Source organism: Microcoleus sp. Pol12A5 (assembly GCF_036701435.1).
Lineage (GTDB): Bacteria > Cyanobacteriota > Cyanobacteriia > Cyanobacteriales > Microcoleaceae > Microcoleus.
This window is the reverse complement of sequence record NZ_JAUBQU010000038.1, coordinates 1-51103: the sequence shown is the minus strand read 5'-3', so window position 1 is coordinate 51103 and position 51103 is coordinate 1. Positions and strand designations below refer to the sequence as shown.

Annotated in this window: 45 protein-coding genes and 3 pseudogenes; 26 read left to right on the top strand and 22 right to left on the bottom strand. The window is 44.3% G+C overall.

All coding sequences use genetic code 11. The annotated features are described in order from the left end of the window. Positions 1-396 precede the first annotated feature (396 nt). The 5 genes from ispF (at position 397) to larB (ending at position 4739) form a co-directional block, all read left to right on the top strand. Positions 397-876, top strand: a complete 480-nt coding sequence (gene ispF / locus QUA45_RS12950) for a 2-C-methyl-D-erythritol 2,4-cyclodiphosphate synthase (protein ID WP_333220983.1) — start codon at positions 397-399, stop codon at positions 874-876. Between the two features lie 192 nt (positions 877-1068). Continuing rightward, positions 1069-1467 (top strand): hypothetical protein, encoded by a 399-nt coding sequence (locus tag QUA45_RS12945; RefSeq protein ID WP_333220979.1) that lies wholly within the window; start codon positions 1069-1071, stop codon positions 1465-1467. Then, the gene (locus QUA45_RS12940) at positions 1439-2014 is read left to right on the top strand and encodes a PIN domain-containing protein (RefSeq protein WP_333220977.1); all 576 of its coding nucleotides are present in this window, start codon (positions 1439-1441) and stop codon (positions 2012-2014) included. The genes QUA45_RS12945 and QUA45_RS12940 overlap by 29 nt, the downstream gene beginning before the upstream one ends. 40 nt (positions 2015-2054) lie before the next feature. Next, on the top strand, positions 2055-3818 hold the full coding sequence (locus QUA45_RS12935; RefSeq protein WP_333220975.1) for an ABC transporter substrate-binding protein: 1764 nt from the start codon (positions 2055-2057) through the stop codon (positions 3816-3818). A 117-nt stretch (positions 3819-3935) separates the two neighbouring features. After that, entirely contained in the window at positions 3936-4739 is an 804-nt protein-coding gene (larB, locus tag QUA45_RS12930; RefSeq protein ID WP_333220973.1) for a nickel pincer cofactor biosynthesis protein LarB, read from the top strand. Positions 4740-5101: 362 nt separating this feature from the next. On the opposite strand, the gene QUA45_RS12925 is transcribed toward larB, so the two are convergent. Beyond that, complete coding sequence (locus tag QUA45_RS12925) at positions 5102-5713, bottom strand: hypothetical protein (protein WP_333097663.1); 612 nt, start codon at positions 5711-5713, stop codon at positions 5102-5104. A gap of 320 nt (positions 5714-6033) precedes the next feature. Here QUA45_RS12925 and QUA45_RS12920 point away from each other — a divergent pair, with 320 nt between their 5' ends. The 3 genes from QUA45_RS12920 to QUA45_RS12910 all read left to right on the top strand — a co-directional run bounded on the left by QUA45_RS12920 (position 6034) and on the right by QUA45_RS12910 (position 7715). Then, positions 6034-6246, top strand: coding sequence for a high light inducible protein (locus QUA45_RS12920; protein ID WP_190659021.1), 213 nt, complete (start codon positions 6034-6036; stop codon positions 6244-6246). A 143-nt stretch (positions 6247-6389) separates the two neighbouring features. Next, positions 6390-6929, top strand: a complete 540-nt coding sequence (gene psbP / locus QUA45_RS12915) for a photosystem II reaction center PsbP (RefSeq protein WP_333097664.1) — start codon at positions 6390-6392, stop codon at positions 6927-6929. 135 nt (positions 6930-7064) lie between these two features. Further along, on the top strand, positions 7065-7715 hold the full coding sequence (locus tag QUA45_RS12910; RefSeq protein WP_333220971.1) for a nucleoside triphosphate pyrophosphatase: 651 nt from the start codon (positions 7065-7067) through the stop codon (positions 7713-7715). A gap of 158 nt (positions 7716-7873) precedes the next feature. Here QUA45_RS12910 and QUA45_RS12905 read toward each other — a convergent pair whose 3' ends face one another. Beyond that, positions 7874-8788: a calcium-binding protein gene (locus QUA45_RS12905; protein WP_333220969.1), complete on the bottom strand. Its 915-nt coding sequence runs from the start codon at positions 8786-8788 to the stop codon at positions 7874-7876. 302 nt (positions 8789-9090) lie between these two features. Between QUA45_RS12905 and eno the strand changes: the two genes are divergently transcribed. Continuing rightward, the gene (eno, locus tag QUA45_RS12900) at positions 9091-10371 is read left to right on the top strand and encodes a phosphopyruvate hydratase (protein ID WP_445243280.1); all 1281 of its coding nucleotides are present in this window, start codon (positions 9091-9093) and stop codon (positions 10369-10371) included. Between the two features lie 108 nt (positions 10372-10479). Here eno and argC read toward each other — a convergent pair whose 3' ends face one another. Continuing rightward, the gene (argC, locus tag QUA45_RS12895; RefSeq protein ID WP_333071368.1) at positions 10480-11538 is read right to left on the bottom strand and encodes an N-acetyl-gamma-glutamyl-phosphate reductase; all 1059 of its coding nucleotides are present in this window, start codon (positions 11536-11538) and stop codon (positions 10480-10482) included. Positions 11539-11977: 439 nt separating this feature from the next. Here argC and QUA45_RS12890 point away from each other — a divergent pair, with 439 nt between their 5' ends. Then, positions 11978-12994, top strand: coding sequence for a sulfate/molybdate ABC transporter ATP-binding protein (locus tag QUA45_RS12890; RefSeq protein WP_333041096.1), 1017 nt, complete (start codon positions 11978-11980; stop codon positions 12992-12994). Positions 12995-13155: 161 nt separating this feature from the next. Here the strand turns inward: QUA45_RS12890 and QUA45_RS12885 are convergent, their stop codons facing one another. The 7 genes and pseudogenes from QUA45_RS12885 to QUA45_RS12855 form a co-directional block, all read right to left on the bottom strand. Next, positions 13156-13497 (bottom strand): low temperature-induced protein, encoded by a 342-nt coding sequence (locus tag QUA45_RS12885; protein WP_333084133.1) that lies wholly within the window; start codon positions 13495-13497, stop codon positions 13156-13158. 432 nt (positions 13498-13929) lie between these two features. Further along, on the bottom strand, positions 13930-14721 hold the full coding sequence (gene hisF, locus QUA45_RS12880) for an imidazole glycerol phosphate synthase subunit HisF (protein ID WP_333097670.1): 792 nt from the start codon (positions 14719-14721) through the stop codon (positions 13930-13932). Positions 14722-15280: 559 nt separating this feature from the next. Then, complete coding sequence (locus QUA45_RS12875) at positions 15281-15475, bottom strand: ATP-binding protein (RefSeq protein ID WP_333220967.1); 195 nt, start codon at positions 15473-15475, stop codon at positions 15281-15283. A 217-nt stretch (positions 15476-15692) separates the two neighbouring features. Next, positions 15693-16517 (bottom strand): response regulator, encoded by an 825-nt coding sequence (locus QUA45_RS12870; protein ID WP_333220966.1) that lies wholly within the window; start codon positions 16515-16517, stop codon positions 15693-15695. Positions 16518-16564: 47 nt separating this feature from the next. Beyond that, a complete protein-coding gene (locus QUA45_RS12865) occupies positions 16565-19411 on the bottom strand; it encodes an ATP-binding protein (protein ID WP_333220964.1) in 2847 nt (948 codons plus the stop codon). A gap of 179 nt (positions 19412-19590) precedes the next feature. Continuing rightward, the gene (locus QUA45_RS12860) at positions 19591-21114 is read right to left on the bottom strand and encodes a thioester reductase domain-containing protein (RefSeq protein ID WP_333220981.1); all 1524 of its coding nucleotides are present in this window, start codon (positions 21112-21114) and stop codon (positions 19591-19593) included. Continuing rightward, positions 21094-22455, bottom strand: a pseudogene (locus QUA45_RS12855) (non-ribosomal peptide synthetase); the annotation flags it as partial. The gene QUA45_RS12860 and the pseudogene QUA45_RS12855, both read right to left, overlap by 21 nt. A gap of 947 nt (positions 22456-23402) precedes the next feature. Here QUA45_RS12855 and QUA45_RS29180 point away from each other — a divergent pair. From QUA45_RS29180 to nadB, 4 genes are all read left to right on the top strand, one after another. Beyond that, positions 23403-23831, top strand: a complete 429-nt coding sequence (locus QUA45_RS29180; protein WP_445305310.1) for a zinc ribbon domain-containing protein — start codon at positions 23403-23405, stop codon at positions 23829-23831. Between the two features lie 597 nt (positions 23832-24428). Beyond that, positions 24429-25388 carry an adenylate/guanylate cyclase domain-containing protein gene (locus QUA45_RS12850; RefSeq protein WP_333079327.1) on the top strand — a complete coding sequence of 320 codons (960 nt, stop codon included), beginning with the start codon at positions 24429-24431 and terminating at the stop codon, positions 25386-25388. Positions 25389-25640: 252 nt separating this feature from the next. Beyond that, on the top strand, positions 25641-26075 hold the full coding sequence (gene psbU, locus QUA45_RS12845) for a photosystem II complex extrinsic protein PsbU (protein ID WP_333220962.1): 435 nt from the start codon (positions 25641-25643) through the stop codon (positions 26073-26075). A gap of 312 nt (positions 26076-26387) precedes the next feature. Then, the gene (gene nadB, locus QUA45_RS12840; protein WP_333220960.1) at positions 26388-28040 is read left to right on the top strand and encodes an L-aspartate oxidase; all 1653 of its coding nucleotides are present in this window, start codon (positions 26388-26390) and stop codon (positions 28038-28040) included. A 21-nt stretch (positions 28041-28061) separates the two neighbouring features. Here the strand turns inward: nadB and QUA45_RS12835 are convergent, their stop codons facing one another. The 4 genes from QUA45_RS12835 to btpA form a co-directional block, all read right to left on the bottom strand. Beyond that, complete coding sequence (locus QUA45_RS12835; protein ID WP_333220958.1) at positions 28062-28322, bottom strand: hypothetical protein; 261 nt, start codon at positions 28320-28322, stop codon at positions 28062-28064. Between the two features lie 470 nt (positions 28323-28792). Further along, positions 28793-30928, bottom strand: a complete 2136-nt coding sequence (locus QUA45_RS12830; protein WP_445305309.1) for a CHASE2 domain-containing protein — start codon at positions 30926-30928, stop codon at positions 28793-28795. Positions 30929-31445: 517 nt separating this feature from the next. Further along, on the bottom strand, positions 31446-32369 hold the full coding sequence (locus QUA45_RS12825; RefSeq protein ID WP_333097683.1) for a vitamin K epoxide reductase family protein: 924 nt from the start codon (positions 32367-32369) through the stop codon (positions 31446-31448). 182 nt (positions 32370-32551) lie between these two features. After that, positions 32552-33439, bottom strand: a complete 888-nt coding sequence (gene btpA / locus QUA45_RS12820; protein WP_333078231.1) for a photosystem I biogenesis protein BtpA — start codon at positions 33437-33439, stop codon at positions 32552-32554. Between the two features lie 401 nt (positions 33440-33840). On the opposite strand from btpA, the gene QUA45_RS12815 reads away from it, so the two are divergent. After that, entirely contained in the window at positions 33841-34827 is a 987-nt protein-coding gene (locus QUA45_RS12815; RefSeq protein WP_333097685.1) for a GDSL-type esterase/lipase family protein, read from the top strand. 282 nt (positions 34828-35109) lie between these two features. Here QUA45_RS12815 and QUA45_RS12810 read toward each other — a convergent pair whose 3' ends face one another. After that, positions 35110-36162 (bottom strand): Gfo/Idh/MocA family oxidoreductase, encoded by a 1053-nt coding sequence (locus tag QUA45_RS12810; RefSeq protein ID WP_333097687.1) that lies wholly within the window; start codon positions 36160-36162, stop codon positions 35110-35112. Between the two features lie 193 nt (positions 36163-36355). On the opposite strand from QUA45_RS12810, the gene QUA45_RS12805 reads away from it, so the two are divergent. Beyond that, entirely contained in the window at positions 36356-36481 is a 126-nt protein-coding gene (locus QUA45_RS12805) for a hypothetical protein (protein WP_333097689.1), read from the top strand. A 187-nt stretch (positions 36482-36668) separates the two neighbouring features. After that, positions 36669-37355, top strand: a complete 687-nt coding sequence (locus QUA45_RS12800; protein WP_333097691.1) for a PEP-CTERM sorting domain-containing protein — start codon at positions 36669-36671, stop codon at positions 37353-37355. A gap of 36 nt (positions 37356-37391) precedes the next feature. Here QUA45_RS12800 and QUA45_RS12795 read toward each other — a convergent pair whose 3' ends face one another. The 3 genes from QUA45_RS12795 to def all read right to left on the bottom strand — a co-directional run bounded on the left by QUA45_RS12795 (position 37392) and on the right by def (position 39667). Further along, positions 37392-38729 (bottom strand): PrsW family glutamic-type intramembrane protease, encoded by a 1338-nt coding sequence (locus QUA45_RS12795; protein WP_333097693.1) that lies wholly within the window; start codon positions 38727-38729, stop codon positions 37392-37394. A 177-nt stretch (positions 38730-38906) separates the two neighbouring features. Beyond that, entirely contained in the window at positions 38907-39107 is a 201-nt protein-coding gene (locus tag QUA45_RS12790; protein WP_199292547.1) for a hypothetical protein, read from the bottom strand. Then, a complete protein-coding gene (gene def / locus QUA45_RS12785) occupies positions 39107-39667 on the bottom strand; it encodes a peptide deformylase (protein ID WP_333097695.1) in 561 nt (186 codons plus the stop codon). The genes QUA45_RS12790 and def overlap by 1 nt, the downstream gene beginning before the upstream one ends. A gap of 101 nt (positions 39668-39768) precedes the next feature. Here def and QUA45_RS12780 point away from each other — a divergent pair, with 101 nt between their 5' ends. After that, positions 39769-40281, top strand: a complete 513-nt coding sequence (locus QUA45_RS12780; RefSeq protein WP_333097697.1) for a DUF1648 domain-containing protein — start codon at positions 39769-39771, stop codon at positions 40279-40281. 329 nt (positions 40282-40610) lie between these two features. Here QUA45_RS12780 and QUA45_RS12775 read toward each other — a convergent pair. Beyond that, a pseudogene (locus tag QUA45_RS12775) lies at positions 40611-41065 on the bottom strand (aspartyl protease). Between the two features lie 120 nt (positions 41066-41185). Between QUA45_RS12775 and QUA45_RS12770 the strand changes: the two are divergent. After that, complete coding sequence (locus QUA45_RS12770; protein WP_333097700.1) at positions 41186-42478, top strand: pentapeptide repeat-containing protein; 1293 nt, start codon at positions 41186-41188, stop codon at positions 42476-42478. A 715-nt stretch (positions 42479-43193) separates the two neighbouring features. Here the strand turns inward: QUA45_RS12770 and QUA45_RS12765 are convergent. After that, complete coding sequence (locus QUA45_RS12765) at positions 43194-43817, bottom strand: TenA family protein (RefSeq protein WP_333097702.1); 624 nt, start codon at positions 43815-43817, stop codon at positions 43194-43196. 285 nt (positions 43818-44102) lie between these two features. On the opposite strand from QUA45_RS12765, the gene QUA45_RS12760 reads away from it, so the two are divergent. Then, a complete protein-coding gene (locus QUA45_RS12760) occupies positions 44103-45068 on the top strand; it encodes a glycosyltransferase family 2 protein (protein WP_333097704.1) in 966 nt (321 codons plus the stop codon). 123 nt (positions 45069-45191) lie between these two features. On the opposite strand, the gene QUA45_RS12755 is transcribed toward QUA45_RS12760, so the two are convergent. After that, entirely contained in the window at positions 45192-45440 is a 249-nt protein-coding gene (locus QUA45_RS12755) for a hypothetical protein (protein ID WP_333097705.1), read from the bottom strand. Positions 45441-45801: 361 nt separating this feature from the next. Here QUA45_RS12755 and QUA45_RS12750 point away from each other — a divergent pair. The 5 genes and pseudogenes from QUA45_RS12750 (at position 45802) to QUA45_RS12730 (ending at position 49459) form a co-directional block, all read left to right on the top strand. Then, positions 45802-46638 (top strand): annotated as a pseudogene (locus tag QUA45_RS12750) (IS630 family transposase). 122 nt (positions 46639-46760) lie between these two features. Continuing rightward, on the top strand, positions 46761-46940 hold the full coding sequence (locus QUA45_RS12745) for a hypothetical protein (protein ID WP_333220954.1): 180 nt from the start codon (positions 46761-46763) through the stop codon (positions 46938-46940). A gap of 502 nt (positions 46941-47442) precedes the next feature. Continuing rightward, positions 47443-47715 carry a hypothetical protein gene (locus QUA45_RS12740; protein WP_333097709.1) on the top strand — a complete coding sequence of 91 codons (273 nt, stop codon included), beginning with the start codon at positions 47443-47445 and terminating at the stop codon, positions 47713-47715. 85 nt (positions 47716-47800) lie between these two features. After that, positions 47801-47953: a hypothetical protein gene (locus tag QUA45_RS12735; RefSeq protein ID WP_333097711.1), complete on the top strand. Its 153-nt coding sequence runs from the start codon at positions 47801-47803 to the stop codon at positions 47951-47953. Positions 47954-48583: 630 nt separating this feature from the next. Beyond that, the gene (locus QUA45_RS12730; protein WP_333220952.1) at positions 48584-49459 is read left to right on the top strand and encodes an SDR family oxidoreductase; all 876 of its coding nucleotides are present in this window, start codon (positions 48584-48586) and stop codon (positions 49457-49459) included. Positions 49460-49798: 339 nt separating this feature from the next. Here the strand turns inward: QUA45_RS12730 and QUA45_RS12725 are convergent, their stop codons facing one another. After that, positions 49799-50050 carry a hypothetical protein gene (locus QUA45_RS12725; RefSeq protein WP_333220950.1) on the bottom strand — a complete coding sequence of 84 codons (252 nt, stop codon included), beginning with the start codon at positions 50048-50050 and terminating at the stop codon, positions 49799-49801. Positions 50051-50430: 380 nt separating this feature from the next. Here QUA45_RS12725 and QUA45_RS12720 point away from each other — a divergent pair, with 380 nt between their 5' ends. Next, complete coding sequence (locus tag QUA45_RS12720; protein ID WP_333220948.1) at positions 50431-51033, top strand: glutathione S-transferase family protein; 603 nt, start codon at positions 50431-50433, stop codon at positions 51031-51033. The last annotated feature ends 70 nt before the right edge of the window (positions 51034-51103 follow it).

Below are 51103 nucleotides of genomic sequence, written 5' to 3'. Positions count from 1 at the left end.
GTCAAGTTCTCAAAATGGTTTAAAAAACTAATGTTCAATAAGTCTGTCGGATTCGATACACCTATTGTTTTTTGTTGGGAAGTTAAAGTCGAAGTAAACCCTTTCGCCATCGCTCGCACCTATGAATTACGCACTTGATTTACCTAAATACTTCATCTTATCATGTTTTAGGTTGAAATTAAGATGCGTTTACCCTGATTGCCTACCCGCAATAAGGACAACTATAAGATAGATGCCAGAAAACTTTTTTGTCGAAGACAGACTGACCAACCGACATTTATATGTCTTTGCTACAATTACCGCAAAGTCCGTAAATCAAGACCATTATTTTTCAGCTATCTCCTCACAAATATGAAATAATTGTTTTTTGCTATACTTCCCAAACCTCAATTTTACATGAACATCCGCATCGGCAACGGCTACGACATTCACTGCTTAGTCCCAGAACGCCCCCTCATCCTCGGCGGCGTCCACATTCCTCACGAATTAGGATTGCTCGGTCACAGCGACGCAGACGTGCTCACTCATGCGATTATGGACGCGATGCTCGGAGCTCTCAGCTTAGGAGATATCGGTCTGTATTTCCCGCCGACTGACTCGAAATGGAAAGGTGCTGATAGTCTCGTATTGCTGGCACAAGTCAATCAGTTAATATTAGATAAAGGCTGGGAAATCGGGAATATTGATTCGGTGGTGGTGGCAGAACGTCCAAAGCTGAAACCGCATATTGAGCAAATGCGCGATCGGCTTTCTTCCGTCCTACAATTAAAACCCGACCAAATCGGCATCAAAGCTACTACAAACGAAAAGTTAGGGCCGGTGGGGAGAGAAGAAGGAATTGCAGCCTATGCTGTAGTTTTGTTAGTGCTAAAATAGAACTTTAATCTACGTTTTAGGAAAGCCAAAACCATGCAAACTGAAACCTTGGATTTAGAGTTACCCACAGACGCAGATATTATCGCATTGGATAAGGACGATCGCATAGTCGCGCTAATCGAGGTCACAATTATTCAAGCTTAAGAAACAGCAGCAAAAAAGCAGAGGATTGCTGATTACATAATTTCTTGGATGAAAGCTGCGTTAGCTAAGATGTCCGAACAACGCACAGTCATTCCCTATGCTATGTTGGTTGACACCGAACAAATTCGGATTTTCCAATGGGACGGCGTGAATTTATCTGAACCTGTTTGCTCTCTAAACACGGGTGAAATACTTCGTTATTATCAGCCTGACTTTGGTAGCAAAGGGATATTTGGACATACTATTGAAACGCTGGTAGAAGCGTGGCTGCATGACTTGGCCTATCACTGGAATTCAGAAATTCCCCCAGCGTCTGAACAGATAGCAGCAATCGGTTTGCTGCCGCTGCTAGCAGGTGGAACAACAAAATCCGGAGTGAAATTAGGTGGCAATTCTATATATCGAGACCAATTTTTTGATGAGTATTGCTACAGGGCGCGAGGCTGAAGCAATTATGTTGCTGCGGGATTTCTCATCATCAGTTCAGTTGGTTATACCCAGCATTTGTTATATGGAGTCTCTATCGGCTTTAGAGGACGACTTGAAGCGACAAAAGTATTTTAAGGAACAGCTAGGGCGTCAAATCAGTGAAACAAAGCGAGATGTGAGATCTGAACAGGTCGCATCTCTATCTTTGCACCTAGAACAGTCATTGATTTACTATAGCAATCGAATAGATGAAATTCAATTTCGATTGCGTGAAGCAATTTATATGCTGTCGCAAAATGCAGAAATGATTGTATTAAATACAGAGATTCTCGAAGCCAGCTTAAACACAACTATCATCGAAAAAGACCCAACAGACAATTTGATTTTACACTATATCTTGAGTCATGCCCGCTTGCACCCCACAGAAACCAAAGCATTTCTAAGTGGCAACGTCAAAGAATTGCGCAAACTACCAGAAGTTCAATATGCTTTGGAGGAAGTAGGGATAACCAAGTATTTTTCACGCACTGAAGACTTTCTCGGTTGGTTACAATCTCAGTCATAGTTGCACGCAGGTGGTAAACTAAAAAATTATGAAAATTTCTATGATGTTACATTCAAGACTGCGCTGGCTGGCGATTTTACTTGTGGCAATTGGCACTATAACTCTGTCTGCGTGCACTCCAGCCCGATCGACGAACTTAGCAAACAGACTCATCGTTCCTACCCCCAGCGGCCCAGCTACCTTTAACTACCCGCTAAATCAATCTGCATACAGCGTCTTTGGCTATATGTACGAGGGATTGATCAACGAAAACGGCTTGACATCGGAGCTAGAACCCGGTTTAGCCGAGTCGTGGGAAGTTTCTAAAGATGGCAAAAAGATTGTCTTCACCCTGCGAGAGGGGTTGAAATGGTCGGACGGCGAACCGATGACTACTGATGACATTATCTTTAGCTATGAAAAGATTTATTTCAATGACAAAATCCCTAGCGGTTTGAAAGATACTCTGAGGGTTGGCATGAGTCGCCAATTCCCAACAGTTAAAAAAATAGACAGCCGCCGTGTTGAATTTTCCGTTGCAGAACCCTTTGCTCCATTTATTAGATATGCTGGGGGAATCCCAATTTTACCAGCTCATATTTTACAGGAAGCTGTCGAAAATACAGATGCCGACGGCAAACCTAAATTCCTGACTACTTGGGGGACGGATACTGACCCTAAAAAAATTGTGGGGAATGGTCAATATCGAATGCTGAGCTACACTCCCAATCAGCGCGTGGTTTTGGAAAGAAATCCGTATTTTTGGCGCAAAGATGCTGAGGGAAATGTCCAGCCTTACATCCAGCAAATTGTTTGGCAAATTATCGAAAATACTGATAATCAACTGCTGAATTTTCGATCTGGCGATTTGGATACTCTAAACGTGGAGCCGGAAGTGTTTCCCCTACTGAAACGGGAGGAAAAACGCGGCAAATATACGGTCTTCAACGGCGGCCCGGATACAGGCAGCGTGTTTATGTGTTTCAATCTGAATAAGGGGCGCAATGCTCAAAATCAGCCGTTTGTAGACCCGGTTAAGTCTCGCTGGTTCGCGAGTAAAGAATTTCGGCAGGCGATCGCCTACGGCATCAACCGCGAGGCGATGACTAACAATATTTATCGCGGACTTGGCGCGCCGCTGCATTCCCCAATCCCGGCGCAAAGTCCGTTCTACCTGTCCCCAGAACAGGGATTGAAAACTTATAGTTACGATTTGGAAAAAGCCAAAGAGTTGCTGTTAAGTGCTGGTTTCAAATATAACAGTGAGGGACAATTATTGGATGCAGATAGCAACAAAGTGCGATTTACTTTGTTGATGGCTGCGGGTAAAAAAGTTCGGGAACAAATGGGAACACAGATTAAGCAAGATTTAGGCAAACTGGGGATGCAAATTGATACGCAGTTCCTGAGTTTTAACACTTATGTGGAAAAACTGCGATTGACGCGGAATTGGGATACTTACCTCGGTGGTTTTACGGGAGGTACTGAACCGCACAGCGGCTACAATATTTGGTCAGTCAATGGAACTTTGCACAGTTTCAACCAGGGCCCGCAATCCGGAGAACCCCCGATTAAGGCTTGGAAAGTTGATGACTGGGAGCAGAAAATCGATGACCTTTACGTGAAAGCTTCCCAGGAGCTGGATGAGGCGAAGCGCAAGGAGCTTTATGGAGAAACGCAGCGGATTATAGCAGAACAAGTGCCTTTTATTTATATGGTGAATCCGCTGACTTTTGAGGCGGTACGCGATCGCGTTTCGGGAATTCGCTACAGTGCCCTGGGCGGTGCTTTCTGGAATTTGTACGAGCTGAAAATTGCAGAATAGTCAGTTATTATTGGTTATTTGTTAGTTGTTATTGGTTATTTTTTACTAATGATAACGGACAACTGACAACTGACAACTGACAACGGATAACGGACAACTGACAACTGACTAATATTTATGGAACCTGAAATTTTACAGAAGTTACTCGAATCAGTTGCCGCAGGCGATATTAGCCCGATCGCAGCTTTGGATAAATTAAAGCATTTTGACTTTGAACAAGTCGGCGATTTTGCCAAAATTGACCACCACCGTACTTTAAGAACTGGTTTTCCTGAAGTAATTTGGGGACCGGGGAAAACGCCCGACCAAATTGTTGAGATTATCGAGGCGATGCGCGGGCGAAATTCTGCGGTGATGGCGACACGAATCGAACCGAAAGTTTTCGAGCAATTGCAACAAAAAATACCAGATTTGTGCTACTACCAAAAGGCTCGAATTTGTGCAATTTCTCCTAATTCCCCAACTCCGCAGCATTCGGGTACTGTGACTATTATCAGTGCGGGAACGGCGGATTTGCCTGTAGCGGAAGAGGCGGCAATTACTGCGGAACTTTGCGGTTTTCAGGTGCGACGTTTGTGGGATGTCGGAGTTGCCGGCATTCACCGCTTGCTGAGCAACCGGCACGTGATTGCCGGTGCTGATGTGTTGATTGCGGTTGCGGGTATGGAAGGCGCTTTGGCGAGTGTGGTTGCGGGTTTGGCAGATTGTCCTGTGATTGCTGTGCCGACAAGTGTGGGTTACGGCGCGAGTTTTGGCGGGATTGCTCCTCTTTTAACTATGCTCAATTCTTGTGCGGCTGGTGTGGGTGTGGTGAATATTGATAATGGGTTTGGGGCGGCGATTTTGGCTTGTCAAATTCTGAGAACTGCTGGCAGAGTGGGGAGAATCAAAGAGGGGGAGAATGGGAGAGAGGGGGAATAGTTACAAACCCCCTCGATTAGATAAGACTAAAGCCAACTATCACACGACGATCGATTTTTAGGGTGCATCTTGCACCATTCTCAACAACAGGCTTTCCGGCCTGTTACACAAAGAGTGAGTTTTCTTGTGGGGTGGGCATCCTGCCCGCTAAAAAACCTCATTGAAAATGGTGCAACATCTCAGGTGCGTCAGACTCCGTTATTGAAAGATTATTGAAGATTACGGGTAGTAGAGCACCTTACTATCTATGCCAGTGGCGTCCAGGACTGCCAGACTCGGCGGTTGAAACCGCGTTTACACTTCCCTCTCGTCCCAGCAGAGGGCGACTAAAAATACAGGAGGTATTATTGCCGGATTTGATATTACTTGCTGCCCAGCCAAATCGGATAAGCAGAAGAATCCTCAGCTTTTAACTTTTGCGCCTGATAACTCTTGCTAGTCCAACTAGCTACTGTTTGCAGGCTTTCTGTCAAACAACTTTCACTGCCAAACGCTTCAAATCCCAAAGTCCACCACGCGCTGCCGTTAATGTTCAACTGAGTAAGTTCCACGGTGCAACCTTGGGGAATTGGGGCTTCCACAGGCACAGACATCAGGGAACCAGGGGTCGAAACTTGATAAAGACGCTGCGCTCGCTTTTTCTTGACTGCCACCCACTTTCCTGTCGCCACAATATCCGCTGGTATCGGCGCTATCGTGTCCGCACAAACCCACTTCAGCCACTTTTCGGCTTTGCCTTCCCAGCGGTTGCCGAACTGCATCGTCCCCAACTCTCCCTGACGCCACTTTACCTCCAAAGTTTTCCCACGCAGCTTCACTCCCAAGTAGTCGCAGCTTGGTACTAGCAAATATATGTCTTCCCGCTCTTCAGGAGGCGAAAGATACCCGCCGAGACTCTCGCTTCCAAACCATTGATTGATCGATTTTGGCAGTGCACCGCTATAAAACCACCGCATTTCCAGACTGGCCCGCATAAATTTTTCCTCCGTTCCACAATTTTCGTCAAACCCAGACTGGATTTGCCATACACCATCGACTTTTGTGCCTCTCCACTCTATCCTCCCCCCTCCGGGGCCCAGAGTCTACCCACAGTCCTACCATTTTAGATTTTAGATTTTAGATTTTAGATTGGGGAAAGACTTACTCTATAAGGGTTTAGAGCTTGCCTGCAGTTGCATTTTTTTACTGGTGTCAGATCGAGGTCTTTAAAAAAAATTTCTCACAATCCTTTACATATCTTCACAAGTCTGTTACATTTATTTACAGTACACTAAAAACCATTTAGGAAAAAAACATGAGTAACAGAGGCTTAATGCTGGACGACCAAGGCAAAATGAACAATTTTGCGATCGAGCCGCAAGTATACGTCGATGACGAACCCCGCACTGGCTTTACCCCCTACGCAGAACGCTTAAACGGCCGCCTAGCCATGATTGGCTTTGTTTCTCTCTTGGCTTTAGAAGTTTCGACCAAGCACGGGCTGATTAGCTGGCTGACTCACCTGTAATGATTTTGTTAACAATTAAACTATATGGCTATGGATCGCTGGCGGTACACAAACAGCGATCCATAGCTTAACTATTTTGAGGGGCAAGGTTTGATGAGACAATTAAAATTAAATATTTTTGTTTTACCCTACTTGTAAAAAGAATGCTCAAACGAATTGCGGCAATACTTCTGGTGGTTCTAAGCCTCACCTTGACAGGTTGTGTGTCTAAAGTCACCGGACTCAAAAGCTACGTTGATACTGGCGACGGCTATCAATTTCTCTATCCTAACGGCTGGCTGCCGATCGCGGTTTCTAACGGGCCCGATGTGGTCTTCCGCGATTTGATTCAGCAAACCGAGAACGTCAGCGTGGTAATCAGTCCAGTCGCGGGGGGCAAAACTCTGGCGGATTTGGGAACGCCGACGGATGTGGGATACAAGCTCAGCAAAAGTGCCATCGCCCCGAGTGATTCCGGCCGCGAAGCTGAATTAGTCAATGCAGAAGCTCGTGAATCGCGATCGAAAAACTATTACATTTTAGAATACGCCGTTAAGTTACCAAACCAAGAACGGCACAACTTAGCGAGTGTAGCCGTCAGCCGCGGCAAACTTTTTACGCTTAACGTTTCCACTACCGAAGAACGCTGGCCCAAAGTAAAAGAAGCTTTTGAGAAAGTTGTTAAATCTTTCTCTGTTTATTAGTAGGTTAAAAAGTAATTGGGAATGGGGAATGGGGCATGGGCATTGGGGATGGGGAATAGTTTCTTTTTCTTCCTTCTTACCTTTTCTTTCTTCCTTCTTCCTTCTTCCTTCTTCCTTCTTCCTTCTTAACTTATTATGAAAATTCCAACTTTTGTATTAGCTTCAGCTTCTCCAGCGCGCCGTCGCCTCCTAGAAAATGCCGGCATTCAAGCTGTGATTTGCCCCAGCGACTTTGATGAAGGGCAAATACAAATGAGGGATGCCACTAATTTAGTGCAGGTTTTAGCAGAGGGAAAAGCTGAGGCTGTAGCTAAGTTTTTACTGGCTAATTCTCACGCGCAAATCCCCAATCCCAAATCTTGTTTGGTGTTGGGATGCGATTCAATTTTGCTCATAGATGGCGAAATTCACGGCAAACCCAAGGATGCGGAAGAAGCAATCTCGCGCTGGCAGAAAATGCGCGGTAAGGTGGGCGAACTCTATACGGGTCATGCTTTAATTGATACTAGATTCGATGACTTTGGTGAGGCTAGGTCGCGATCGCTTATTCGCTGTCAAGTTACAAAAGTTCATTTTGCGGAAGTTACCTCCCGCCAAATTGCAGCCTACGTCGCCACCGGAGAACCCTTGCAATGTGCAGGCTGTTTTGCATTGGAAGGTAAAGGCGGCTTTTTTGTCGAACAAATCGAAGGATGTCACACAAATGTGATTGGTTTGAGCTTACCTCTGCTGCGGCAAATGCTCACCGAAATGGGATATGATGTGGCGGATTTCTGGCAATCTTAAATATTGTTAAATTCATGTCAGGAATCGGGAGGCACAGCCTCGCTGATATGCCTTCCCAGGCAGAGCCTGGGAACGAGGATTGATAGCCTTGGTGTTGTGGGATGGGCGTCCCCCCTGTCCGTGTTCTGCTTCTTAGCAGCAATGTGTACCGATTTGAATTAACCTAGAGTGAGCGCCCCCTCCGATATAGGTATAAACTGAAGTTGAGCCGGCGAAACATCCTTCACCAAACCCAAGATATTGCCGGTGCTAGCTTCCCGAATCACCGTCGCCTTAGTATTTAAAATTCTAAAATCAGCAGTGCGAGGAATTCCCGGAGGAAAAGGGCCACTGCTGTCATAATCTCTGGCATCACCAATTGTTAAAAACCTTTCGGTCAAAACAATATCATTTTGCGTCAGTCCTCCCGCCAATCCAATTACATCACCTTCAGCCGGATTGTAATCGAGAAGAAAATCTGCCGGCACTTCATCTACATCAAAATTGCCACTAGGAGGCGGTTGAAGCGAACCAATCTCCCCCGAAGTTGCTCCCGCTTCTGTGCGGAGGACAAACATATCTGCGCCTTCACTTCCCCAAAGTCTATCAATTCCAGCATCACCGATGAGAGTATCGTTTCCACTCTCTCCTACTAAAGCATCATTCCCTTTACCACCGCGAATAAAGTCATTGGCCGTGCCTCCATAAACGTAGTCATCACCTTGATCTCCGCTGACAAAATCGCTGCCACATTCTCCATAAAGCATGTCAAAATCTTGGCCCCCGCGAATAGTATCGCTGCCACAACCTCCGATTAAAGTATCTGTGCCACTGTTACCGTTTATCAGTTCCGCACCACCGGAACCTCTGACAAAATCGTTACCAGCTAAGGCACGCAAACCTCCGGGAGTATTCCGCAGAATTCCATTTGCTAATAGAAATGCGTCGTCATTGGGAGTTAAGTCAAAAAAGTTGGGGTCGCTGGCTGGATTTGGCAATAGCCCTGTGAGTAATTTGATGTTTGGGGGATCAGCAATAATTGGGTCTGAATTTTCAGCTAATGCTCTAATTTCTCCGAGATTTGTTTCTAACATCCTAAGTTTCTCCTTGTTTGATTAACTTTGTTGATATTCTGATTTTAACAAAGGTTCCAATTAAGAAATCTGCGGCAATCTGGGGTTAAAACAATCAAATTATTGTCAAAATTGCCGGATATCTTTGTTCAACAAGCCTAGCTTATTGAGACTAACCTGCTCGTCCAAATCCGCAAATATTTTGAACTGTGCACCAATAATTCTGGGGATCGCGTACTCTATTACCCGTCAGCAGTCAGCGTGGGAAAACCCAGAGACTGCTAATTGTCATGAAACCTTGAGTTAAGTTCGGAATAATTAATATGCTAGACACTGCGATCGAATCTATTCAAGCCAGAGAAATCCTCGACTCCCGCGGCCGCCCCACCATTGAAGCTGAAGTTTACCTAGCCAACGGTGTTGTGGGGCTCGCCCAAGTCCCCAGCGGCGCCTCTACAGGCTCTTTTGAAGCCCACGAACTCCGCGACGACGACAAAAGCCGTTACGGCGGTAAAGGCGTCCTGAAAGCCGTCTCTAACGTCGAGCACAAAATTGCCCCCGCTTTGGCTAATCTCGATGCGATCGACCAAGCACTCGTAGACAAAACCATGATTGACTTGGACGGTTCCCCTAACAAATCCCACCTCGGCGCAAATGCCATTCTCGGAGTCTCCTTAGCCACAGCAAAGGCGGCCGCCGAAACTTTAGGACTCCCCCTTTACCGCTACTTGGGCGGCCCCTTAGCTAACGTTTTACCCGTGCCTTTGATGAACGTGATCAACGGGGGATCTCACGCTAACAATAATGTCGACATTCAAGAATTTATGATTGTCCCTGTGGGTGCGCCTTCTTTTAAAGAAGCTTTACGCTGGGGTGCAGAGGTATTTGAATCCTTGAGTAAAGTCTTAAAAGCTGAGGGTTTGCTGACTGGTGTGGGTGATGAAGGCGGTTTTGCGCCTAATCTGAAATCCAATCAAGCAGCTTTGGATTTGTTGATTGCAGCTATTGAAAAAGCTGGCTACAAACCGGGTGAACAAGTTGCTTTGGCTTTGGATGTTGCTGCTAGCGAATTTTACAAAGATGGGCAGTACACTTACGACGGTGTGGCTCATTCGCCGGCAGAATTAATCGATTATTTGGATGGTTTGGTGAGTCAATATCCGATTATTTCGATTGAAGATGGTTTGCACGAAGACGATTGGGACAGTTGGGTAGCGCTGACGCAGAAAATGGGCAGCAAAGTTCAGTTGGTAGGTGACGATTTGTTTGTTACTAATCGCACGCGGCTGCAAAAAGGAATTGATTTGAAAGCTAGCAATTCGATTTTGATTAAGCTGAATCAAATTGGTTCTTTGACAGAGACTTTGGATACGATCGACCTGGGCAAGCGGAACAGCTATCGAGCAGTCATCAGCCACCGTTCCGGTGAAACTGAAGATACCACAATTGCCGATTTAGCGGTAGCGACTCGCGCCGGTCAAATCAAGACTGGTTCTTTGTGTCGCAGCGAACGAGTTGCCAAATATAACCGTTTATTGCGGATTGAAGACCAATTGGGCGATCGGGCAATTTATGCTGGGTCGATCGGTTACGGACCTAAATAACACTTGGTAATTGGTAATTGGGAATGGGTAATTGGTAATCGGTAATCGGTTAGTTTTTAATTTTCATTACCAATGCCCAATGCCCAATGCCCAATGCCCAATTACCAATTAAGGATAGAAAGCCAATTGTGGCAAGCCCAAAGTTTCTTCCCAGCCCATCATCAAGTTCATGCACTGGATGCCTTGACCGGCTTGTCCCTTAATTAAATTGTCGATCGCCGACAGTACAATCACCCTGTCAGTACGCGGATCGACTTCGATGCCGATGTAACAAAGATTCGTACCACAAGCCCATTTTGTTTGCGGATAAACTCCAGCAGGCAACACTTTTACCCAAGGACAATTGCGGTAAAAAGCGCTGAAAATTGTGATTAAATCTTCCCGCACCAAACCTGGATCGCGCAAAGTTGCATAAACAGTCGCCAGAATTCCGCGCACCATCGGAATTAGGTGGGGAGTAAACTGAACTTTAATATCGTGTCCCGCTAAATCGCTGCAAATTTGCTCGATTTCTGGCGTGTGACGGTGGCGGCCAACGCCGTAAGCACCCAGAGAACCCTCTGCTTCAGCTAATAAGAGATTAACTTCGGCTTTCCGGCCCCCTCCCGAAGCACCGGATTTGGCGTCTATAATTGCTGTTTCTGGCACAATGAGGCCTTGTTTTAGCAAAGGTGCCAGGGCTAACAAACTAGCAGTGACGTAGCAGCCCGCACAGCCTACTAACTGAGCGTCTTTAATTCGATCGCGATACAATTCTGGCAAACCGTAAACAGCCGTTGCAGCCACTGATGAGTCCGATCGCTCGCCGCCGTACCAAGCTTTGTAAGTTTCCAGATTTTCAAATCTGTAGTCAGCCGACAAATCCAAGACTTTACAGCCTTTTTCGAGCAGCGTCGGTGCCATTTTGCAAGCTAAACCGTTCGGCAGCGACAGAAACACAACTTCACATTTTGCCGCTATTTTGTCTAAGTCGATCGCCTCCACAGTCAAGTCAATGCAGTTAGTCAAATGCGGATAAAGGCTGGAAAAAGGTTTTCCCGCACTGCTATCCCCGCCCAAATACACTACTTCAGCCGCTGGGTGATCCGCCAGCAGTCGCACAAGTTGCACGCCGCCGTACCCTGAAGCGCCGATAATTCCTACAGGCACACGTCCAACATCTCCCATTTTCCTTTATCCCCTCAGCCGTTGAAGTCAAAAACGCTTGAACTTTTGCTGCATTGTAGTACCAAACGCCAACTTTGGTGGCAAAGAATTGTGTTGTTTTGTGTTGGAGGTGCATTTTTGTTAATTTTCGGCTGTTTGACCCCGCCCAAAAACGGATGGAAAGCCCGGACTCCTTTCCTGGAGAGTCCCAAACTTGAGACCAAAGTTCCATCTTCCAAATTCAAAGGTGCAAGTAAATCTAAAATCTAAAATCTAAAATCGACTGACCGATCGCCAAAACCCTAAAATTAACAAACTGATGTGCGATCGTGCTATAAAAAAACTTACTTTAACCCATCCACAAACCGGAGATTAAAATTTTTCCCTCTTGCCTCTTGTCTCTTGCTTCTTCCCTCTTGCTTGTTCCCTCTTCCGTCTTCCCCCTTCCTTCTTCCTACCTATGGGCATAGTTGTAGAAAACGTATCAAAACAGTTTGGCAGTTTCCAAGCACTCGATCGAGTCAGCTTAGAAATTGAATCGGGTTCCCTAGTCGCATTGCTGGGCCCGTCTGGTTCAGGCAAGTCTACACTGCTGCGACTGATTGCCGGTTTAGAAATGCCCGACTCCGGCAAAATCTGGCTAACAGGCCAGGATGCCACCAATACTAGCGTCCAAGACCGCAAAATTGGGTTCGTGTTTCAGCACTACGCGCTATTCAAGCACATGACAGTGCGAAAAAACATCGCTTTCGGGATGCAAATTCAGAAAACACCACCCGCGAAAGTCAAATCGCGGGTAGAAGAATTGTTGAATTTAGTGCAATTGGCAGGATTGGGCGATAGATACCCGTCGCAACTTTCAGGAGGCCAGCGGCAGCGGGTGGCCCTCGCCAGAGCCCTGGCTGTGGAACCGAAAGTGTTACTGCTAGACGAACCTTTTGGAGCTCTCGATGCCAAAGTTCGCAAAGATTTGCGTGCTTGGTTGCGGCGGCTGCACGACGAAGTTCACGTTACCACAGTCTTTGTGACGCACGATCAAGAAGAAGCGATGGAAGTTGCCGATCGAATTACAGTAATGAATAAAGGTAAAATCGAACAAGTCGGCACACCCGCAGAAATTTACGACCATCCAGCTAGTGCTTTCGTAATGAGTTTTATCGGCCCAGTCAATGTATTGCCCAGCAGTTCAAGAATGTTTCAAGACAACGGGTTTGACTCAGCCAACCCAGAGATTTTCTTGCGCCCTCACGATGTAGTAATTGAAACTACAGAAAATAGTGCAACGGTGCCTGCCAGAATCAGTCGCTTGATTCATTTGGGATGGGAAATTCAGGTAGAATTAACCTTAGATGACGGTCAAGTAGTAAACGCTAATTTGACTAGAGAAAGATTCGATAGCTTGAACTTGCAGCCCCAGCAAAGAGTTTTTGTAAAGCCAAAAGATGCCAAGTCCTTTCCACTTTTTTATTCCATCTAACACCAATTCTGAAAACTAAAGCTAAATTTAGATTGGATACGGCTTTTCCAAGGAGGTGGCGCGGTGCGGTGTTTCTACAAAAAAAATTATAGGGACACGGCACCGCGCCGTGTCCCTAATCTTTTATACAGACAACTGTCCGGTGACTACTGCGCGCTGAGTTAGTCTTTAATCTTGCTGACAGCTTTTTTGACTTGTTGCTCAAAGGATGTAGCTTGTGTATTGGAAGGATTTTTCATTTTTTCAATGTCAGCGTCTCCCTGAACTTCGTTGGGTCCTTTGCTGGCTTTCTCTTGAGTTTCTTCCAAGGACATTGGTTTTTTGAGTACAGCTTCTTGAGATTCTTTTTCAATCCCTAAAAGTTGGTCTTCACCTTTGGTGGGGCTGCTAGTAACGGCAAAAGCGGGAAAAGCATTAGAAACAAACATCAAGGCACAAAAACAAACAGCTATTAAAGTGCGGACTAAACGCTTGGCAGGGAAGTTAAAGCTGATAAAAGACATACAAAATTTCTCCGTTTTTAGAAGTTTTGATCGCTAAGATTGTTAACAGGATGAAGCTCACTCATATTCTGCACAATCTTTAACTCTATTTTGATAAAAGCAACCGTTGCTTTCTTTCAAATTGAGTTAATATATAATATTTAGCTGAAAAAGCTGGTATTTGAAATCCTTCTCAGGGAATATTTCTAGTTGAGTGGCGTCGGTCGCCCCAAGAGATTTATGTAGAAGGCACTTGTGTAGAAGCAAAAAACTCTCTACAAGTGCCTTCGGAGGCGCCTCACATAGCAGTATCAATGTCAGTAACTGATTTTATCGTGGGGTGGGGGCGGGTTTATTTAGCCTGTTTGCAATGTGAGAGGGCGCTTGAGTGAAACCGCAGAGCGGTTTGTGGAAAATGTTGCAAGATATGAGATGCGCCCGACTATCCACTGACTAATGACTAATAACCAATGGCTGCTGCTGTCGCACGGGAACTTGAAATTTTGCTAGATAAGTTTTAATTTCTCCTACACTGAGTTGCCCGTAATGCAGCAGGGAAGCCAGCAGGGCTGCTTCTGCTTTGCCCTCAGTCACGGCTTCGTAGATGTGGTGGCAGTTGCCGGCGCCGCCGGAAGCAATGACCGGAATTTCGACAATTTCGGCAATGCTTCGAGTTAATTCCAAATCGTAACCGGCTTGAGTGCCGTCCGAGTCCATGCTTGTCACCAGAATTTCACCGGCGCCGCGCTGTTCGGCTTCTTTGGCCCAGGCGATCGCATCTTTGCCGGTATTTTCTCGCCCTCCGCGCACGTACACGTCCCAACCAGGATTATCTGCGTCTTGCCGTTTGCGAGCGTCGATCGCCACTACAATGCACTGATTGCCAAATCGATCGCTGGCTTTGTCAATTAAACTCGGATCGCGCACCGCCGCCGAATTAATACTCACTTTATCAGCGCCCGCCCTCAATAAACTTTTAATGGTGTCTAAAGATTGGATGCCGCCGCCCACCGTCAAAGGGATAAATACTCGATCGGCCGTGCGGTACACCACATCAATCATAATATTCCGGTCTTCGTGAGTCGCCGTAATGTCCAGAAATACCAACTCGTCAGCACCCGCATCATTGTAAACCTGAGCCATTTCTACCGGATCGCCAGCATCCTGAAGATTGACAAAATTGACACCTTTGACCACGCGACCGGCTTTCACATCCAGACAAGGTAAAATTCTTTTCGCCAACATACAATTCTCTTCCTATTTAACTTACTCGGCGGGAAGTGCCCCGCTATAACTGTACTCATCTTAGCGGTGGGATGAAAGCTAGGGTGGTTTTTTTCCGTCCTCCTTGTGGTCTTTACTCCTAGCTGGAGAACGAGTTAGACAGGCAAGAAATAACCAATCTCTCAGCTATCACGAGACGGTAACAATAAATAAAATTCGTTTTAAAAATTTGATAAATCATCATAAATTTCGCAACGCTTGCCATAACCAAGCAGTCAAAAGCGAGATCTATGGCATTTAGCACCTACTCTAGCATAGAGGATTTTTACTCTTAGTGGTTCCCTACGCTCCTCACCAACAGTTAATCTGAGAACAACAGACCTCAATCAGTCCGATTCGGGGTATGCTAAAAAATTATTAAAATTATTCAAAACATTTCTGCTGGAATGGACTTTGACACGCCACAGCTTCTTGCTGTTTTACCCGATTTCTTAAAATCGCTGATGGTCATAAGAATGGGGATGTAAAATAGGCACTTTTATAAAAATTGTTTGTTACAGTGCAATTACGATCGCTGGTTTTACTTTGGGAGTATCACTTCTGCAGGCAGTATAATAGTAAAAGTAGAACCCTTACCCACCTCGCTTTCAACCAACGTATCTCCACCCATAATCCGAGACAAATTTCTAGTAATTGCTAACCCTAATCCAGTACCCCCATACTGTCGTGTAGTTGAAGCATCAGCCTGGGTGAATGGTTGAAACAGTTTTTCCATTCGTTCTGGAGCTATACCAACGCCAGTATCACTTCTCTTAAATAAAATATACGGAATGGCTGATTTATGTTTTTGTCCATCGGCTCTTTCAGTTTTTCTATATTTCTTTTCTACCTTAATAGTAATTTGACCTTATTTTGTAAATTTGCTAGCGTTACTAAGTAGATTAAATAAGCTCTGACGTACCTTAGTTAAGTCAGTTTTCATATCTCCCAAATTATTTATGTTCACAGTTAACTACCAATATATTAGCATTCTTCTCCACCAGGGGCTTAATCATCATGATGACTTCCCTAATTAAATCTGAGATATCAACAGTTTCTAAGTAAAGTTCAACCTTCCCCGATTCAATTTTGGACAAGTCAAGAATGTCGTTAATTAGTCCAAGTAAATGTGTGCCTGCACCGTTAATTTTTTTCAGGTCTGGGATAAAAAATTTTTGATCTAAATCTTCGGCTTCTTCTTGCAACATTTCGCTATAGCCAATAATCGCATTGAGAGGGGTGCGGAGTTCATGGCTCATGTTAGCGAGAAACTGGCTTTTAGCAATGTTGGCTGCTTCGGCGGCTTCTTTAGCTGCTAATAATTCCACAGTCCGTAATTCAACTTTTTCTTCTAGTAGTTGCTTCTGTTGTTCTAGTTTTTTAGTTAGATTATATAATTTTAAATGAATTCTAATTCTCGCTAAAACTTCTTCACTTTGGAAAGGCTTAGAAATATAATCAACTGCTCCTACAGATAATCCATTGACTTTATTATGGAAATCAGATAAAGCACTTAAAAAAATTATGGGAATTTCGCAGATTAAGGGATTAGCTTTCAATCGTCGGCAAGTCTCAAAGCCATCAATACCGGGCGGCATCATTATATCTAATAAAATTAGTTCTGGCGGATGATATTCTACTTGTTCAATCGCAGTTTCACCATCAATAGCAACGGATACTTGATAACCCACGTCGGTCAATATGTGGGCTAGAAGTTCTAGGTTATTGGGATTATCATCTACAATCAAAATAGATTGATTGTCTGAGTTTTCAGTCATACATAATTTACTGGGTATGGGATACATAAATTTACAAAAATTTTGGGCTAGGGAGTATTTAGGAATTGCTCTATGTAAGTTCGCACCTGTTTAAGCTTAAAAGCTTTAGCAAATTCGCGCAGATTTTGAATAAAAGGGATAAACTCCTTGTCTATCAGTTCAATCCTCGTCAACTCTTGTAGTAAATCGTTAATTAATCCCTTACGACTAAGATTATACAAGATTAGCAAGTCATCCTGCGAAGGTGGCACAATCTCAACCACTTGTTTTGTCAATTCTCTTGTGCTTTGCGGTTGTAATTTATCTTCATATATCCATTCTAATTTCAGGAGAGATTTGATCGTATTTAACAGGCTATCAGCTTCGATAGGTTTGGGCAAAAATTCATTAGCTCCAATCTCTATACTTTTTTGGAGATCTGACTCAAATACACTGGCTGAAGACACGATAACTGATAAATTAGCCGATGATGCTAATTTACGCAAACTTTTAACCATTTCATAGCCATCCATAATCGGCATAACAATATCTGTAATAACCAGATTGGGCTGAACCTCAGCAATTTTATCCAGTCCTTCTTGACCATTTTCAGCCTCAAAAAGTATAAAGCCAATAGGGCTGAGTAAATTGACAATAACCGAACGGTTTTCCCAATGATCATCTACTACTAGAACTTTTGGCTTATCGCCCTTTAAACCAATAATAACACCCTGCTCAGAACTTTTAGAATTTTTTGCCCATTCCTTAGCTTCGGGTAAATCTATCTCAAACCAGAAAACACTACCTTTTCCTAATTCACTTTCAACTTGCAAGGTACTTCCCATCATATCAACAATTTTTTTGCTGATAGCTAATCCTAGTCCAGTCCCTTCTGATTGCTTCTTTATACTACCCGACTGCTCAAAGGGCAAAAAGATATTTTTAACATGATCGCTTGATATCCCAATTCCCGTATCTTCAACTTGGAATATAATTCGATACAAAGGTAGTTGCCTGACCTCATCTTCCAAGAGTTTTGAAGTAATTATCAATTTCACACTACCTTGTTCCGTAAACTTAATAGCATTGCCTAATAAGTTAATCAATACCTGTCGCAATCGTTTTTCATCCGCAAAAATCCCAACTGGGAGTTTACCTTCGATGGTATAGATAAAATCAATTCCCTTTTGATCTGCCCTGATCCGACAAATTTCAACCACTGCTTGCAGAAAAGCGGGAAAATGAAAATCTGTCGCATATATTTCCATTTTCTGGGCCTCGATTTTAGAAAAATCAAGGATATCGTTAATCAGAGTCAGTAGGTGGGAGCCACATTGGTTAATAATATTAATTCCTTTTTGATCGGACTCAACTATGTGTTTCGATCGCTGGAGAATTTGGGCATATCCTAAGATACCATTGAGAGGTGTCCGTAGTTCGTGGCTCATATTAGCTAGAAACTCGCTCTTAGCACGGTTAGCAGTATCGGCAATTTCTTTCGCGTGTTTAAGCTCTACAGTTCTGTCTTCAACTCGCAGTTCCAATTCCTCATTGGTTTTCGCAAGCGCGGCAAAAGATTCGCGGACTTGCTGAGCCATTTTGTTAAATAAATATCCCAAACGACCCAATTCATTTTGGCGGTTTACATTAACTTGAACATCAAGATTGCCAGCAGCAATACTCTCAGTTGCCGCCATTAATTTATTGAGTGGTGTAGAAATTTCTCGCCTTAAAATTAAGAATACAATAATAATTTCAATCAGTAATGCACTTAGCCCTAGCACTAGAATCATGCGAGCAGTAGCTAAGGCTTCTTGGGTTAGCAGAGATTTGGGGAAAACTGTGACCCAGTACCAATTTGGCTCATCAATTTTAGTAACACCCAAGTATTCATCATAGTCAGGATTGTCAATAATCATATTTTTCTGTTTATGAGTCGTGACTAATTCATAAATTCGCCGCAGATGAGCATCTCCTGATTGGGCGATGGAGAATTGTCCATTTCCCTTTTGAATACTTTGCATAAGTTCTGGGTGAGCTACTAGCCGCCCATCGGCTCGAAAAATCATGTTGTATGTGCCTTTGAGTCCTTCATTAATAGTCCGTTTCTGCAAATCCTCTATTAAAATATCATGCCCGATTGTAGCAATATGCTTGCCATCCACATCTAATGGTGTCACACAGGATGCCATCCAAGCTACAGCTACTTGGTCGTAATATATGCCTGTCCAGACTGTTTTGCGTTCTGGATCGTAGATAGGGCGGGTAATTTGGAATGACTCATCATCTGTGACGCGAAACGATTCACTAGAAGGTGGTTTTAGCGACCAGGGATACTGGTGCATATACATGATCATACCATTCTCAGGAATTTGCGTATAGGTGTTAGCAAAGCGATTGCGCCATGCTGGGCCACAAGCATTTATTGTTTTATATAAAGCAACTATTCGTCGCTGCATCTCAGTATCAACATTAACATTTTTACCGAGGAACAATCCCCCAGTCTTGTCGATTTGAAATAGTTCAGGGCGATTGCGAATTGAGCCATCTGGATATTTGACAAAGTTGTGATCGAATTCAGCTTTTGGGTCGCGATATACTTCTGCTTTTAGTTGCTCTAATAAAGCTTGTTTAAGCAACTTATGGTTATCTTCAGCTAAGGTAAATATTGCTCTTTCGCGTTTAGAGCGTAATTCCATGTATTGCTCTAACTGCGTGAGTGAATTAGCAGTAATCCGTGAGATTATTTGGAAATAGCTAATAGCGGTGGATGCGACAACAACCATCCCCATGCCAAAAGCTATCTTCAAGAGTGTTTGTTTGGTCAGGGATTCTTGGGAGCGATTTTTTTTGTTACGAGTTTGGGAGATGATAGAGTCAGATGATTTTAATGTGGAAAACAAATTTATTTTCATTTTTTTAGTAAAGTTAAATCAAACTCTGTTAACCGACTATTTTCTTTGTTATTCTCTAATAATTTTTAATTAATACTGAGCTTTTTGTAGTAATTGCCCTGTATTTTACCCCCTGAATGGGGTACGCACTGCTCACTACTATACAATATTTAGATCCATCATTATTTGGTTTTACTATATCACAGAAAACCTTGACGATGGAAATAGGATAAATAAGCATTTAATACGGACTCATTAATGGGAGGACAGAGAATATCAGTACCGACCAGTCCATCCTGAGTGTTGCGGTCGTCAAACTTTTGATAGACAAAAGATGTTGTCTCGATAAAAGTTTTTTGGCTATGAGATATTTTTTTGACAAATAGAGAAGCCATCGGAGTTAAAGCATTGTCTGGAGACATATTGAGTAGTTTTGCCTGCCACTGCGGGTAAGGAATAGAAGGGAGGGCATAACCAAGGGTGTTAAGATTCAAGATAAGTTCGTTCATTGGTAATACATGGGGGCTTAAGACATGAAATGTCTTGTTAAGAGACTCTGGTTGATGCGATAAATACCGAATCGCCTGAACTATATAATCCACAGGAGCGAGACTCATCTTGATATCTAATTCAGGGCCATACCCTAATTGAATCAAGCCCTTGATTATCAAACAAATCGTATTACTCAGTTGAAAAGCACCTGTTTTGCTATGACCTGTCACCATTCCCAAGCGATAGATGGAAACTGGTAAACCGCGATCGCGGGCAGCCATAACTAATTTTTCAGCCACCCATTTACTTTGAGCATAACCATCGGAATATCCTTCAGCACTAAGTAAATCATCTGTTTCGGCAATTACTTTGATACCATCATAGTTCGATGCTTGAAAGACATCCAGAGTAGAAATATAGGGGACAGGTGTAATTTTAGTCATGGTGGCTAGACGCAATATCTCCTTTGTCCCGCCCACATTGGCATCCCGTAACGCAGTGTAGGGATAAACCAAATTGACATAAGCACCACAGTGATAAATCACATCAACGACATCTGCTAATTCACTAAAATTTGGTGTCGATAGTCCCAAGAATGGCTTGGATAAATCTCCAATTATGGGGATAATTCTCCTACTAAAGTCTTCTTCCCAAATTTCGTAATTTTGCAGAGTGCTACACAGTCGAGAGGTTGCGAATTCCAAATTATCAGCACGAACTAAACAATAAATAGTCGCTTGGGGATTATGCAGCAACAATTCATGCAATAGAAAAGCACCAACAAAACCCGTTGCCCCTGTCAAGAAAATGTGCTTCGGTCTGAATCTGGTAATTGTCAATGGGTGAATAGTTTCATCTAAGACTGCATCAGCCGATAAGTCAGCTATATTTGTTTCAAAAATCGCCGTAGACCCCGCCGACTGCACAGCCTCAATTACTTCACCTAACCCAGCAACTGTCGGAGATTTGAACAGGCAATCTAAAGATAATTCCACTGGGAAAGCTTGCGATACTCGATTTAGTAATAAGGCGGCGCGTAATGAATTTCCGCCTGACTCAAAAAAGTTTTGATGTATGCCAATTTGCACTCCTAAAACAGAGGCCCAAATTTCAACCAATTGTTTCTCTATTTTCGTGCGTGGAGCAACAAATTTTTCAACATTATCAAGAGTTGGTGCCGGTAGTGCTTGCCGATCTATTTTACAATTAGGTGTTAATGGCAAAGCATCCATAAAGACCACAAGCGCAGGAATCATGTACTCAGGCAATTTTTCTTTGAGCATTGCTCGAAAGGCTGCTGAACTCTGCTTTAATTCTGGTGAATTCAACACCACATAAGCAACTAAGTAATCGTGTTCATGAGCATTATTACTAACAACAACTACCACATCCTTTACCGCAGGATTGTCGAAGCATGCTGCTTCAACATCTTTTAATTCAATTCGGTGTCCCTGAATTTTGACTTGGTAATCACTGCGCCCAATAATCGCAATATTACCGTCTGGAAGATAACGAGCTAAGTCACCTGTCTTATAAAGACGACCACCCGGTTCATTGTTAAAAGTATCATCAATAAACCTTTCCTGATTTATCTCTGCACGGTTAAGATAACCTCTTGCTATTCCCATACCACCAATGTAAATCTCTCCCTCAGATCCGTCAGTAACAAGCTCAAGATTATCGTTGTGAGAATGGCGTGGATACTTGAACAGATAGATTTGAGTATTTAAAATGGGGCGACCAATTGGTATAGTTTCCTCACCTGCTTCTACTTGATGAATGGTTGACCAAATAGTTGTCTCAGTCGGGCCGTACATATTCCAAAGGGAGGAACTTCGCTCTAGCAATTGATTAGCTAAGTGTCGATTGAGAGGTTCTCCTCCACAAAGAATTTTTAAATTGCGATCGCCTTGCCAATTAACGGCTAATAGCATTTTCCAGGTTGCAGGGGTTGCCTGCATGACTGTAGCGCCCGATTCAGTGATGGTTTTAGATAACTTCATTGGATCGATGGCGACTGCGCGACTAACAATCACAACGCGAGCACCAACTATTAACGGTAAGAAAAGTTCTAAAACAGCAATATCAAAAGATATCGTAGTGACTGCTAGTAGTACATCTTGTTCTGTCAATCCTGGTTCTGCTTTCATCGAGAGAAGAAGATTGACTACAGCAGCATGAATAATTTGCACGCCTTTTGGTTTACCAGTTGAACCAGATGTATATATTGTATAGGCTAAATTATCTGGCGTGACTTCGCTATCTAAATTATCTGGGCTGAATTGCTCAATTTCTTGCCAATCTGAGTCTAAACATACCACTCGCATACCATTTCTTTTAGGTAGGGAGCTGAGAAGATGGGTTTGGGTAATTAGTATCGGAAGCTGGGAGTCTTCCAACATAAAAGCTAATCGGTCTTCGGGATAAGTTGGGTCAAGAGGGACGTAAGCACTACCGGCTTTTAAGACTCCCAGAAGTCCGATTAACATATTCAGCGATCGATCAACGCATACTCCAATAAGCGTCTCTGAATTAACCCCTAAGCTTTTCAGATAATGTGCTAATTGATTGGATTTATTATTTAATTATTGATAAGTTATTTTCTCGGCTTTAAAAATAGCAGCAATAGCATTGGGTGTTTGCCTTACTTGGAATTCTACTAACTTATGAATGCAGAAGTTTTCGTGGGTTCTCATTACAAACCTTGATAAATAAGTTGTGACGAACCTAGCTCACGACGCTCTGTAGGCTTTTAAGCATTGATTAGGTAGCCATTGCTGGTGCTTTACCGTTTTTATTGTGCTTGCAAAGCCAGTCATCAATGACACCAAACTTTTGGTCGTGGTAGAGGTTTACATAATTTACTAGACCTAACTATGTTCATCCGGAATAAAAGGAAAATTTAGGTAAATTTATAATTCCCTTCCGCACACTCAACTGTCACATCGGTTATTTCGAGTTGATGGCGGTAAATTAATCTCCGATTTTTAAGTAAAAATACTGAGAATAATAGTTGGTTTAGAATGATTATTACTCCCAGGAAGAATGACGATGATTACGATCGCACAATGCACAGTAAAAAATATCAGCGCTCAGACACGGTTCCCTCAAACCATTGCCTGGCAAGTTTTCCAGCTTACTTGTTACCCCGCTAGCTCAGTTTGGCTTCACAAATTGCTATTTACCATATGCGATTGCCCTGTCACCCAAAACTACATCATTTGAGTTCACTAAACCTATGCACAGCATTCATCAGCTTCTTTGAAGGACGGGCATCTTTCCCGAATTTCTAGTCAAGGCAGACCAATCAATTCAGTACCCCACAAAAAGTACAAATTTTTGGTGGTGATAAATTCCTCCATTTTCTAGGAAAGCTGGGGGTTGTTTTTACTACAATAAACCATAATTTCTAAAAATATAAACCGTAAGCAGTATAAACTATTTCGCAAACATCAAGATTAAAATCCTCGCAATACAGCCAGTTTAGCGGTCATTACTCACAAAAAAAAGGCAAACGCTCGTGAGTAATGACCGGAAAAAATATCTCCAAAATTGGTGCAGGAAAACCAAGTCATCGTTGTTGAAAAGCTGGCAGTTAATAAATTGGTTAAATAAAATTCTATCCCAAAAAAGTAGCGATTGCTGCTGGTCAATTTTGACCGGAACGTTGAAATACAAGGCTGAAAGAGACGGTAAAAATTACCTAGAGACTGGTAGTTTTTTTGCACCATCGAGTAAGAGTTGCCACGTAGGTCTGAATCAGGTGGGTAGCCTTCCGTTGGAAGTACGTAGCTGGACTTGTTCCAACTGCAAAATTAAGCACGATAGAGATGTGAATTCTGCTATCATTATTGGCGATGAAGAGCTGGGATTATTAGCGTTAGGAACTAGCACTACTGCCCATGAACGGAATGGAAGTTCGACGTTTGGAAGGAAATCTTCGGTATGAGTGGCTGTTCCGGTTGAAATTGGAAGCTTACACCAGAGGGAGTAGTGCACAGAACTCTGGAGCTGCATACCAGCTCACCCCCCTACCCCACGCCTAGCTCTACCTTATACAGACAAGTGGATCGCTGACCCATATTGCAGAAACCCTGTTTCCTAAAATCTTGATTTCTCGTTTGGCCGAATCAATAACTTAAAATTCATGAAAATAAGCTTCCTTTCTGAGATTCATGCGAAACTTGGGTTTCAGGAATAGTGTGGCAAGATTTCGGACTTGTGTTTACACGCTAGCAGCCTAGTCAGAGAGCCATTTTCCCACTTTTTTATGGTCCATCAAAATAAATAAAAGTTGTCTCCGCTCTGGGGCAGGCAGTATTATCAGGTACAATCTTGGTAGACAGTATGTTTTTACTGTCTGCTTCGGTAGATCGAATCATAAATACCTTCGCTCGCTCGATCGAATTTATGGTTCTGAAATCCTGCAGGGGCTAGGTGCATCGACGATGGACTAAAAAATCTAAAATCTGAAGTCTCAAATCTCAAATCGGTTAATTTTGTGTCGTTTCTAGGACTGTTGTGACGAGTGCAACCCAATCCACATATGGTACTTCGCACAGAAGGCGGCAATCGCTACTTGCCGCTCTCCGGCAGCAATTGCTGGACAGTAGGGCGGAGCGATGACAATAATTTTGTACTGACAGATCGCTGGATTTCCCGTAATCACGCGATGTTACAGCAGATGGAGACAGGAGAGTTCTACCTGATCGACTTGGGCAGCCGCAATGGTTCGTTTGTCAACGGGCGGCGGGTCAGTATTCCTGTAACTCTCAGAAATGGCGATCGGATTATTTTCGGTCAAACCGAATTGGACTTCTACAACCCAACCGCCGGACACCGACACGATCCAATACACGAGACAGACTCTGAAGATTTTACGGCGACTTTGACGGTGCGTAGCCTGATTAGCGTCATGGTAATGGACATCCGAGACTTTACAGTTTTGACTAGACAGCTAGACGAAACCCTCCTTTCAGAAGTCATCGGCAATTGGTTCCGCAAAGCAGGACAGATTATTCGCGAACATGGCAGTTGGGTGGACAAATACATCGGCGATGCCATCATGGCCGTCTGGTTCCACAAAACCAGCGGTGTTAGCAGCGAGGAAATGATGCGGATTTGCCAAGCTTTGAGCGAATTGCACAAGGCAACAGATGAACTCAGCAGCCGTTACCCCCTACCTTTTCCTTTGCGAGTCGGGGCCGGAATCAATACTGGTTATGCAATGGTGGGAAATTCTGGCAGCAGCGACCGATCGGACTATACCGCCTTGGGAGATACTGTAAACGCAGCATTTCGCCTTGAATCTTGCACTAAGCAACTCGGCAAGGATATCGCTGTGGGAGAAACGACCTACAAATACCTGACGCAATTGGGGGCAGAGGGCGCTTTCGAGCCGCACACCGTGGCTTTGAAGGGTTACGACACTCCCAGCCTGACTTACGCTGGTACTTATGCTGACTTGAACGCTTTTCTCAAAAGGAAAGGAAAGAGTTCTCGATAGCTAGAAAATGGGGTGCAGGGCAAAAATTAACCGTTGAAAATGGTAGTTCGAGTTTTTAATTTGGACTGCCTTTTATAAATTTGCCTGGGATGCTTAAAACTCGACCATTATCATATATATTCATATTTGTCAAGACCCAGATGTAAAGTTTATAACATCCCTCTACCTATTGCGGATTTATCTGAAAAACTGCATAAGCAAAATGGTAGTCTCTACATAAATGCTGTGTATGAAATTGGGAGACAAAACTTCATGAAACGATTGGGTCGTCTATTGGCAGTATTGGGCTTAGTGCTGGGCTGCTTTGCATGGGCTGGAGACCAAAGCGCGATCGCGGCGTCATTAAGCCGCATCGTCTTGCCATCATCCTCGCTCCTAGCTGTTGAAGCTCCGGCTAGAACCAATCGCGCCGATGAGAAGCTTGCCACAGAATACGGCAAAAAACTTGATTTGAACAACAGCGCCGTCCGGGACTTTCGGGAATTTCGAGGGTTGTATCCCACTTTAGCTCGACTAATTATTAAGAATGCTCCTTACGAAAAGGTTGAGGACGTACTCAATATTTCAGACTTGACGGATGCTCAGAAAAAAGTGCTGCAAGCTAACATGGACAAATTCACCGTAACTGATGTTGAATCAGTCTTTATTGAAGGAGACAACCGGTTGAATAATGGTCTCTACGACTAGGTAGCAGCGGGTCTCATTTGAAGCAGAAGTCATTTGGCAGAAGGCATTCGGCAGAAAGAAAAAATTTTTTCTACAGGCTGATGACTTCTGCCTTTAATTTCTGAACACTTACTTTCAACCATCATTCGGCAAAAGCCGACCCAAATTCCCTAGATTGAAATAAGCGGGCTCCCCAGATTTATCTAAAATCTAAAATCTAAAATCTACAATCCCTTGACTGACATTAGTTGCAGTCCCCAGATTCATCTGTAGATTCAATTCTAAAATCTAAAATCTAAAATCTAAAATCTAAAATTGACTGGCGGCAGACTTATGACTGACAAATTTGACGTATTGGTAATAGGTGCTGGCGCGGCGGGTTTGTACACAGCACTTTGCCTGCCAGAGCATTTGCAGGTGGGCTTGATCAATAAAAATACCCTACCTGTTTCTGCCAGCGATTGGGCTCAAGGAGGGATTGCCGCAGCGATCGCCCCTGAAGATTCCGCAGCACTGCACGTTCAGGATACACTGGCTGCGGGAGCCGGTCTTTGCGATTTGGATGCGGTGAAATTTTTAGTTGAGGAAGCTTCAGCCTGTATTGACTCCCTAGTGAAAATGGGCGTTGCATTCGATCGCACCGGCCCAGATTTAGCCCTCACCCTAGAAGCAGCCCACTCCCGCCGCCGAGTTCTCCACGCCGCCGACACTACAGGCAAAGCCGTTATCAGTACGCTGACAGCAAAAGTATTGAGCCGCAAAAACATTCAACTCGTATCCCCTGCCTTTGCTTTGAGTCTGTGGCTAGACGAAACCGGGCGCTGTCAGGGGATTAGCTCGATTTGCGGCTCACAAGTCAAGTGGCTGCAGGCCCAAGCCGTAGTGCTGGCAACAGGCGGCGGCGGACAGGTTTTTGCTCAAACGACCAATCCGTCGGTAAGTACCGGGGACGGGGTAGCAATTGCTTGGCGCGCCGGGGCGCTGCTGCGAGATTTAGAATTTGTGCAGTTTCACCCGACGGCACTCAGCAAAGTGGGCGCGCCTCGGTTTCTCATTAGCGAAGCGGTGCGGGGAGAAGGAGCTCATTTGGTTGACAGTAAGGGATATCGCTTTGCTTTTGACTCTCACCCCAGCGGGGAACTCGCCCCTCGAGATGTTGTCAGCCGCGCTATTTTCCGCCACTTGCAGAAGACGGGGGAACCTCATGTTTGGCTGGATTTGCGGCCGATTGCGGTCGATCGACTGCGCTACAGGTTTCCCAATATTATTCAAGTGTGCGCTGATTGGGGAATTGATATTTTTTCCGAACCGGTGCCGGTGACGCCCGCTGCCCATTACTGGATGGGAGGGATTGTCGCTGACAAGTTTAACCAAACTTCGATTCCGGGTTTGTACGCGGTGGGAGAAACTGCGAGCACGGGGGTACACGGCGCTAATCGGTTGGCGAGCAATTCGCTGCTGGAATGTCTGGTTTTTGGGGCGCAGATGGGACTTTTGCAGCTAGAAGGTGGAAGGCCCGATGCATTCGCCGATCGGTTCGAGGCGGGGGAAATCTGGGAAAAATCGATTTCTGAACAGGACATTGAGGCGATCGAAAAGTTGCGAGTCGAATTGCCGAATTTGGTGTGGCAGAGTGCGGGAATTTGCCGGGGACAACGCGATTTGGAAAGTGCGATCGTCCAACTTGAGATTTGGCGGCAAGAATTTGCTTCATTGCCTTTGAGTCAAACGCTTGACAATTTACAGCCCGGACAAATTATTGATTTTTCCCCTGCTGAGGCGGAGAATAGCTCGATTTTGCGAAATTGGGGAGAAGTGGGGAATTTATTGGATATTGGCTATTTAATTGTCAAAAGTGCTGCGTTTCGCACCGAAAGTCGTGGCGGTCATTACCGAGTGGACTATCCCCTCACCGATCCGGATTGGTGCAGCCATACTTTAATTAACCAATCCAATTGGTACAAATCTCCGCGAATAGAAGATTGAAAATTTATTGAAAATGTGGGGTCAGCGCGTTCCCGTACCGTCACTTTCGGGGCTCCCGTTCGGGGGTGGTTCGTATTGTTGGGGATTTGCCAAGCTAGAGGTTGGTGTAACTGTCCAAACTCTGGGGGTCGATGGCGTTGGGTTCTCGCCCGTACTAGGGGCTTTTGTGAAATTGCTAGTTGAGTTGCTGGCAAGTCGAGCCGCATTTGCGGTGCCGACTATATTCACTTGCAGGCAGGCCGCCAGGGTTGCCGTTGTTGTAAGCTGAATCAAAGTACGCATAGTATTCACACCCTTATTCAAATCACCGCAATAGATCCACGTCTATACCACCTATTATATCTATCAATTTCCGTATTTCCACTGATATCTTTACATTTACTTTAATTAACTTTCATAAGTTTTATATTTTGCTAAGTATATCTAATGGCAGATGACAAATTAGAGGATTTTAAATTAAGTGAGTTGAGATTTGAGGTTTCACTAATTTGGACCTTTTCTTGAACGGTTTCAAAAAGCCTAGAGGCCTTACAGTTTAAGAATCGAGCTATTATTTTTAAGTTAGCTACATAGGGGACGTTTAAAATAATATCCCCCTCACGACCCTATTAGGGTTTAATATCTAAAAATGGCTCAAATTTTGTCTAAAATAATTGAGATTTTAGATAAAAGGTTGAATATTTACAAATGACTTATAAAGCAAAGTGTGGGAAATTTACCTACTGGTGCATTAGGTTTTTAATGGCTCTTAATTAAGAAAAGTGATATTGATTTTTCCCGCGTTCCTTAGCACGATACATCGCAACATCGGCATTCTTGACTAAAATTTCGGGCTCTTGACCGTCAATGGGATATAAACTAATGCCAATACTTGTAGTTACAGAAATTGTATGTTCTTCTAAAATAAAAGGCTGCATGATGGCGTCGCAAATTTTTTCCGCTACTTTCGCAGCTTCTTCTCGACCGGGAATTGCAGGCAAAATGACTGTGAACTCATCGCCGCCCAACCGCGAGATTGTATCGCTGCCACGCAAGCATTTTTTGAGCCGACTGGCAACTGTTTTTAAGAGTAAATCGCCCACATTGTGTCCAAGAGTGTCGTTGATTGACTTAAAGCCATCTAAATCTAAAAAGAGTAAAGCTACCAATTCCTGAGTGCTGGAGGCTATTTCTAGAGCCTTATGCAAGCATTCGTAGAACATTTGGCGGTTGGGCAAGCCGGTAAGAGCATCGTGATAAGCTTGGTGGCTGAGCTCAGCATTTTTTTGTTCGAGGGCATTTGCCCGAAGTTGGCGCTCGGTAATATCTCTAATTGCTCCGACTAAAAATAGGTTGCCTGCAGCATCTTTATGTAGGGATCTTTTAGTCGCAATCAAATGCGTAATTCCGTGAGCGTCAGTAAAATATTCTTCATTTTCTCGCGGCTGATGATTTTGAAATACTAATTCGTTTTGCTGCCAAAATATCTCGGCTTCGGCGTGGGGAAATAAATCGTAATCGGTTCGGCAAGTTAAAATTTCTAAAGGATAGCCAATAAACCGACAATATGCCTGATTCAAAACTACGCAGCGGTGAGTTCGATCTTTGACAAAAATGGGGTCTGGAATTGTATCGATTAGCGATTGTAAAAATTCTTTAGACCGTTTTAATTCTTCTTGCAAGTGAGCCAGATAACCCACAACCGCTGCGCCAGAACCCACAAGACTGAGGATTGGAGGAATTAACGGTAGCCACCAACCTGCTAAGAATACTAAGTATAAAGTCGTACTCAGGCCTAGACAGATACTTAATAAACAGTAAGCCGATCGACCAACCGATCGCAAATTCCAACTCACCTTTGCTCCAGCCCAAGACCACAGTAAAATCCACAGCAACTCTGCAGCCTCTGGCCAGACATTGATACCCCCGCGCCCGTCGAGGGCCGCACTCAAAATTTGGCTCAAGAAATGAGCCTGAAGCTCGACTCCCGGTATTTGTTGGGGAGGACCAAACCAACCGGAACTGTAAGCATTTTGGTAAAAGTCTCTGAGGCTGGGGGCATTTGAGCCGATCAAGACAACGCGCGATCGTACAAAATCCGCAGGTACTGTGCCAGAGAGCAAATCACTCATCGATGCAGTGCGAAAACTGCCTCGCGGGCCGCGCAGGTTGGTCAAAATTTGATAGCCACGGCTGTCCGATCGAACGTAAGCACCATCATTCGGTTGAAAAGACCGAAAAACCCCCTTGCCTAACTGCAAGTATTTAGGATTGATTCTTGCTGGTTGAGGAGAAATTCCTTCGCTTTTGAGGTAAAGCAAAGCCAGTCGGAGTGCGAAACTTTGATGAGTTTTGCCGTCTCCGGGCCAAGCATAGAGCAAAGTTCGCCGCACTTTTGAGTCAGCGTCGATCACAACATTGTTGAAACCAATTCGATCGAGCTTGTCAAGTACCGGAGGCGGGCGAACTCCGAGCCTGGTTTCGTCTGGCATCAACTCAATGCCGATTAAGTTGGGAATAGTTTTAAAAGTTTTGAGCAAGTCTGCGTTACCCGGTTGAGTTGGCAAATCTCGGTAAACGTCGAGGCCGATCGCCCGCGGCTTGCCAGCGTGCAATTTTTGCAGCAGTTGGGCCAAGACAGCATCCGAAATTGGGTAGCCGTATTTTTGCAAGTCAGCCTCCTTAATTTCTACAATGACGATGCGCGAGTCAATGGGTTCGGCCGGCCGCCAGCGCACAAAGTGGTCGAAAGCAGCCCATTCCCACACCTGAAAAAATCCGAACCAGCGCATTACAATGACCGTACTAGCAACGGCACTTGCAGTAATCAATACTCGGCGTTCTCTATCGACCCATTTTTTGATAGTTTTTAGCATATTTTGGGGATTTGGGCCTCGCCCTGTGAGCATCTAAACTACTACTAACTATAGGTTTTACATCTCCTAGTCGATTTTAGATTTTAGATTTTAGATTATCCAATTTTTTAGTTTTTCGGTGCGGGCGAGTCGATTTTAGATTTTAGATTTTAGATTATCCAATTTTTTGGTTTTTCGGTGCGGGCGAGTCGATTTTAGATTTTAGATTATCCAATTTTTTGGTTTTTCGGTGCGATCGGACTCCAAGAGCAGAAACCGGGTTTTACAACCAAAATATGTCATTTCAAAAATCATTCTGGAAGCAGAAACCCGGTTTCTTGCATTTTTATGTAAAATTTTTAGTAGTTATTTACCGATCTAAATACCAGAAACCCACAACTGGTTGATTTTTTTGTTTTCACTAATTTTTACTATATTTTTATTGATTATACATAGATGGCAAATTTTAGATTAATTTCGCAGCACGAGCCAAAAATAAACAGAGTTAAAAACTAGGATATTTCTTGCCCATCAATCTAAAATCTGTCATCTAAAATCTCCAAATTTCCTGTTAGTTTTGAAAGTTGCGCGGGCCGGTGTAACCAGATAAATCAGCGAGTTTATTCAAAGATTGCGTCCCCGAATAAAACTGACCATTAATCTCCCATGTCGGGAAACCTTTAACATTCGCAGCAGCAGCTTGGCAAATTTCAGCACGGGAATTTTGCCCCCTGGGATCACATTCAAAATAATCAATTATTTTGGCTGCTTCTTGGCCGAACAGCATTTTTTGGTCGTGGCAGTGGGGACACCAATAAGCGCCGTACTCTTTAGCGCCAATTTGTCGGAGGTGGCGGGCCAAAGCAATTTCTGCAGGGCCGGAGGTTGTAGTGACTGCAGGGGGTAAAATTCCGGGGGTAGAGACAGTAGGAGCAGGTGAGTTGACGCTGTTATAAAGTGCCAAGGCACCGATCGAACTCACCATTGCCACCAAAATGCCTGTAAACACCAACTGTCCGATATCTTCCCACTCGCGCCCGACTAGCACCAGCACAAACAGCGACAGCGAAAATAAGGCAGAAGTGATGCAGTAAATGCACAGTTCCTGAATTTCAAAAGCCATCAAATACACCAAATAGCTGCTGAAAATTACCATCGCAGCGGTGATGATAAATAGCGCTTGCCAAGTTTTGTTTTCTAGTTGAGAGTGCAGTCCTTTCTTGGTGTCGGGATTTACAGCTTTGGGAGCCCATGCCAGGATTGCTATGCTCAGGTAAGCCAGACAGCCTAACAAACTTAAAGGCACTGTACCAAAGACTGTAGCGTAGGGACTGTTGAGAACTTTGTCGCAGCCGCTGGTGGGACAAATGACCGAGCCAGTCGTGAATTTAGCGATCGTGAGATAGGCCGTTTCTACGACGCCTATGGCTGCGATCGCTGCCATCAGAGTCCTAGACCAGCGATGAATCCAAGGGGTTGAACGTCGGCGAATCATTTTTTGATTTGGTAATTTGGGAATTGGGAATTTTTGACTGTTGACTGTTGACTGTTGACTGTTCTAATGACTGTTGACTAATGACTGTTAATTGTTAACTAATGACCGATAACTGATGACTACTGACTACTGCCAACTGCCAAATGACTACTGCCAACAGTCAACAGTCAACAATTCCCATTTTACGTTTTACTTGTAAGTTTGCCCGGTTCCGGTGTGGGCCCTCTTGAGCCATTAGCGTCTCTGTTTTCCTGTTCGCGCTCTTTCTGTGACAAGCTGCGGCGGGCGGCTTCTACAAACTGACTGACGCGGATCGGATCGATGGGCTGCTCGATGCGGCCGTTTCGCTTCAGGGAACTCGATACGATTACGCCGTCAGCGGCCTGCATGAGGGTGGAAATGTTTTCCCAGGAGGCGCCGCTGCCGATGAAAACTGGAATTCCCGCCGCTGCTGCACTCGCGAGTTCTAAGTCTTCGAGATTGGGAGGGCTGCCAGTTGTCCAGCCGGAAAGGATCACGGCGTCGGCTAAAGCGCGCCCGATCGTCTCTTGAACGGCTGTGGTCAAGTTGGGGCTGCCTAGGGGGCGCCCGTGCTTGACTAACACGTCTGCTAATATTTTGACATCGCTGCCCAATTCCCGGCGGTAGCGCAGTAGCTGGTGAGCTTGGCCTTCAATTAAGCCTTGGTCTGTAGCCATGATGCCGTTGAGGACGTTGACGCGGATGAATTGAGCTCCTGTGCAGGAGGCGATGGCGATCGCGCTTTGGGCGTCGTTTCGCAGTACGTTAACGCCGATCGGCAGCGTCACGAGATTTGTTAGCCTCTCAACTACCAGAGTCATGGCACTTACAACAGCCGGATCTACGCTGTCTTTAGCAAAAGGAGCGTCGAAAAAGTTCTCGACTATGATACCGTTTGCGCCACCAGAAGCCAGCGCTGTAGCCTCTTGCTCGGCTCTTCCGATAATAGCTTTGAGGTTTCCGCCCCAGCGGGGAGAAGTTGGCAAAGGCTGTAAATGTACGACACCGATTATGGGATTCGGCGTTTTGAATATTTGTTTTAAGTCCACGGATTTTCCTGAAACCACCAAGTTCACTGACGGCTGACGGCGGATTTTGACGGTATATTCTAGAATTCTATATCCACGAGGGCGATCCGGTTGACTTAATCGGGTTGCCAAGTTGCTCAAAGCCCGACGGCATAACATTTTAGATTTTAGATTTTAGTTTTTACAAGGACAACCTACTTACCTCACTCCAAGAGGGATACTTGCTTCAAGGCACGAGTCCTCGAAAGCAAAAAAAGTTTAGATTTTAGGGAGATTTCCCAGATTCATCTGTGGAGTCAATACTTTAATCTTTAATCTAAAATCTACTGACTACAATCGGGGTTGAGAGCTTGACTGCTGTTGCATTCTTTTTTATACCTTGGTTTCGGCAGGGGTTTTTCCTTCTATATCGAGGTTAAGTGGTGGAAGTTGTTCTCATAATTTTGGCTGTCACCGCAGCACCCGCAGCAGCAATCGAAGTGCTGCTGCGGGTGCTGCTGGGTTTTGGCAATCCCTTGATTTACATTGCCGATGCCGAGTGCGGCTATTTGTTGGCGCCTAACCAGAAGGTGCGTCGCTTGGGCAACCGGATTGAGATTAACGAGTATTCGATGCGTAGTGGAGCGATCGCCCCGATAGCCCCTCCAGAAACTCTGCGCCTCTTGCTGTTGGGAGATTCTGTCGCCAACGGCGGTTGGTGGACACATCAGACAGATACGATCTCGGAAATTATGGCTCGGAATTTGAGACTGCTAGTACAGAATCTGGCGAACCATACACAATTAGATCCACAAGTCAACTATTCAGATTTTGAAGTTTTAAACGCCTCAGCCAATTCTTGGGGACCGAGGAATCAACTTGCTTACGCCAAGCGGTTCGGTATTTTTGGGGCAAAGGCTTTGGTTTTGCTGCTCAATACGGACGATTTGTTTGCGTCGGCTCCCTGTTCTCTGGTTGTGGGGCGCGATCGATCTTACCCGGATCGCAAACCCCGATCGGCTACGCTAGAGTTATTGAGCCGCTACCTGCTCCCTGCGGCGCCGACTCGCCAATTGGCAGTACCCGGAGCCACAAGCGGCGATGTAGTAGGCTCCAACTTAGAGGCTATTCGGCAAATCCAGAAAATAGCTGTATCCGCCAACATCGAGTTTTTGCTAGCCGTCACGCCCAAGCGTGGCGAACTCGGCGGCCCGGGCCCTCGCGACTGGGAAGTCAATGCTAGAGCGCGTCTCGCCGAACTCGTAGAAACAGAGAAAATTACTTACATAGATTTTCTTTCCATTTTCAATTGTGCGGCCGAATTTCCAACTTTGTATCGAGACAGCATTCACCTCAGTCCTCAAGGAAATCAGCTAGTTAGCAAAACCATCAGTCGTCAAATAGTCGCTCTTTTTTGGCATAAATCGTGACTTCACCTAAAAACGGATACTTGCCCACGACTTCTGTTGTCGAGAGCAAAAAATTTGAAACCTTAGTTGAAGCCCCCAGATTTATCTGCAGAGTCAATCTAAGATATAAAATCGTTCGACTGAGGGCAACTCGACGCTCGCACTCGCCGAACTTCTCACGCCGAATTGTCCAATCTCAAATCGACTGACATCGAATCCGGTTGCATGGGAACAGTTACCCTCTTCAACGAACAACAAACCCAAACTGTAAAAGCACCCGGAAACGACACGATTTGTCTCGATTTAGCTAACTTGCAAAGTAGACTCTAGCTCTTTCGGATACCAAGCTTGACCGTCGAGAGCCATTTGCTCGATCGAACTCGCAAGCCGCAGAGCTTTGAGAGCTTGTTCTCCTCCTACAGAAGGCTGATTTCCACCCCGCACGCAATTAATAAAATGCTCCAATTCTGCGTGGAGCGGTTCAATATTGCTGGTGTAAACTTTCTCGATCAACCCATCTTGACGGTAAAGCACCTGACCGTAATCCGTCACGTAATTGGCGGTTGTTTGTCGGTGAATCAAGATTTCGTTGTTGAGAAAATCTGCCTCTGTCAGAGAATTCTTGCAGTGAGCCACGATTGAACGGAGTTTGCGGTGCGTCACCTTACTGGCAGTCAGAGTGGCGACAATGCCGTTAGCAAAGTTCAACGTCGCTGTCACGTAGTCTAAATAACCTGAATCTGAGGCTCTGCTGCCACTGGCTGTCAGCTTCACCACTTGGGAATCTGCCAATTCCAAAAGCAAGTCGATGTCGTGGATCATTAAATCCAAAACAACCGATACGTCGTTAGCCCGCTGGGAATAGGGACTCATCCGGTGAGCTTCCAATGCCAGTAACTCTTCAGTTTTCAGCACTTTGCCGAGTTCCTGAAAAGCTGGATTGAAGCGCTCGATGTGACCCACTTGTAAAATCCGGTGGGCCTCAGCAGCCGCGTTTACCAAAGATTCGGCTTCGGCAATGCTAGCCGCGATCGGCTTTTCAATTAAAACGTGAACACCCGCTTGGAGACAAGACATCCCCACAGGGTGATGCAGGCGAGTTGGAACGGCGACGCAAACTGCATCTACGTGGGCGAGCAAATCTCGGTAGTCTTCAAAGAAGCGAACCCGGTATTTGCTTGCTACATCTATTCCCCGCTCTACATTTATATCTGCAACACCCACGAGTTCGATATCTTTTAGCAAGCTCAGAACTCGCGTGTGATGCTGGCCCATATTGCCAACCCCAATCACCCCAATGCGGAGGGGTTCGAGTTGACTTCGCTGGGCGAAAACGTTTGCGTATCCCAATGACATCCTATCTAGCACTCCTGGATTCTCCTCCACCACCACAGGAATCAAGCCCCTTGGCTTCCCTCAGCTACTCACAGCCATCCAGATAGTACCACAGTCAAACTATTTGTGAAGAATTTCTAAGTTCAGTTGCGATTATCGCATCAGGCAATTAAGCAGAAGCTAGTCATACACAAGGGCAGAATACAGGGGTCAAATGTCTGGACATTGCGTATTGACAAAATATATTAAATATGTATTGGCATTGGGACGATCGCCTGCTGCATCACCAGAACACAAACCCGTCGGAATATTTGGCTATGACGATAAAACATTTTTCTAGTTTATGTTCAAAAGTAATAGTAAAAGTCATAAATTATACAAACAGAACAGAGGATGCATCCGTATTAGTTCGGTTATTTACATTTTGCAATCTTTGAATTCAAAAAAATTTAGTTTAAGAATGCGGATAATTACGGGCGACGGTTCACTCAAATAAACTAGACTTACGTAAAGCTTAATAAAAAACAATGATTCAAAAACAAAGGCCCAGATTAGGAAGTGCGATCGCTAGCACAATTTTAAGTTTGTTTTCAGCCCTCTCATTGGTAGGAGTTGACAAAACACAAGCCGCCGTACTTACCTACAATTTTCAAGTGGACGAGGGTGGAGGTAGTGGTTTTTTCAAGGTGAATTACTCCTCGGTTAGCGCAGAAAGAGGATATCAAGAAATTGCTGTAAGCGAGGGAAGATTAAACACTCCTTTTATTCTTGAGCCTTTTTTTGAAGAACGCAAAGAATACTACAATTTGGCAGGGGCTATAGCTATATTTTATGAAGGGGTTTTTCACGGAATCACAGGAGGCGGCTATGACTCAGCGACAAGAGAATTAATAGTTCCTCCAGACCAACTAGGAGGACCCGATCGTATTGAGTATAGCGGCAGGGCATTTGCGTATATGGAAATGTACGTGCAGCATTATAGGGGTATTAGTATTATTGGGCCATCTTGGTTCCAGGGGTTTAAGGAGGTATCTATTAGCCGCAGCAACGGTATTTCAGAGGAACACAGACAGAAGATAGACTCTGCCGATGTTTATTACACCCTAGTGAATACCGAACCCGAACCAGTTCCCGAACCTCTCACCGTTGGGAGTACAGCTTTAGCATTGGCAGGTTTAAGCTGGTTAAAACACAAGAAAAAAATGGCAGCTTGAGGTGCGATCGCACCTCAACAATTAAGCACTCAGAAGTCACTTTTCAAAGAATATTCGAGTTGCAAAATTTTGCTCTCGATTGGGAGACAGAGCTCTGGCTTTCAAAATCGCAGCTACCAAAAACGCATAGGACAAAACTCCCACCAAGGCCAGCAAAAGTACGCTGACGGCTCCCGACGCGTTCCACAAAGCGTGAAGTGCCGAAGCGCTGAAATAGCCGACGCCCAAAATTTGCCAGCGCTTCCTAGGTTTGAGGGCGCTCAAACCGATAAAATATCCCAAATAGCCGCTGTAAGCCATGTGTCCGGCGGCGGAACCCAAAATGCGGGGAATTAGCAACTGCAATCCTACTAATTGTCCCGCCTCCGCCCCTGCTTGCAGGGTGACATTTTGGATGACATTGGGAACGTACTGTCCCAGAGTTTCTAACAGTGTAAAGCCGACGGCCGAGGCACTTCCTAACAGAATTCCGTCTAAAGGTTCCCAAACGCCGATTCGAGCGCGCCACGGATTTCGCAGCCAATTTCCCAGCAGCATCGCTCCCAAAACGGGCAAGGCTTTCAGTAATTCTTCCATCAGACCCGCCCCGAAAAACATTCTGTTCAAAAAAGGCAAAAAACTGATTGTTTCGCCTTCGGTTGGCAGGCGGCCGGGCAAAATTTCTCTAAATACGAATATAAATCCAATTAATAAGGGGCTGATCACAATCAGGACTGTAGCTAAGGCAGAACCAAGCAATACCCACCAAGGCTTGTGTTTGCCGCACAGTTGATAGATAAAGTAGTAAGCCGCACCGGCGAGGTAAGCTGACAGCAGCAAGTTGAATGCTGCAGAATTGCCAACTGCGACAAACATCGACACGACAACAATAACTGTGGCGATACCTGGATATAAGTAAGCTTTTTGACTTAATTGTTTGCCAGTGGAGGCGATCGGGAATAATTGAGTTAAAGTGAGAGCATCTTTTTCGCTAGCCGCAAAATTGCCCGTTTGTGGTGCAGGGAATCCGGGTTGATTTTGGTAAGGGGTTACGGGAGATTCAAAGATGAATTCAGGGCCGTCAAGGCCGAGACTGATGCGATCGCCTGTTTCTAAAGTTTGGCAGCCAGAGAGCTTTTTTCCGTTGATATAAGTTCCGTTAGCGCTGTTGAGGTCGCAAATTTCCCATCTCGTCACATTACCCTGAGTTAGGGGACGGATCGTGGCGTGGCGACGGGAAACCATGCCGTGACCGATCGACTCTAAGGCTATTTGACAATTGCGATCGCGTCCTATGACCAATTCCCCATCTTCAGAAAGTTGGTACTGGGATGCTGGGGTTCCCACAGCATCTTTGGCTGGCACTTGTCGCAGAAATCCGATTTCATTAGTCATGAGTTATGAGTCATTAGTCATTAGTCATTAGTCATTGGTCATGAGCTCGCAAGCTGTTAGCTGATGTTATTTTTGAGCAGTCTTTATTCCACAGTTATTAGTTGTTAGCTGCTGACTAATTACTAATTACTAATAACTGCTGACTAATGACTAATGACTAATGACTAATCACTCTGCTTATAGATTTGCTCTGGCATCCTGAACGGCTGCATAGAAAAATATGCCAGTTAGCGGTACGCTCAGGGCGAGGATGATGCCCGTGACTAAATTGCCAAGTTGAGCTTCTCCCGATGACAGCTCAAAGATGGAGCCGACTGCCGCGATCGCAGTGATGCACGAAAGAGCTAAGAGTAAACCACTTTTCGGAGTTCCTGCCATCATACTGATTTTACTGCCTTTGGCGAAAATTTATGCTTGACTAATGCTTCATTCAGTGCCAGCTTGTTTTCTACTCTGTCTACAAACAGCACTCCGTTGAGGTGATCCATTTCGTGCTGAATTGCCCTCGACAGTAAGTCTGTTGCTATCAGGGTTTGTGGGCGGCCGTATTCGTCGCGGTAGGAGACTTCAATGACTTCTGGGCGTTTGACTTCTAAATAAACTCCCGGAATGCTCAAACACCCTTCTTGCAAGATGCAGATATCGCTGCTGCTACTTTTGATGGTGGGGTTGATCAAAACGATTGGTGGTGTGGCGGGGTTTTCCGGGTCGCAGTCGAGGACGATTACTTGTTTGTGGACTCCCACTTGGGGGGCGGCCAAACCGATACCGTCGGCACTGTACATGGTTTGCAGCATTTCTCGGACTAGCTGCCTAATTTCTGCATCGACGCTTTTGACACGCTTGGCTGGCTGCCGCAGGACGCGATCGCCTAATGTGTGTATTGTTAGGGGCGGTTTTTCTAACTTTTTCTTTTCAATCAAGACCTGAGCCGTCATAAAACCTCGCGGGATATTTGGAAACCCCCAACGAAAGCTGTTGGGGAATGAAATTGGAACCAATACTATTGTTTTCAATATTAATCTAATTTTAAGTAGCCATGACTGGAAACAAACCAAACCAACGGCCGATTATTTCTCTGGGGCTTTCGCCTGTTATAGTCGCGGTAGAGCTTTTGGGTGCGATCGCGATTTTGCTAGCTGTTTTGCTCATCGTCAAGTTTTGGGCGGTTTTGCCCGATCGAATTCCGATACATTTCGGCTTGGGGGGGCTAGCTGATGCTTGGGGAGACAAGGTGATGATTTGGATCGTGCCGGCGGTTGCTGCCATTATTTTTGCCGTTTTAACTGCGGTTTCGCGCTATCCCCATACTTTTAATTATCCGGTACCGATTAATTCTGAGAACGCTCATCGGCAATATCTGTTGGGCAGAGACCTTTTGGCTTGGCTGAAGGCGGAGATTTGCTGGCTGTTGGCGTTTGTGGTGCGACAGCAAATTCTTGTCGCTTTGGGCAATGCTCAAAGATTGAGTATGGAGTTACTTTTAGGGTTAGTTTTTTTGATATTTGGGACAGTTGGCGTGTATTTGCTCAAGGCTTATTCTGCTCGCTAGATCTAGGGCAAAAAACTTACATATAGCCTTTCTCAGAAATATGAGGTACGAGTGGGCATAGGGCATAGGGCATAGGGCATAGGGCCTTCCTCACTTTTTTGAGAACCGCTATATACCCAACAATAAAGTTTTTTGGTATGATGTTTTTAACTCCAGGTAATATTATTGTGCCTAAATAAATAAATATTTTTTTTGGTATTGAGGACTCAAGTCATCTAAGTTTTATGAGGAGTTTAGTTATCACTACAAACATTTTTGATTTCTGGTAATTGAGGAGACATGATAGTAATCATACGCGAGGGGTTAGTTATACGGTAGATGCCGCTCGACTAACCCATCAGATATGTTTGCTTATTGTTGATCGGCAATACTCGCAACTGTCGATTTTTTAAATCAGGTTCTAAGCCTAGTTCTTCCATTGGAATCACCCCCAACAAAACAGCGGAAACGCCTGCGGGCAGTTCTAAACAATCAAATCTGCCCTCTCTCCCCTCTACAATAATTTGAGCATCTGCAAAAATTCTACCTTTTTTGATGCCAGGCGATGTTTCTACATCTCTTTCTCCTACTTGTTTTAAACCTAGTTGGCTAATAATAAGAGCTGGCAAGGAAAGTAGTGTCGCTCCGGTATCGACAACAACTTATCGAGGGTAACAGAGCGAACTTCCTCAGCACCAATGAATCCCCGTTCAGCCATAACTATATCGATGCGATTGGTGACGGTGATTGTCGTGATTACTTGACCCATTTGTTTTTCTTGTAGATTGGGGAGTACCAGGGTCATAATATGTTACCTCTTTGAGTGTAATTAGTGGATGTTTCTATTGTAAGGCTATCTATAATCCTGCGAAAGTTAGTTAAAATCATTTTAATGACCGGCTAAAATTAGAATTTGCCTCAACGCATGACACCAGAAAACAACTCTTCTCAACCCAATCGCCCTGAGTCTAACGTGACTGTAGAAAGTCAGAACGGTGCGAGCCCTACTGTGCCACCAGAATCAGGGACAATCGTCGTTACTGCTGAACCGGAAAAACCGGTGCCACCGCCTCCAACTCGCAAGGTTTTTTTGCCACCGCAGCCGGAACAAACGACTGCTGAGAAGTCGGGGTCCGTGCTGACGCTGGGGTTGATCGCTGCGATGATTTTTGGGCTGGCAAATGACAACATTTGGCTGGGCTTAATTGGCGCCGTAGGTGCGATCGGCATATCGCTGCGGCTGATGTGGCCGAGTTGGGGCAAAATCTGGGCGCAGGTAATTCCGCCGACTTGGCGCACGCTGATCGTCGCCTGCTTCGGGCTGTTAGCTGGGATTGTTGGCTTGCTGATGCTCAGCGGTACTAATACTGAACCGGGAAGCCGCAACATCCAAATCAACTGGGACGCCATCGGCGCTTTGGGCGAGTTGATCGGCGCTTTGGGCCAAATTTTGATCGCAATTTTGGGCGTTTACGTGGCTTGGCGGCAGTACGTGATCTCGAAAGATTTGACGATTCAGCAAAATAGAATTACGCAGCAGCAAACGATCGATGCTTATTTTCAAGGGGTTTCCGACTTAGCCCTTGACGAACAAGGGTTTTTGGAAGACTGGCCGCAGGAAAGGGCGATCGCAGAAGGCCGCACCGCTGCGATTATGAGCAGTGTAGATGCTGAAGGTAAAGCTAAAATTCTGCGGTTTTTGTCGCAGTCTAGATTGGTTACTCCTCTGAAGCGCGATCGGCTTTTAGGCCGCCCCATCCTTGACGGCGACGGTGGCTACGCGGAAGATAGAGATCACGGTATCCGCGTTATCGATCTCAATGTCATGTTAGCGGGTGCTAACCTGGCTGGCACCGATTTGCGGTGGACGGATTTGAGCGAAGCCAACCTCGTCCGCGCCAATCTCAGCAAATGCGATTTAGTGAAAGCCAACCTCTCGCGCGCTGTCTTGTACGACGCCAATCTCGCTCGCGCCGACATGAGAGCCGCCGCATTATTCTACGGCTCGGCACAAACTGCATCCCCTCGCAGCCGTACCGAATTTCCTAACTATCAAACGGGTGAACATACCGGCGCTGTGGTTGAACGTGCTGATTTCACCGGTGTCAAGCGGCTGTCGGAGGAACAGCGCTATTACTGCTGCGCTTGGTGCGGCTCGAAGTCGAGAGAGACTATTCCCGGTGGCTGCGAAGGGATTCCCAATAAACTCGGACGTTAAAATTATCAGTACCGCTGTACTTAGGTATATATTTGGCGATCGCTCGGCAGCGGACTATACTTTAATTTTAAATCTACAGTCGGGCGCTGTTTTAGCCCTGACAAATACGGATTTAAGGCTAGAAGTAATTCCGCGCCTGGAGCGCTCCAAAAGCCTGGACGAGGTAATTTTTGTCGCTGCTAGGTGCTTTCTGATGGGACGATAAATGGCACCTATAAATCGCTAATTTAGGTAACAGCTATGCAGATGATGAGCAGCAGCATTCTATGGCTTTTTAGCCTCTGTCACTTTTGCTAATGCGCGGCTTCACAACTTTTGGAATGCAAGTGGAAGTAGCCGGGCTACTAATTAATATTTGGGCATTTTTTGGTGCCTTATTAGCAGATTCAAACTATTAGTAAAGTTACCCTAATTTAGGGCGGTAGCTATTTGTTGGATTTGTGAAAGAGGCTGAGCATTACAGTCGGATATTCCGGTTTTGGTTGGATCTTTAGCGCTACTGATAAATTCCGTTGATATGCAATCATTGGACCCCTAAGCTTACGGCATTATGGAGGTTTCAATGGCACTCGGTTTCGTGTTGATTAATCCGACTTGTTGGGAATATGGTGTTATGACATTATTTGCTACATTAGTGCTGTACATGGCTGTTGAATTTGCTGCGTGGGTCTAGGTAGCTTAATATACTTCTCCCTATCTTTTGCATAAACTTAATTTACTCTATTTCCCAAGCTGCCTGAAAAAAGTCTCTTTCACACAGCATAGCGTAGCGATAGGTTGTTTCTACCTCCAGCCCAGCTTCTGCGTAGCGATCGACCAAAATTTCCAGCCGTTTTGCTAAAATCTCAAAATCCGGGCTGCTATAGGTGGAAATCCAGTCGCTAAAAGCGTGTTCCGGTATATTAGGTTTAGCTAGCTGCTGTCCCAAAAAAGCGTACAACCGCAAGCAAGGAGTCATCGCGGCTGCTGTTAAACCTACACCACTTCCCCAAGCTGTCGCTAATAAAAAATCTGTATAGCGACGGGTAGCAATTTCCGGTTTTGCCTCTTGCAAGTTTACACCCCATTTGGCTGCATATCCTTGATGCAAACGAAGTTCTTCTAAAACGCCACTACCGAGATCGTGAAGGATTTCAAACCCCTCCCAGTCAGGTGCTTTTGCGGCAGCGATACTGTAAGCGCGAGCAAATGCTCCCAGAAAAAATGCGTCTTGTGCAACGTAATATGCAAAACTATTTTGGGGGAGGCTGCCGTCAGCAATGCCTCTGACAAAGGGATGTTGTAGACAAGCTTCGCTTAAGTCTTGATTTGCTTGCCAAAGATAATTGGAATTTGTCATGCAATTTTGAATCGATGGGTTATGATTGTAATTTTTATAATCTGACTAAACATCTATGATAACAGATGTTTTCGCGTGGCGTGTGTCATTTTTATGATATCTTTTATTTTTTGTATTTAAAAAAATAGATAATTGTTGGTACGCGGCTATTTTGTGGGCGGATATTGTCCGGCTAAAAGAGCGAAATTACGTGCCGAACCTCTCTCGTGAAGCAGCTAGGGGGTGTGGGGAAAAAGAAACTTTTGATTTAACGGTTGAAAAGCCAATTCTTAAACAGAAACTGCTATGAAAGATACACCTAAGTATTCCTTGGTAATTCCTATCTATAACGAAGAAGAAAATCTCGCTGAATTGTATCGGCGAATTAGTGCCGTGATGGATCGAATGGACGGTCCAGTAGAATTAATTTTAATCAATGATGGCAGTCGCGATCGCTCTCTAGAACTTTTGCGAGAATTGCACGAAAAAGACTCACGAATTTGTTACCTCAGTTTGGCCCGCAATTTCGGTCATCAAATAGCTGTAACTGCAGGTTTAAACTTTTCTAGAGGTCAAGTGGTAGTCATCATGGACGGCGATTTGCAAGACCCACCAGAGCTAATTATAGATATGGTAGAACAGTGGCAGCAGGGCTATCAAGTTGTTTACGCTCAGCGCACTCAACGCCGTCAAGAAGGTTGGTTTAAGCGATTGCCAGCTTATATGTATTATCGCATTTTGCGGAATCTTGCTGATGTGGATATTCCCATAGATACGGGAGATTTTTGTTTGATGGATAGGTGCGTGGTGGATGTACTCAACGCCATGCCAGAACGTAACCGCTACATTCGGGGATTGCGCGCTTGGATTGGTTTTAAACAAACCGCAGTTAAGTTTGAACGTGATCCGCGCTTTGCAGGTGAGGTTAAGTATACCTTCAGAAAATCTTTGAGTTTAGCGATGAATGGTTTAGTATCTTTTTCAAAAGTTCCCCTCCGACTTTCGATTTATTTGGGGTTGTTTGCTGCATTTATATCAGTGTTAATGGCTTTTTTGATTTTGTACTGGCGGCTTTTTTATCCAAACTCTGCCTTAACTGGTTTGACAATTGTGATGATGGCAGTTTTCTTTTTGGGGGCGGTACAGTTGGTGAGTATTGGGATTTTGGGCCAGTATATAGGGCGGATTTACGAGGAGGTGAAGGGCCGGCCACTTTATACGCTGGCAGAAGTGGCTGGCTTCGATCCATTGCGTCAAAAAAATAGTAAATAAGCAGGAGGTTTTTACTATCTTGATGGTTTAAAGATAGCGGTTGTATCGTGCCTGAATCACCTGAAGCCTGAACCACATTCAAAATGCGGGTTGTTGATTCATTATTTTCTACTTAATTTCAGCCTATATACACTCCCGATCCCATCGTTGAGTGACTCTATTCCAGCCAAAGTAATCTTTAATAGCTAATGCTTGTTGTCTTAAAAAGTCTTGTTTTTCAGGATTTTTTACCAAGTCAATCACTGCTGCAATAAAAGCATTATTAGTTTCCTCATTCCCCGCAGATCCCTTAATTCTGATACCTGATTTTACAGTGTCATCTAAATCTGCATAAGTTGTCACCACAGGAACACAACCAGTAGCTTGCGCCAAGCACTAATACAGAAAATCTCCGCAGCAGTATGACAAGGATAAACCCAGATACCTGATTTGAATAATTTTTTCACTAACTCCTTGTGTCGAATACTGCCATCTTCATAGACATTTTCCTGCTCTAAAAGTTGTAATTTCTTTTCTTTTTATCGGGTAAATATAGAAATTTCTCAAGATAAGGTAAATTAATTAAAGAATCAATTCCTTGCCAACCATAAAAAATATGTAATTCAACATCGGGCACTTCTTTGATATAGCAACCGCCAAGGCGGTTATGGCATAAACTGTAAGTATTCCCAATTGCTCGATTGCGAGCGTACAACTTATGCCCAAGCCCTAAAGTTACGACCTTCGTCAACAGGTGATAATCGCTATCAAAGTCGATGTCTTGAAAACTACTGAAGCCAGTCAACTGTTCAATATTAGTGGCAACACGATCGGTCTCTGGCTAAAATGACTTGCCCAAACAGGGGGGTTTGAGGCATTGCCCAATCAACCGTTGGGTAATGGTCATAAAATTACAGGGGGTACAATTTAAAGAATTTGTGAGGGCCCATGGGGATAAAACACAAGTAGAGATGGCAGAACTATTGTTTGAGGAAATTAGCGATATAACAATCTCAAAAGTCTTAGAAAAAATTGGTTTTAGTCGTAAAAAACTTATGGATATCGAGAAAGGGGCGAATAAAAAGACCCATAATTCACAGAACAGTTAGCCAGATATAGCCAAGAAGAACGAGTTTATATAGATGAGTCAGGGATGGATGACCGAGATGAATATGGGTATGGGTATAATGAGATAGGTGACAGGTTTGAAGCACTAAAAATTGGTAAAATAAGAAGAGGACGAATAAATATAATTGCGGCGGGAGTTTAATGGAAAATTACTAGCACCATTTACGGTAGAAGGAGCTTGTAATCGAAGCGTATTTGAAATCTGACTAGAAACTTGTTGAGTACCAGTATTAAAACCTGGACCCGTTGTGATAGCAGATAATATAACATTCCACAAAGGTGGACGTATTCAAGAGATAATTGAATGTACGGGATGTCGATTGCTATATTTGGCACCTTATGCGACAGATTTAAACAAAATTGAGAATGATGGTCATGGCAAAAAAGTCGCATCCGTCAACAAACCCATAGATTTAGCTGTGTTCGAGATGCTCTGGAAGATGTCCTCAGCAAAGCGTTCTAACCGCCTTGGCGGTTGCTATACTTTTACATAGAAAATCATTTAGGATCGCTATAGTCACCATAGCTGGAGCGGCTAGCATTAATGCGTTTGAGTGCGAATTTCCTAGAACAGCCCAAGGGCAGGTGCTTTGTTTTTTCCTGGCATTTTGTGCGATCGCGCTAGGTGGTTATTTGACAGCAACGCTGGGCACATTTTTTGTGAGTCAGGATGCTGAGAGCGATCGAGCAGAAATAGCTGCTACACAATCAATTCAAGCTGTGGAAACAAAAATTACTGCACTGCGAAGGTTCAAGCCTGCTTGAGGAAAAGGTTTAGACCTGTGAATTGCTGACCTTGGATTTGAGGATCGAGTCGATCGCTCTCGATACGATACTAGAGAAACGATGATGTCTGTCCAATTATAGATTACCTTTTACTCTAAACTATTCCAAGCGAGAGATGATCTTTTAAATTTTGAATTTTACTATAAAAATATCCTCTAACCACTCAAATAAAAAAAATAAAATGATGGAAAAAACAAGCAGAATAAATTATTGATAGAGACAAAAAAACTTTATTCAGGATTAATCTCTTATTTCACTGTTCAATAGTGCCGACAGTTTTGCTCTGGCTCAATGCCTGATTTTATAAGACTTAGAGCCACGGGGGATAATTAAATCAAAGTCATCTCCACTCCTGACTTGCATTTAATTCGACTTTTTTATGGTCCTTGCCCTATCAAGCTTGTATCATCGTTTCCCAAAAAAACGCAGTATTGATTGAATGTTAAGCTGTTTCTATTTATTGCATTGACACGATAAACTCATGGAAAACACATTATTCGATCGCACATTCCGGGACAGCGAAGGCAAAATAGTTATAGCTCAGATGCCCAATCTACCACTGAGTGTCGGGATTGTAGCTACTTTATTAACGCTGATTGTTACAACAGGTAAAATTAATTTAGGGTTGGAGCTAGTAGCCTTTGGCTCTTTGTTTACTTGGGCTTGGGAAGAATTATTTCAAGGCGTTAATTACTTTCGTAGAGCATTAGGTCTGATTGTGCTTGTTGGTCTAATTGCGTGGAAACTTCAATAGTTAGGTAAGCATACATCAAATCCATAAGGTAGAGCAAAACCTTTATCGAGCGGATGAGGAACGGTGGAAAGGTTGACAGGCTGTAATGGACAACCCAAAAATTAACACCTATCGGATGTGGGAACACCTCAACAATGCTCAACTAATTCGCTACCTGCTACTCTTTGTGCTTGCTTGGGCTATCGTGCAGGTGTTGGCTTTTATTTTTGCAGCTACTCTCGCCTTTCTGCTGAACTAACCCGTCAAATTTGTATCTCGTTTCCTCCCTCGTTGGCTAGCGGTAGTGCTGGCTTTTTTACTTGCCTTATTGATTGATTCTAGGTGCGTTAATGGCAACGTTAGGATTAGCTAACATTTCCCAAGCACAGCATTTATTAGAACAGGCTCCTCAATTTTTAGACTCGCCACTGGCACTGTTGGAAACATTTCAATAGTTTCTGTTAAATCCCCATATTACGTTAGATTTTAGCACTTTTAAGCAACCACTGCACCAACAAGTCATAGGCATAATCTGCCTGGAATTTTCCACAGTGCAAAATCTGTTATTCAGTTTGCTAGATGTGATTGTGCTTACGTGGTTCCCTTCTTTATGCTGATCGATGGTAGACGACTATTGGGATCTGATGTGAGGCTCTTTCCACCCGGCTTATACGAGGATTTGACCAGGGAAATCCAAAATAAATTTTTAGGTTTCTTTTGGCTCGGTTGCTATTATCAATATTTTTCGGCTTCTCTACCTTTGTGGTGTTTATCTTGGTGGATATTCCCTATGCACTGTTCCTGGCGGCAGTCGCAGGCGCATTTGACCTTATTCCCCGTATTGGCGCGATGAAATTCGTGGGGAAAAGACAGAACAATTTTCTGGTTGATGTTGAAGCTAGTTGGCTTGAGATTTCGGTTAAGATATTTTGTTTTAAATCTCTGGGAGAGCAATAATGAAAGGTTTAAAGGGAAAAAACGCACTCATTACTGGAGCGAGTTCAGGTATTGGGCAGGCATCGCCATTCGTCTTGCTCAAGAAGGTTGCAACATTGCCGTTAACTATCGCAAAAGCTTAGAAGAGGCAGAAGATAATGAAGAAGTAGCTCTGCAAAAAGCCTGTGGACAAGCATCGGAATGCGGGGTTGAAACGCTATTAGTTCAGGGAGATGTCTCCAAAGAAGATGATATCCTTCGTATGGTGAAGAGTGTCATTGATAAATTTGGTAGTCTGGATATCCTGATTAATAATGCTGGGATTCAAACAGAAAGCGCATCCCATGAAGTGCCAACGGATGAATTCGATCGCGTGATAGCAGTCAATTTGCGAGGTGCATATCTCTGTGCGCGGGAAACCATTAAGCATCTGTTAGAGCAGCAGCGCTCTGGGGTGATTATCAATATTTCGAGTGTGCATGAAATCATTCCCCGCCCGACGTATATCAGCTATTCCATCAGCAAAGGTGGCATGGGAAATCTGACTAAAACCCTAGGGTTGGAATACGCAAGCCGAGGCATCCGCGTCAATGCTATTGCCCCGGGTGCAACAATTACACCGATTAATGAAAATTGGACGGACAATCCAGGACAAAAGGCAGTAGTGGAAAGCCATATCCCAATGGGACGGGCAGGTACATCGGAGGAAATGGCTGCATCTGTTGCCTTTCTTACATCAGATGAAGCGGCTTACATTACGGGACAAACGCTCTATATTGATGGTGGATTGACCCTTTATGGTGACTTTCGCGAAGCTTGGTCTGCCTAAATTAACTGGGAGAAACTATGGGGAGGAAATAGGCGATCGCTGTCATTTTACCTAAAAAAGGATTTGTTTGGGCGATCGCTTTCTTTACTCACCGGACACTAGACTAAACCGCACTAAGGTGTCATGCAGATATGATTGAACGTGGCAGCTAGGAAGGCATTGCGGAGTAGTTAGACCGCAAATATCTCAAGTAGTGGTATCTTGCTGCATAACAATCAAATAATTCATTAGGGCGATGAACTTGATATAGAAACATCATCGAGCGCACTGACACTATTACCAGCCACAAATCAAGAGTTTCTGCTATTAATATAAATCATCAAGATTTTTTTTGACATCTTATTCTGATTGCGGAGCGATTTCCTGGGCGGAATTTTCCCAATTTGCTCCTTTATTAGTGGGTATAAAATGGTATTTTTCAGAGCCAATATCCTGTGAGCTGTAGATGCCAGCATGACATAAAAAAAGGTAACTCATCACACAATCGATCGCCAAAAACACCCCAGATTTTATTCCAAAAAACTTAATTACCATTAAAGTTGCAGCGATCGGTGTATTGGCAGCGCCACCAAAAACTGCCGCAAATCCCATGCCCGCCAATAAAGGTGCTGGTAATGCCAAGATTAATGACAAAGCATTACCTATAGCAATCCTAAATGATTTTCTCTATCTAGAGCAATCCTAAATAATTTTCTCTGTGTAAGTATATTGAAGAGCGTCTTCCATTTCCGCGATCATTACCTAACGCTATTTAAGGGAGGATTTTTCCAGTATAATTTCATTGATTCTCCAATATTGATGAATTTAGGATGCTCTGGGTTGCACCTAACCCATATTACTTCTGAACGTAGCAATGCTGCTCTTATCCCCCAATAGCTACAATAATCAGTTGTGAACTTCTCCTTTTTTCTTTCTTCTTCTTTCTTAACTCTGCGTGTTCACTGTTCTTTGCGGTATATAAAAAAATACTCATGTTGAAACTTTACGAATATTCTCCCTCTGGGAATTGCTACAAAATCCGCTTGCTTTTAACTCAGCTTAATATTCCCTTCGAGCGGCTAGAAATTGATATTATAAAACGAGAAAGTCGAACCCATGAATTTTTGATTAAAAATCCTAACGGGCGTATTCCTGTTTTAGAAATTGAACCGGATATTTTTTTGTTTGAATCGAATGCGATTATGTTTTACTTGAGCGAAACAACTGAGTTTTTCTCCACTGATAAATTTGAACGCGCTCAAGTCATGCAGTGGTTATTTTTTGAACAGTACAGCCATGAACCTTTTATTGCTACTTCTCGTTTTTGGTATATGACAGGAAAAGCTGAGGAATATCGAGAAGCACTCCAACAAAAACAAGCACCGGGTTATACTGCTTTGGGGGTGATGGAACAGCATTTAGAAAACCATGCTTTTTTTGTTGGCGATCGCTATACTATTGCTGACATCGGTTTATTTGCTTACACTCACGTTGCGGGCGAGGGCGGATTTGATTTAACGAGATTTCCAGCAATTCAAAGTTGGATCGAGCGAGTAAAAAATCAACCTCGATATATTAGCATCACACATAAATAGGGCTTGCTGAATAATCGAGCGCATATTGCGTGGCCTGGGTTTCGCTCGCACGATCGAGAATAAAGTGCAA

Excerpts from the sequence above, each read along its gene's own strand:
- QUA45_RS12890 (WP_333041096.1), top strand. The coding sequence starts at position 11,978 with ATGGGCATAGTTGTAGAAAACGTATCAAAACAGTTTGGCAGTTTCCAA.
- QUA45_RS12910 (WP_333220971.1), top strand. The coding sequence starts at position 7,065 with ATGAAAATTCCAACTTTTGTATTAGCTTCAGCTTCTCCAGCGCGCCGT.
- QUA45_RS12940 (WP_333220977.1), top strand. The coding sequence starts at position 1,439 with ATGAGTATTGCTACAGGGCGCGAGGCTGAAGCAATTATGTTGCTGCGG.
- QUA45_RS12735 (WP_333097711.1), top strand. The coding sequence starts at position 47,801 with ATGGACAACCCAAAAATTAACACCTATCGGATGTGGGAACACCTCAAC.
- QUA45_RS12720 (WP_333220948.1), top strand. The coding sequence starts at position 50,431 with ATGTTGAAACTTTACGAATATTCTCCCTCTGGGAATTGCTACAAAATC.
- ispF (WP_333220983.1), top strand. The coding sequence starts at position 397 with ATGAACATCCGCATCGGCAACGGCTACGACATTCACTGCTTAGTCCCA.
- QUA45_RS12740 (WP_333097709.1), top strand. The coding sequence starts at position 47,443 with ATGGAAAACACATTATTCGATCGCACATTCCGGGACAGCGAAGGCAAA.
- QUA45_RS12805 (WP_333097689.1), top strand. The coding sequence starts at position 36,356 with ATGTCTGGACATTGCGTATTGACAAAATATATTAAATATGTATTGGCA.
- QUA45_RS12800 (WP_333097691.1), top strand. The coding sequence starts at position 36,669 with ATGATTCAAAAACAAAGGCCCAGATTAGGAAGTGCGATCGCTAGCACA.
- QUA45_RS12935 (WP_333220975.1), top strand. The coding sequence starts at position 2,055 with ATGATGTTACATTCAAGACTGCGCTGGCTGGCGATTTTACTTGTGGCA.
- QUA45_RS12860 (WP_333220981.1), bottom strand. The coding sequence starts at position 21,114 with ATGGATGCTTTGCCATTAACACCTAATTGTAAAATAGATCGGCAAGCA.
- larB (WP_333220973.1), top strand. The coding sequence starts at position 3,936 with ATGGAACCTGAAATTTTACAGAAGTTACTCGAATCAGTTGCCGCAGGC.
- QUA45_RS12810 (WP_333097687.1), bottom strand. The coding sequence starts at position 36,162 with ATGTCATTGGGATACGCAAACGTTTTCGCCCAGCGAAGTCAACTCGAA.
- QUA45_RS12925 (WP_333097663.1), bottom strand. The coding sequence starts at position 5,713 with ATGCGGGCCAGTCTGGAAATGCGGTGGTTTTATAGCGGTGCACTGCCA.
- nadB (WP_333220960.1), top strand. The coding sequence starts at position 26,388 with ATGACTGACAAATTTGACGTATTGGTAATAGGTGCTGGCGCGGCGGGT.
- QUA45_RS12905 (WP_333220969.1), bottom strand. The coding sequence starts at position 8,788 with ATGTTAGAAACAAATCTCGGAGAAATTAGAGCATTAGCTGAAAATTCA.
- QUA45_RS12875 (WP_333220967.1), bottom strand. The coding sequence starts at position 15,475 with ATGGAAAAACTGTTTCAACCATTCACCCAGGCTGATGCTTCAACTACA.
- QUA45_RS12825 (WP_333097683.1), bottom strand. The coding sequence starts at position 32,369 with ATGATTCGCCGACGTTCAACCCCTTGGATTCATCGCTGGTCTAGGACT.
- QUA45_RS12725 (WP_333220950.1), bottom strand. The coding sequence starts at position 50,050 with ATGGGATTTGCGGCAGTTTTTGGTGGCGCTGCCAATACACCGATCGCT.
- eno (WP_445243280.1), top strand. The coding sequence starts at position 9,091 with ATGCTAGACACTGCGATCGAATCTATTCAAGCCAGAGAAATCCTCGAC.
- QUA45_RS12885 (WP_333084133.1), bottom strand. The coding sequence starts at position 13,497 with ATGTCTTTTATCAGCTTTAACTTCCCTGCCAAGCGTTTAGTCCGCACT.
- psbU (WP_333220962.1), top strand. The coding sequence starts at position 25,641 with ATGAAACGATTGGGTCGTCTATTGGCAGTATTGGGCTTAGTGCTGGGC.
- QUA45_RS12830 (WP_445305309.1), bottom strand. The coding sequence starts at position 30,928 with ATGCTCACAGGGCGAGGCCCAAATCCCCAAAATATGCTAAAAACTATC.
- QUA45_RS12920 (WP_190659021.1), top strand. The coding sequence starts at position 6,034 with ATGAGTAACAGAGGCTTAATGCTGGACGACCAAGGCAAAATGAACAAT.
- def (WP_333097695.1), bottom strand. The coding sequence starts at position 39,667 with ATGACGGCTCAGGTCTTGATTGAAAAGAAAAAGTTAGAAAAACCGCCC.
- QUA45_RS12770 (WP_333097700.1), top strand. The coding sequence starts at position 41,186 with ATGACACCAGAAAACAACTCTTCTCAACCCAATCGCCCTGAGTCTAAC.
- QUA45_RS12760 (WP_333097704.1), top strand. The coding sequence starts at position 44,103 with ATGAAAGATACACCTAAGTATTCCTTGGTAATTCCTATCTATAACGAA.
- QUA45_RS12835 (WP_333220958.1), bottom strand. The coding sequence starts at position 28,322 with ATGCGTACTTTGATTCAGCTTACAACAACGGCAACCCTGGCGGCCTGC.
- QUA45_RS12780 (WP_333097697.1), top strand. The coding sequence starts at position 39,769 with ATGACTGGAAACAAACCAAACCAACGGCCGATTATTTCTCTGGGGCTT.
- QUA45_RS12790 (WP_199292547.1), bottom strand. The coding sequence starts at position 39,107 with ATGGCAGGAACTCCGAAAAGTGGTTTACTCTTAGCTCTTTCGTGCATC.
- argC (WP_333071368.1), bottom strand. The coding sequence starts at position 11,538 with ATGGGAGATGTTGGACGTGTGCCTGTAGGAATTATCGGCGCTTCAGGG.
- QUA45_RS12870 (WP_333220966.1), bottom strand. The coding sequence starts at position 16,517 with ATGACTGAAAACTCAGACAATCAATCTATTTTGATTGTAGATGATAAT.
- QUA45_RS12850 (WP_333079327.1), top strand. The coding sequence starts at position 24,429 with ATGGTACTTCGCACAGAAGGCGGCAATCGCTACTTGCCGCTCTCCGGC.
- psbP (WP_333097664.1), top strand. The coding sequence starts at position 6,390 with ATGCTCAAACGAATTGCGGCAATACTTCTGGTGGTTCTAAGCCTCACC.
- QUA45_RS12765 (WP_333097702.1), bottom strand. The coding sequence starts at position 43,817 with ATGACAAATTCCAATTATCTTTGGCAAGCAAATCAAGACTTAAGCGAA.
- QUA45_RS12795 (WP_333097693.1), bottom strand. The coding sequence starts at position 38,729 with ATGACTAATGAAATCGGATTTCTGCGACAAGTGCCAGCCAAAGATGCT.
- hisF (WP_333097670.1), bottom strand. The coding sequence starts at position 14,721 with ATGTTGGCGAAAAGAATTTTACCTTGTCTGGATGTGAAAGCCGGTCGC.
- QUA45_RS12730 (WP_333220952.1), top strand. The coding sequence starts at position 48,584 with ATGTTGAAGCTAGTTGGCTTGAGATTTCGGTTAAGATATTTTGTTTTA.
- QUA45_RS12865 (WP_333220964.1), bottom strand. The coding sequence starts at position 19,411 with ATGAAAATAAATTTGTTTTCCACATTAAAATCATCTGACTCTATCATC.
- QUA45_RS12945 (WP_333220979.1), top strand. The coding sequence starts at position 1,069 with ATGAAAGCTGCGTTAGCTAAGATGTCCGAACAACGCACAGTCATTCCC.